53 protein-coding genes (1 of these 53 running past the window's edge) are annotated in these 55,733 nt (G+C 70.4%); 14 read left to right on the top strand and 39 right to left on the bottom strand.

Annotated features, from left to right (window positions below):
* Positions 1-867, top strand: partial view of an ABC transporter substrate-binding protein gene (locus ACQG07_RS11405; RefSeq protein WP_426738359.1) — the 3' portion only. The gene continues 135 nt to the left of window position 1, outside the view; only the last 867 of its 1,002 coding nucleotides appear in the window; the start codon falls outside the window, past its left edge; it ends in the stop codon at positions 865-867.
* 110 nt (positions 868-977) lie between these two features.
* On the opposite strand, the gene ACQG07_RS11400 is transcribed toward ACQG07_RS11405, so the two are convergent.
* Together ACQG07_RS11400 and ACQG07_RS11395 are read right to left on the bottom strand one after the other, a co-directional pair.
* Positions 978-2,720, bottom strand: a complete 1,743-nt coding sequence (locus ACQG07_RS11400; protein ID WP_426738358.1) for a hypothetical protein — start codon at positions 2,718-2,720, stop codon at positions 978-980.
* On the bottom strand, positions 2,717-3,385 hold the full coding sequence (locus tag ACQG07_RS11395; protein ID WP_426738357.1) for an ABC transporter ATP-binding protein: 669 nt from the start codon (positions 3,383-3,385) through the stop codon (positions 2,717-2,719). Before ACQG07_RS11395 ends, ACQG07_RS11400 begins: the two co-directional genes overlap by 4 nt.
* A 105-nt stretch (positions 3,386-3,490) precedes the next feature.
* On the opposite strand from ACQG07_RS11395, the gene ACQG07_RS11390 reads away from it, so the two are divergent.
* Positions 3,491-5,749: a beta-glucosidase gene (locus ACQG07_RS11390; protein ID WP_426738356.1), complete on the top strand. Its 2,259-nt coding sequence runs from the start codon at positions 3,491-3,493 to the stop codon at positions 5,747-5,749.
* A gap of 10 nt (positions 5,750-5,759) precedes the next feature.
* Here the strand turns inward: ACQG07_RS11390 and ACQG07_RS11385 are convergent, their stop codons facing one another.
* The 6 genes from ACQG07_RS11385 to ACQG07_RS11360 all read right to left on the bottom strand — a co-directional run bounded on the left by ACQG07_RS11385 (position 5,760) and on the right by ACQG07_RS11360 (position 12,201).
* Positions 5,760-7,223: an MGDG synthase family glycosyltransferase gene (locus ACQG07_RS11385; protein ID WP_202938673.1), complete on the bottom strand. Its 1,464-nt coding sequence runs from the start codon at positions 7,221-7,223 to the stop codon at positions 5,760-5,762.
* Positions 7,224-7,232: 9 nt separating this feature from the next.
* The gene (locus ACQG07_RS11380; protein WP_229940168.1) at positions 7,233-8,438 is read right to left on the bottom strand and encodes a glycosyltransferase; all 1,206 of its coding nucleotides are present in this window, start codon (positions 8,436-8,438) and stop codon (positions 7,233-7,235) included.
* 52 nt (positions 8,439-8,490) lie between these two features.
* Positions 8,491-9,060 carry a DUF2017 family protein gene (locus tag ACQG07_RS11375; RefSeq protein ID WP_192004454.1) on the bottom strand — a complete coding sequence of 190 codons (570 nt, stop codon included), beginning with the start codon at positions 9,058-9,060 and terminating at the stop codon, positions 8,491-8,493.
* Positions 9,057-9,341 (bottom strand): ATP-dependent Clp protease adapter ClpS, encoded by a 285-nt coding sequence (clpS, locus tag ACQG07_RS11370; RefSeq protein WP_056009029.1) that lies wholly within the window; start codon positions 9,339-9,341, stop codon positions 9,057-9,059. The genes ACQG07_RS11375 and clpS overlap by 4 nt, the downstream gene beginning before the upstream one ends.
* A gap of 52 nt (positions 9,342-9,393) precedes the next feature.
* Positions 9,394-11,178 carry a sensor histidine kinase gene (locus tag ACQG07_RS11365; RefSeq protein WP_426738355.1) on the bottom strand — a complete coding sequence of 595 codons (1,785 nt, stop codon included), beginning with the start codon at positions 11,176-11,178 and terminating at the stop codon, positions 9,394-9,396.
* A gap of 105 nt (positions 11,179-11,283) precedes the next feature.
* Positions 11,284-12,201, bottom strand: coding sequence for a DUF817 domain-containing protein (locus ACQG07_RS11360; protein WP_426738354.1), 918 nt, complete (start codon positions 12,199-12,201; stop codon positions 11,284-11,286).
* A gap of 91 nt (positions 12,202-12,292) precedes the next feature.
* On the opposite strand from ACQG07_RS11360, the gene ACQG07_RS11355 reads away from it, so the two are divergent.
* Positions 12,293-13,765: a hypothetical protein gene (locus tag ACQG07_RS11355; RefSeq protein WP_426738353.1), complete on the top strand. Its 1,473-nt coding sequence runs from the start codon at positions 12,293-12,295 to the stop codon at positions 13,763-13,765.
* Between the two features lie 90 nt (positions 13,766-13,855).
* On the opposite strand, the gene ACQG07_RS11350 is transcribed toward ACQG07_RS11355, so the two are convergent.
* From ACQG07_RS11350 to ACQG07_RS11320, 7 genes are all read right to left on the bottom strand, one after another.
* Positions 13,856-15,055, bottom strand: coding sequence for a class I SAM-dependent methyltransferase (locus ACQG07_RS11350; protein WP_426738352.1), 1,200 nt, complete (start codon positions 15,053-15,055; stop codon positions 13,856-13,858).
* Positions 15,056-15,094: 39 nt separating this feature from the next.
* Complete coding sequence (locus ACQG07_RS11345; RefSeq protein ID WP_274499312.1) at positions 15,095-15,736, bottom strand: hypothetical protein; 642 nt, start codon at positions 15,734-15,736, stop codon at positions 15,095-15,097.
* A 90-nt stretch (positions 15,737-15,826) separates the two neighbouring features.
* Positions 15,827-16,243, bottom strand: coding sequence for a heat shock protein transcriptional repressor HspR (locus ACQG07_RS11340; RefSeq protein ID WP_064297156.1), 417 nt, complete (start codon positions 16,241-16,243; stop codon positions 15,827-15,829).
* A 30-nt stretch (positions 16,244-16,273) separates the two neighbouring features.
* On the bottom strand, positions 16,274-17,275 hold the full coding sequence (locus ACQG07_RS11335) for a DnaJ C-terminal domain-containing protein (protein WP_079704948.1): 1,002 nt from the start codon (positions 17,273-17,275) through the stop codon (positions 16,274-16,276).
* A 2-nt stretch (positions 17,276-17,277) separates the two neighbouring features.
* Positions 17,278-17,952 carry a nucleotide exchange factor GrpE gene (locus ACQG07_RS11330; protein ID WP_426738351.1) on the bottom strand — a complete coding sequence of 225 codons (675 nt, stop codon included), beginning with the start codon at positions 17,950-17,952 and terminating at the stop codon, positions 17,278-17,280.
* Positions 17,953-17,954: 2 nt separating this feature from the next.
* Entirely contained in the window at positions 17,955-19,817 is a 1,863-nt protein-coding gene (gene dnaK / locus ACQG07_RS11325; RefSeq protein WP_064297153.1) for a molecular chaperone DnaK, read from the bottom strand.
* 345 nt (positions 19,818-20,162) lie between these two features.
* Complete coding sequence (locus ACQG07_RS11320) at positions 20,163-22,745, bottom strand: ATP-dependent Clp protease ATP-binding subunit (RefSeq protein WP_426738350.1); 2,583 nt, start codon at positions 22,743-22,745, stop codon at positions 20,163-20,165.
* A gap of 160 nt (positions 22,746-22,905) precedes the next feature.
* Between ACQG07_RS11320 and ACQG07_RS11315 the strand changes: the two genes are divergently transcribed.
* From ACQG07_RS11315 to ACQG07_RS11300, 4 genes are all read left to right on the top strand, one after another.
* Positions 22,906-24,372 (top strand): MFS transporter, encoded by a 1,467-nt coding sequence (locus ACQG07_RS11315; RefSeq protein WP_426738349.1) that lies wholly within the window; start codon positions 22,906-22,908, stop codon positions 24,370-24,372.
* A 73-nt stretch (positions 24,373-24,445) separates the two neighbouring features.
* The gene (locus tag ACQG07_RS11310) at positions 24,446-25,027 is read left to right on the top strand and encodes an ArsR family transcriptional regulator (protein ID WP_274499308.1); all 582 of its coding nucleotides are present in this window, start codon (positions 24,446-24,448) and stop codon (positions 25,025-25,027) included.
* 25 nt (positions 25,028-25,052) lie between these two features.
* Positions 25,053-26,150: a serine hydrolase domain-containing protein gene (locus ACQG07_RS11305; protein WP_426738348.1), complete on the top strand. Its 1,098-nt coding sequence runs from the start codon at positions 25,053-25,055 to the stop codon at positions 26,148-26,150.
* The gene (locus ACQG07_RS11300; protein WP_192019299.1) at positions 26,147-26,557 is read left to right on the top strand and encodes a hypothetical protein; all 411 of its coding nucleotides are present in this window, start codon (positions 26,147-26,149) and stop codon (positions 26,555-26,557) included. Before ACQG07_RS11305 ends, ACQG07_RS11300 begins: the two co-directional genes overlap by 4 nt.
* Positions 26,558-26,579: 22 nt before the next feature.
* On the opposite strand, the gene ACQG07_RS11295 is transcribed toward ACQG07_RS11300, so the two are convergent.
* Genes ACQG07_RS11295 through ACQG07_RS11280 form a run of 4 tightly spaced genes read right to left on the bottom strand, consistent with a single transcriptional unit; the run spans position 26,580 to position 30,135 of the window.
* Positions 26,580-26,996, bottom strand: a complete 417-nt coding sequence (locus tag ACQG07_RS11295) for an RbsD/FucU family protein (protein ID WP_138946265.1) — start codon at positions 26,994-26,996, stop codon at positions 26,580-26,582.
* 43 nt (positions 26,997-27,039) lie between these two features.
* A complete protein-coding gene (locus tag ACQG07_RS11290) occupies positions 27,040-27,900 on the bottom strand; it encodes an amidohydrolase family protein (RefSeq protein WP_426738347.1) in 861 nt (286 codons plus the stop codon).
* Entirely contained in the window at positions 27,900-28,853 is a 954-nt protein-coding gene (locus ACQG07_RS11285; protein WP_426738346.1) for an aldo/keto reductase, read from the bottom strand. Before ACQG07_RS11285 ends, ACQG07_RS11290 begins: the two co-directional genes overlap by 1 nt.
* Positions 28,846-30,135, bottom strand: a complete 1,290-nt coding sequence (locus ACQG07_RS11280) for an L-fuconate dehydratase (RefSeq protein ID WP_426738345.1) — start codon at positions 30,133-30,135, stop codon at positions 28,846-28,848. Before ACQG07_RS11280 ends, ACQG07_RS11285 begins: the two co-directional genes overlap by 8 nt.
* Positions 30,136-30,315: 180 nt before the next feature.
* Between ACQG07_RS11280 and ACQG07_RS11275 the strand changes: the two genes are divergently transcribed.
* Entirely contained in the window at positions 30,316-31,218 is a 903-nt protein-coding gene (locus ACQG07_RS11275) for a fumarylacetoacetate hydrolase family protein (protein WP_426738344.1), read from the top strand.
* On the top strand, positions 31,215-31,985 hold the full coding sequence (locus ACQG07_RS11270; protein WP_124768564.1) for an SDR family NAD(P)-dependent oxidoreductase: 771 nt from the start codon (positions 31,215-31,217) through the stop codon (positions 31,983-31,985). The genes ACQG07_RS11275 and ACQG07_RS11270 overlap by 4 nt, the downstream gene beginning before the upstream one ends.
* A gap of 251 nt (positions 31,986-32,236) precedes the next feature.
* On the opposite strand, the gene ACQG07_RS11265 is transcribed toward ACQG07_RS11270, so the two are convergent.
* Positions 32,237-32,893 (bottom strand): MarR family winged helix-turn-helix transcriptional regulator, encoded by a 657-nt coding sequence (locus ACQG07_RS11265; RefSeq protein ID WP_426738343.1) that lies wholly within the window; start codon positions 32,891-32,893, stop codon positions 32,237-32,239.
* 53 nt (positions 32,894-32,946) lie between these two features.
* Here ACQG07_RS11265 and ACQG07_RS11260 point away from each other — a divergent pair, with 53 nt between their 5' ends.
* On the top strand, positions 32,947-33,717 hold the full coding sequence (locus ACQG07_RS11260) for a hypothetical protein (RefSeq protein ID WP_426738342.1): 771 nt from the start codon (positions 32,947-32,949) through the stop codon (positions 33,715-33,717).
* Positions 33,718-34,111: 394 nt separating this feature from the next.
* Here ACQG07_RS11260 and ACQG07_RS11255 read toward each other — a convergent pair whose 3' ends face one another.
* The 6 genes from ACQG07_RS11255 to ACQG07_RS11230 form a co-directional block, all read right to left on the bottom strand.
* Positions 34,112-35,290, bottom strand: a complete 1,179-nt coding sequence (locus tag ACQG07_RS11255) for a glycoside hydrolase family 1 protein (RefSeq protein ID WP_064297142.1) — start codon at positions 35,288-35,290, stop codon at positions 34,112-34,114.
* A gap of 140 nt (positions 35,291-35,430) precedes the next feature.
* Entirely contained in the window at positions 35,431-37,200 is a 1,770-nt protein-coding gene (locus ACQG07_RS11250; RefSeq protein ID WP_426738341.1) for an ABC transporter ATP-binding protein, read from the bottom strand.
* Positions 37,197-38,117 (bottom strand): ABC transporter permease, encoded by a 921-nt coding sequence (locus ACQG07_RS11245; RefSeq protein WP_064297140.1) that lies wholly within the window; start codon positions 38,115-38,117, stop codon positions 37,197-37,199. Before ACQG07_RS11245 ends, ACQG07_RS11250 begins: the two co-directional genes overlap by 4 nt.
* Positions 38,114-39,085: an ABC transporter permease gene (locus tag ACQG07_RS11240; protein WP_085512196.1), complete on the bottom strand. Its 972-nt coding sequence runs from the start codon at positions 39,083-39,085 to the stop codon at positions 38,114-38,116. Before ACQG07_RS11240 ends, ACQG07_RS11245 begins: the two co-directional genes overlap by 4 nt.
* 8 nt (positions 39,086-39,093) lie before the next feature.
* Positions 39,094-40,770 (bottom strand): ABC transporter substrate-binding protein, encoded by a 1,677-nt coding sequence (locus tag ACQG07_RS11235; RefSeq protein WP_191940389.1) that lies wholly within the window; start codon positions 40,768-40,770, stop codon positions 39,094-39,096.
* 187 nt (positions 40,771-40,957) lie between these two features.
* A complete protein-coding gene (locus tag ACQG07_RS11230; RefSeq protein ID WP_137242419.1) occupies positions 40,958-42,067 on the bottom strand; it encodes a LacI family DNA-binding transcriptional regulator in 1,110 nt (369 codons plus the stop codon).
* 205 nt (positions 42,068-42,272) lie between these two features.
* Here ACQG07_RS11230 and ACQG07_RS11225 point away from each other — a divergent pair, with 205 nt between their 5' ends.
* Positions 42,273-43,073: an isocitrate lyase/PEP mutase family protein gene (locus tag ACQG07_RS11225; protein ID WP_426738340.1), complete on the top strand. Its 801-nt coding sequence runs from the start codon at positions 42,273-42,275 to the stop codon at positions 43,071-43,073.
* A gap of 99 nt (positions 43,074-43,172) precedes the next feature.
* Here ACQG07_RS11225 and ACQG07_RS11220 read toward each other — a convergent pair whose 3' ends face one another.
* From ACQG07_RS11220 to ACQG07_RS11195, 6 genes are read right to left on the bottom strand one after another with little or no spacing between them, the layout of a single operon-like run.
* Positions 43,173-44,039, bottom strand: coding sequence for a prenyltransferase (locus ACQG07_RS11220; protein ID WP_064297137.1), 867 nt, complete (start codon positions 44,037-44,039; stop codon positions 43,173-43,175).
* Positions 44,036-44,416, bottom strand: coding sequence for a lycopene cyclase (locus tag ACQG07_RS11215; protein WP_192019291.1), 381 nt, complete (start codon positions 44,414-44,416; stop codon positions 44,036-44,038). The genes ACQG07_RS11220 and ACQG07_RS11215 overlap by 4 nt, the downstream gene beginning before the upstream one ends.
* The gene (locus ACQG07_RS11210; protein WP_426738339.1) at positions 44,413-44,766 is read right to left on the bottom strand and encodes a lycopene cyclase domain-containing protein; all 354 of its coding nucleotides are present in this window, start codon (positions 44,764-44,766) and stop codon (positions 44,413-44,415) included. Before ACQG07_RS11210 ends, ACQG07_RS11215 begins: the two co-directional genes overlap by 4 nt.
* The gene (gene crtI / locus ACQG07_RS11205; RefSeq protein WP_426738338.1) at positions 44,766-46,346 is read right to left on the bottom strand and encodes a phytoene desaturase family protein; all 1,581 of its coding nucleotides are present in this window, start codon (positions 46,344-46,346) and stop codon (positions 44,766-44,768) included. Before crtI ends, ACQG07_RS11210 begins: the two co-directional genes overlap by 1 nt.
* Entirely contained in the window at positions 46,343-47,311 is a 969-nt protein-coding gene (locus tag ACQG07_RS11200) for a phytoene/squalene synthase family protein (RefSeq protein ID WP_426738337.1), read from the bottom strand. Before ACQG07_RS11200 ends, crtI begins: the two co-directional genes overlap by 4 nt.
* A complete protein-coding gene (locus ACQG07_RS11195; RefSeq protein ID WP_124768556.1) occupies positions 47,308-48,381 on the bottom strand; it encodes a polyprenyl synthetase family protein in 1,074 nt (357 codons plus the stop codon). Before ACQG07_RS11195 ends, ACQG07_RS11200 begins: the two co-directional genes overlap by 4 nt.
* An 85-nt stretch (positions 48,382-48,466) precedes the next feature.
* Between ACQG07_RS11195 and idi the strand changes: the two genes are divergently transcribed.
* Positions 48,467-49,012, top strand: coding sequence for an isopentenyl-diphosphate Delta-isomerase (gene idi, locus ACQG07_RS11190; protein WP_426738336.1), 546 nt, complete (start codon positions 48,467-48,469; stop codon positions 49,010-49,012).
* Positions 49,013-49,069: 57 nt separating this feature from the next.
* On the opposite strand, the gene ACQG07_RS11185 is transcribed toward idi, so the two are convergent.
* Positions 49,070-49,507, bottom strand: coding sequence for a DUF1905 domain-containing protein (locus ACQG07_RS11185; RefSeq protein ID WP_426738335.1), 438 nt, complete (start codon positions 49,505-49,507; stop codon positions 49,070-49,072).
* Complete coding sequence (locus ACQG07_RS11180) at positions 49,504-50,454, bottom strand: EamA family transporter (RefSeq protein ID WP_426738334.1); 951 nt, start codon at positions 50,452-50,454, stop codon at positions 49,504-49,506. Before ACQG07_RS11180 ends, ACQG07_RS11185 begins: the two co-directional genes overlap by 4 nt.
* Before the next feature lie 45 nt (positions 50,455-50,499).
* Between ACQG07_RS11180 and ACQG07_RS11175 the strand changes: the two genes are divergently transcribed.
* Positions 50,500-50,985 carry a MarR family winged helix-turn-helix transcriptional regulator gene (locus ACQG07_RS11175; RefSeq protein ID WP_124768553.1) on the top strand — a complete coding sequence of 162 codons (486 nt, stop codon included), beginning with the start codon at positions 50,500-50,502 and terminating at the stop codon, positions 50,983-50,985.
* A 24-nt stretch (positions 50,986-51,009) separates the two neighbouring features.
* On the opposite strand, the gene ACQG07_RS11170 is transcribed toward ACQG07_RS11175, so the two are convergent.
* Positions 51,010-51,537 carry a hypothetical protein gene (locus tag ACQG07_RS11170; protein WP_071261813.1) on the bottom strand — a complete coding sequence of 176 codons (528 nt, stop codon included), beginning with the start codon at positions 51,535-51,537 and terminating at the stop codon, positions 51,010-51,012.
* 63 nt (positions 51,538-51,600) lie between these two features.
* Positions 51,601-52,191, bottom strand: a complete 591-nt coding sequence (gene dcd, locus ACQG07_RS11165; RefSeq protein ID WP_056009122.1) for a dCTP deaminase — start codon at positions 52,189-52,191, stop codon at positions 51,601-51,603.
* 137 nt (positions 52,192-52,328) lie between these two features.
* Between dcd and ACQG07_RS11160 the strand changes: the two genes are divergently transcribed.
* A complete protein-coding gene (locus ACQG07_RS11160; protein WP_411557773.1) occupies positions 52,329-53,078 on the top strand; it encodes a type 1 glutamine amidotransferase in 750 nt (249 codons plus the stop codon).
* 90 nt (positions 53,079-53,168) lie between these two features.
* Here ACQG07_RS11160 and ACQG07_RS11155 read toward each other — a convergent pair whose 3' ends face one another.
* The 3 genes from ACQG07_RS11155 to ACQG07_RS11145 form a co-directional block, all read right to left on the bottom strand.
* On the bottom strand, positions 53,169-53,333 hold the full coding sequence (locus ACQG07_RS11155) for a hypothetical protein (protein ID WP_162852292.1): 165 nt from the start codon (positions 53,331-53,333) through the stop codon (positions 53,169-53,171).
* Between the two features lie 352 nt (positions 53,334-53,685).
* Positions 53,686-53,862, bottom strand: coding sequence for a hypothetical protein (locus tag ACQG07_RS11150; RefSeq protein ID WP_159453388.1), 177 nt, complete (start codon positions 53,860-53,862; stop codon positions 53,686-53,688).
* A 104-nt stretch (positions 53,863-53,966) separates the two neighbouring features.
* Positions 53,967-55,502: a carboxylesterase/lipase family protein gene (locus ACQG07_RS11145; RefSeq protein ID WP_426738333.1), complete on the bottom strand. Its 1,536-nt coding sequence runs from the start codon at positions 55,500-55,502 to the stop codon at positions 53,967-53,969.
* Between the last annotated feature and the right edge of the window lie 231 nt (positions 55,503-55,733).

Raw genomic sequence — 55,733 nt, 5'->3', positions numbered from 1 at the left:
ACCGTCCCGGAGCCCGCCGGCGACCTCACCGTCGTCGCCCTCGGCTGGTCCGACGCGGAGATGGCGCTCTCCCTCGGCGTCGTGCCCGTCGGTGTCTACGACTGGCAGTCCTTCGGCGCCGACAACAAGGCCGTCGGCCCGTGGGCCACCGACCTGTTCGGCGACGTCACCCCCGAGATCATCGAGGACAGCGGCGACACGGTCAACTACGAGCAGATCCAGGCGCTCGAACCCGACCTCATCCTCAACACCCGTTCCGCCGGCGACGAGAAGCAGTACGACCGGCTCTCGGAGATCGCCCCGACCGTCTTCGCACCCAAGGGGACCGCCGCGTTCGCGACCCCGTGGGACGTCCAGCTCGAGCAGGTCGCCGCCGCGCTCGGCAAGACCCAGGAGGGTGACGCGCTCGTCTCCGCGACGAAGCAGTCGATCAACGAGGCCGCCGACCTCCACCAGGAGTTCGCCGGGCTCACCACCGTCGCCGCCACGAAGTTCGGCGACGCCTACGGCGCCTACCTGGAGGGCGACGGCCGCTTCGACATCCTCGCCGACCTCGGCTTCCAGCAGAGCCCGGCCGTCCTCGACCTCGAGGCCTCCGGTTTCTATGCGGCGGTCTCCGCCGAGCAGGTGTCCGCGTTCGACGCCGACGTCGCCGTGCTCCTGCCCATCGGGTTCAGCGCAGCGGACACGACCGCCGACCCGCTGCTCGCGAGCCTCCCCGTGGTCCAGGACGGGCGAGCGATCGTCCTCGACCCCGCCGACGAGCTCACGCAGGCCTACAGCGCGGCGTCCGTGCTCAGCATCCCCGTCGTCCTCGAGCAGCTCGTCCCGAAGCTCGCCGAAGCCGCCGCGAAGGTCGCGAAGTAGGGTCCAGCCCACCAGCGCCACAGCAGGAGATCCGCGCGAGAGCCGGACGGAATCGCGTCTTCCGTCCGGCTCTCGCCCTGTTCTCCGGCTCTCACGGTGAGCGCATCAGCTCAGGCAGGCCGGGACAGCTTCCGCAACCGCGCGAACCCCAGCGCCGCAACGATCACGAGCACCACGACGAGCAGGACGACGGCCGCACCCGGCGCCACCGGCGCCAGCGCGGTCAACCCACCACCGACGAGGAGCGCCAGCAGGATGGCGTCCGACTGCCAGAGCAGGACGTTCAGCGAGGAGGCGTCACCGAACGGCGTCGGGACGGGCATGAGCAGCAGGATCGGCAGTGGTCCCTTCGCGGCGTCGAAGGTCCGGAGCACGACGATCCACACCGCGAGCAGCAGCCACCACCCGAGCGGTTGGAGGACCCCCATCCCACCCGGTGCCGCGGAGGCGAGCACCCCGAGCAGGGCACCGATCCCTCCGATCATGACCGCGGCCAGCAGCGGGGCGACGGCTCCGGCGAGGACGAGCGAGCGGGGGCTCCGACCGTAGAGCGTGGGCGTCCCCGCGCTCTCGACCCCGTGTCGCACCGCGTCGCACCAGACACCCACCGCGAGGTAGGCGAGGAACGCCGCGGGGACGGCGAGCATCCACCGCACACCGTCCGGGAGCCCGAAGGAGAGACCGACCGACGCGCCGGACGCCGCCAGGACGAGGGAACCGAGGGCGACCCGCCCGGGTGTCCGCCGAGCTCCGACGATCGACCGCCTGAGGACGACGAGCCAGAACGGCCCGGTCATCCGCAGCGGGACACGGCGACCGCTCGTCGGGGAGGCTCGCAGCCCGCCGACGGCACCCGAGGCGTCACCGCTCTGCAGCATCATCCCGACCCGCTGCCAGCGCAGCGCCTGGTCGAGGAGGGGTCCGCTCCGCAGTCCGTCCAGCGCCCTCGGGACGAGCAGGAGGGAGACAGCACCGAGCACGACGAGCGCGACAGCCGGCCACCACGACACCGGCACCCCCACCGACGCAAACCAGCCACCTCCACCACCCCAGGTGAAGAGCCGCGCCCAGTCCCCCGTCGCGAGTGCACCGCCGAGCACCATGGCCTCGATGCCACCGGCCACGGGCGACCAGAGGAGCCCCAGCCATCCCCACGGCGAAAGGAGCAGCATGCCCGGGACGAGGAGACCCAGCACCCCGCCTGCACCGGCGACGATGACGACAGCGGCGACCGTCCGTCGCGAACCGTGCTGACCGAGCAGCCACGCCACCGCGAGGAGCAGGGAGAAGCCCACGGCACCGATCACGAAGGCCACCACGGCGGCGGGCACGGTCGGTCCGGTCATGCCGATCACCGAGGCCGTGTCGGCGGCCACTCCCACCGAGACGGTCGCCCGCTCCCCCGGCACCAGGAGTCGCGACAAGCCGACCACCCCGGCCACGAGGACCGAGAGCCCCGCGAGTGCGAGCGCCGAGGTGACGAAGGGACGACGCAGCGTGAGTCGACGCGGCAGTGGCGACTCGGCGAGGAACTGCACCGCAGCAGGCCTCGGCACGACCGGCCCCCTCGTCCGGCCACCGAGCACGACGACGATCGTCGCGATCGCCGAGAGCAGCGCGACCGCCCCGGGCCGGACGGCCGCCACGACGCCCGCGGCATCCGGCTCGATCAGTCCGAGGACAGCGAACCGCACGAGCGGTGCGCCCACGATGAGTGCGACGAGCAGCGCGGCATAGACGACGAACGCGACGTCGGCGACCCGCGGACGCCCGTCGCGCGCGGCGAGCACCGCCCGGCCGGCGCGGAGGATCCGACGGTCGTCGCGCGAGATGCGCCCGGTGCTGGTGCTCACGGGGCTTCGACCGTGATCGCCTCGTCCGCGACCCGTTCGACGAGCCCGGCGTCGTGGCTCGCGAAGACGATCGCCGCCCCGCGCTCCTTCGCGAGCAGGATGCGGTCGGCGACGAGGCCACGCCGCTCGGCGTCGAGGCGCTGCTCCGGTTCGTCGAGCACGAGGACGTCGAAAGGCCGGACGAGCGCCGTCGCCAGGGCGAACAACTGCGACTGACCCGAGGACAGCTCGGTGGCGAAGCGGCGCGCGAGCGTGTCGATGCGCAGGGCCGCGAGCAGCTCGTCGGCGGCGTCGTCCGCCGCCTGTCCGGTCACACCCCAGGTCGTGGAGATGTAGCGCAGGTGTTCGCGCAGCGTCAGGTCCGGCGCGTAGGCCGGGGTGCCGATGAGGGCTGAGACGGAGCGACGCACCGTGCGGTCGCGGTCGTCGATGGTCCGGCCGCCGATCGTCGCCGTCCCGCTCGACGGACGCAGCCGTCCGCTGAGGATCCGCAGCAGGGTCGTCTTGCCCGATCCGTTCCGCCCCCGGACGGCGAGCGCCATTCCAGGCTCGACCCGGATGTCCGTGGGCGCCAGCAGGGTCTCCCCGTCGATCACCGCGCCGACGCCGTCCGCCTCGATCAGCGGCTGCATCGCGGCAACCGACTCCCCCTCGTGTCCCGACATCGTCCCATCCTCGCAGGCGTCCGCCGAGGTGTCCTCCACCGCACGGCGGATCGCGCGGTCGGGCGTGGGGCTCAGCACGCCGGTCGAGGGTGCAGAATGCAGAGCATGGGAATCGTCACCGGGCGCCGGAACGCGCGTCCGCCGAAGCAGCGCCGCGCAGGCGGACCACCCGAGGGCGACGCCTACGACGAGGTCGTGCGGGAGATCCGCGCCGGACGCCTCGACGCCGACGCAGGCGCGGAACGACTGATCGAGCGGCTGACCGACGCGGAGCTCCTGGGGCTGCTCGACGGCGACTCCCCGCGCCGACTCCTCCCGCTGATCCCCGTGCTGCTCCACCGGCGTCCGTTCGTGGCCGGAGCCGTCCGCCGGCTCGGGATCCCGGGGGTCCGGTTCAGTGACGGCGCCCGCGGTGTCGTCATCGGCGAGTCCACCGCGTTCCCCGTGACGATGGCGCGGGCGGCCACCTGGGACCCGGTGCTCGAGGAGCAGGTGGGTGAGGCGATCGGTGCGGAGACGCGGATCCGCGGGGCGAACTACTCGGCGTCCGTCTGCGTCAACCTGCTCCGCCATCCCGCGTGGGGCCGCGCACAGGAGTGCTACGGCGAGGATCCGGTGCTGACGGGCCGGATGGGGTCGGCCATGACCCGCGGCGTCCGCGTCCACACGATGGCGTGCGTGAAGCACTTCGCGCTCAACTCCATGGAGGACGAGCGGTTCGAGGTCGACGTCTCGGTGGACGACCACGCACTGCACGAGGTCTACCTGCCGCACTTCAAGGCCGTGATCGACGCCGGCGCGGACTCGGTCATGAGCGCCTACAACCGGGTGCGGGGCGAGCACATGGACGTCAACCGTCCGCTGCTCACCGAGGTGCTGCGGGAGGAGTGGGGCTTCACGGGCTTCGTGACGAGCGACTGGGTCTTCGGGACGCACGACGCCGTCGGTAGCTTGGAGGCCGGGATGGACGTGGAGATGCCGCTCCGCCTGCGACGGGCGCACGAGTTGCCCGCCGCCCTGCGGGCCGGCACCCTCCCCCATGCCACCGTCCTGCGCTCGGCCCGGCGCATCCTGCGGACGACCCTCCTGCACGCCGCGACCCGCACCCAACCGCAACCCTCGGCGGACGTCGTCGCCGGCTCGGCCCACCGCGCGCTCGCCCGACACGTCGCCGAGGAGTCGATCGTGCTCCTCGCCAACCGCCCGGTCGACGACGGCGTACCACTCCTCCCCCTGTCGGCGACGACCCGTCGGATCGCGGTGGTCGGCCGTCTCGCGGACCGGGCGAACCTCGGCGACCACGGCTCGTCGCGCGTCCGTCCGCCGACCACCGTCTCGCCGCTGCACGGGCTCCGTGAGGCACTCCCCGACACGCAGATCACGACCACCCCGGCCGGGAACGTGCGGGCCGCGGTCGCTGCGGCGGTGGCAGCCGACACGGCCATCGTCGTCGTCGGCTTCGATCAGCACGACGAGGGCGAGTCGGTCGTCACCGGCGGCGTCGACGTCGGCGTCCTCGGGGCGGCCCTGGACTCGGGTCGACTCCGTAGCGCCATCACCGGCGTCGCGCACCTGGCGTCGCGGTTCGTGCGCGGCGGCGATCGCACGTCGCTCCGGCTCCGGCCGTCGGACGAACGCCTCATCCTGGCCGTCGCCGCAGCCAACCCGCGCACGGTCGTCGTGCTGGTCGGCGGGAGCGCGATCCTCACCGAAGCCTGGCGCGACCGCGTCCCGGCCCTCGTCCTCGCCTGGTACGGCGGGATGGAGGGCGGTCGAGCGCTCGCCGACGTCCTGACCGGTGTGGTCGAGCCCGGCGGGCGACTGCCGTTCGTGATCCCGACCGATCCCGCACACCTGCCGCCCTTCGACCGCGAGGCGAAGGCCGTCGTGTACGACGACCGCTGGGGACAGCGGCGGTTGGACGAGGAGGGTCACACGCCGGCTTTCCCGTTCGGCTTCGGCCTCGGGTACACGACGATCGACCACCGCCTGCTCGGGCACCGGTTCGACGACACCGGTGGGACCGCCGAGGTCTTTGTGACGAACACCGGTCACCGCGAGGGGTCGACCGTCGTCCAGCTCTACGCCGCCGACACCGCACTCGAGCGACCGGTCGCCCAGCTCCTCGGGTTCCGGAAGGTGACCCTGCAGGCGGGCGAGGAACGCGTCGTCCGGGTCGTCCTCGATCCGACACCGACGCTCGAACGCGACCCGGTCACCCGCCGCTGGTCACCCCGCACCGGCGACTGGGCACTGCAGGCCGCCCAGCACAGCCCGTCGACCTGGGCGGACGCGACCCCGCTGCGGAACGGTGACAGCGACCTCGACGACGACCCCGCCCGACTGCCGGACACAGCCGGCTGACCCGACCCGATCAGCTCGGGCCGGCCGACTCGAGGTCGGCGAGACCCTCGACCCGCACGGCGAGCTCCTCATCCCGTCCGAGGACGGCGCGGAGGAGGCGCTGCGAGTCACGCCGGACGGAGAGCACCGCGTCGTCGCGTCGCAGCACGAGGGTGCCGTCCGGCCCGGTGTAGCGCTGCTGCAGGTCGTCCAGCTCACCGGCCCGGAGCAGCGCGACCGTGCTGGACGCCGCCGGGTCGACGAGACGCACGAGGGCCGACTCGCCCTCGAGCTCGCTCGCGACCACCCGCCGGGCGCTCGCGTCGAAGATCGTCTTCTGCGCCGCCCGGGTCACGACGAACGGTCGTGCCGGACCGTCGAGCAGCCGGTCGACGACGTCGCGGGCCGCGTCGGGGCGACCGACCCGTCGGGCCGCGGCCTGCATCCGCGCCAGACGACCCGGCTCGCCGAGGATCCCGTCGATCTTCCACCCGATCGTCGTCGCGGTGTTGCACCGGACGGCGGCACCCTGCTCCATGAGGTAGTCGCCGTTGCGCACCTCCTGCCCGGGGATGGGGTTCACGAGGACCATCGGCAGACCGGCGGCCATGCACTCCGACGCCGACAGTCCTCCGGGCTTGCCGATGAACAGGTCGGCTCGGCGCAGGAGCCGCGGCATCTCGTCGGTGAAGCCGAGCACGGTGTAGCGGTCGTCGCCGGGCGCGATGAGGTCCTCGACGCTCCGCCGAAGTGCCTCGTTCCGCCCGCACACGATCGTCGCGGTGAACGGCGACCGCAGGTGCAGCGTCTGTCGGACGACCGCGAGCGCGTAGTCACCGCCGGACGCACCGGCCGAGATGAGCAACATGGGCGGTGCTGCCGGGTCGCGCTCGGCCGGGGTGCTCGGCTGGGCGGCGATGGGGATCCCCGAAGCCACGACGCGGTCGGGCGGAAGACCGAGGGCCGTCAGCTGGACCCGCCCCTCCTCCCGGGCGAGGAAGAGCGCGTGGAAGGCGCTCGTCAACCACAGCCCCTGGAAGTCGTAGTCCGTGGTGACGATCGCGGTCCTGGCGTCGACGGCGCCGCGGAGGATGAGGGAGGCCAGCAACTGGGCCGGGAGGAAGTGGGTGCAGATGATCGCCGTGGGTCTGAAGCGTTTGATCGCGCTGACCACCGGCATCGCGTTCGCCCGCGTCCAGGGGTCGAGCGGGCCGCGACGACGGAACGGTGCGTCGCTGAGGTCGTAGCCCCACTCCACGAGCCAGGGCGTCTCCTCGACGAGCACGAAGTACCCCTTGCCGAGGACGTCGCGGTACAGGGAGGTGCTCGCCTGCAGGACGTCCAGCACCTCGACCTCGGTGACGTCGGGACGCCCGGCACACGCCTGTTCCACGGCGGCGGCGGCGCTGTTGTGTCCGGACCCGACCCCGGCCGACAGGATCAGGACGCGTTCGCCGCCATCCGGTCCGGGCTGCTGCTTCGATGTCCTGCGCATGAGCCGATGCTAGCGCGCGGCCTCCGGCGCCAGGGCTGCCTCGTACAGGCTGATGAGGCGGGTGGTCTGCGTCGACTGGCGCAGGGTGCGGGCGAGGCCCGGTGCGACGACGGGCGCGGTACCCGCCTCGATGTCGGCGACGGCGCGGCGGATCGCTTCGGCGAGCGCCTCGACCCCACCGTCCGTCGGCTGCCACATCGAGTCGGCCGGGAGCTCCGCCGCGATGTTCGGGTCGCTGATGATCGACGGTGTGCCGAGTGCGGCCGCCTCGAACACGGTCATGCCCTGCGTCTCGAACCCGATCGACGTCTGCACGAGGGCGTCGGCGTCGGCGATGGCGCGCAGCGAGTCGGGGTACGAGACACGACCGGCGAAGACGACGTGGTCGGCGAGGTCGTGTTGTGCGACGAACGCCTGGGCCTTCGCGAGCAGGAGTCCGGCCCCGTACAGGCGGAACACCGCGTCGACGTCCGCGAGCCGGACCGCCTCGAGGAACTCCATGAGCCGCTTCTCCTGGCTGAAGCGGCCGATCCACACGAACGACGGCAGCCGGTGCGGCACGTGGAGCGTGGTCGCGCGTTCGTCGAGGATCTCGTCGAGCACCGCGTCGTCGACGCCCGTCGACAGGACCTCGGCGTGGGCGGTCACGCCCTGCTCACGGAGGACCCGCGCGAAGTGGTGCGACGGCGCGATGACGACGGCCGCACGCTTGGCGAACTCCTGCAGGTAGGACCAGACGCCGGTCGGCAGGGTCGAGAGCCGCGGCCGGAGGACCCGGCGCTGCCACCACGACAGGGCTCCGACGACGAGGCCCGGCGCCGGCATGGTCTGTTCGATGCCGACGTCCATGCGGTTGTGCATCGTGTGGAGGGCCGGGATCCCGTGCCGTTCGGCGTAACGGTAGGCCGTGAGCGCCTGCCAGAAGTCGGCCTGCACGTGCACGACGTCGACCGGGGGCAGCTCGGCCAGACGTGCGTCGAGCCAGCGGTCGGTGAGCCGGCCTGGCACGGTCATCGAGTACTCGCGGTCGAGCGTGATGGGGATCGAGGGGGTGTCGAGGTAGTGCGGGTCGTCGTCGTGCGCCTGGTGCATCCGCGGCGAGCACACCGTCACGGTGTGCCCCGCGGCCTCCAGGAAGCGCCGCTGCAGCCGGATCGAGACCTGGGCCCCGCCGGACGACTCGGGGTGCTGGTCGCTGAAGACGAGGATGTGCATGGTCACCAAGGCTACCCGTGGCACCCGGGTCGCAGGTGTCCGGCGCCGCGACTCAGGCTTCGTCGAGGACGGCGACGATCGACTCCTGCAGGTACCCGAGCCAGGCGTAGATCGCCATCATGAGCTGGGGATCCTGCTCGTCGTCCGAGCTCGTCGGAGACGGGTCGAACGGCTCCGCGTCGTCCTCCTCGATGCCGAGTCGAGCCGCGATGGTGAGCCGGGTGTCGTTGAGGAACCGCAGCCAGGTCCAGGCCGTCTCGCCCTCGAGGGTCACGGCTGCACCGTCCTCGTGCCCGGCTGGGACGTCCGTCGGCTGAGCCGCGTCGGACGCGTCGGCGGTGAGCGCCGCCAGGACGGTCCGCGCCGCGGTCACCTTGCCGCCGACGAGGTCGTCGGCGGTGAAGCGTCGGAACTCCGCGGCGGCCTCGGGGTCGTCGCGGTACCCCTCCGGCACCAGTCGCGCCATGGCGGGGTCGAGCTCCACAGCGGTCGCCAGCCCGGCGCGCGTCGCGTCCTCGAGCATGTCGACGAGCTGGCTCGCCAACTGTTCGAGGATCGAGGTCTCCTGCTCGTCGAGACGGAGCACGACGGGTCCGACGGGCGGACGGACGAAGGCGCTCATGCGTCGGCCTTCGCGAGCGAGGCCCAGAGCCCGTACCCGTGCATGGCCTCGACGTGGCGCTCCATCTCCTCGCGGTTGCCGGTCGCGACGACCGCACGGCCCTCGTGGTGCACGGCGAGCATGAGTCGCTCCGCCTCCTCGTGGGTGTAGCCGAAGTAGCTGCGGAACACGAGTGAGACGTAGGACATGAGGTTCACCGGGTCGTTCCACACGATGGTGACCCACGGTTGCATGGTGAGGGTCGCCTCGTCGACGATCGGCTGGTCGAGGATCTGCGCCATCCTCCAAGCCTCCCACGATGCGTGCCGCAGCGCCTCCCTGCCGGGGTCCGACTCAGGAAGCGGACGGTGCGCCGGCGCGCGGCTGGCGGAGCGGCAGGGTCACGGTGAAGGTGGAGCCGCGGCCCGGGCGGCTGGACACGGTGATCCAGCCATGATGCGCCTCGGTGATGGACTTCACGATCGACAGCCCGAGGCCGACGCCGGGCCGCGCGTCGTCGCGGACCTCCCTGGCCCGGAAGAAGCGGTCGAAGAGCTGCCGCTGGGCGTCCGGTGAGATGCCGATGCCGGTGTCCGCGACGTTCACGGTGCAGGTCTCACCGTCCACTGCGACGGTCACGACGACGCGCCCACCTCGCGGGGTGTACTTCACCGCGTTCGACAGCAGGTTGTCGAGGACCTGGCGGAGCCGTCCACCGTCGCCCTCTAGCTCCACGTGCGGCGGGACCTCGGCTCGGACGACGACACCGGCCTCCGACGCCTGCGGCAGGATCGCTCCCACGCTCTGCCGGGCGATGTCGGCGACGTCGGTGAGGGCGATCCGCACCCGCATCTCGGCGTCGCCCGCCGCGAGCAGGTCGCCGATGATCGCGTACAACTGCTCCGCGTTGCGCTGGATCGTCGAGACCTCGCGCTCGAGCCCGAGCTGCCGCAGGTCATGTCCCTCGGTGAGGAGGTCGAGGTAGCCGATGATCGACGTCAACGGGGTGCGGAGTTCGTGGGACACGTCGATCAGGAACGCTTCCCGCAGCGCCACCGCGTTCGCGAGGTCGGTCACGTCGTGACCGACGGTGATGGTGCCGACGAACGTGCCGTCGTCGGTGTGCACCTGTCGCGCGTTCCCGATGATGGCGCGCTGGTCGCCCGGCTCCCCCACCCAGTACAGATCGCCGCGGAAGCTCTCTCCGCGCAGCGCCCGGTTGATGACCTGCTCGTCGGGCCGCAGCCGGGTCTTCCGGTCCGGTCCGTAGACGTGGACGCCGGCGCGGGTCTTGGGGTCGAACCCCGCCAGTCGGGCCTGCTCGTACGTGGCCTCATTCCGGAGCGCCACCGTGCCGTCGGGCCGGAAGAAGGCGACGGCGGCGTCGACGGATTCCGAAACCGTCGTCGCGACGGCCGCCGCTTCCGTCGCCGCGGCGAGCGCGATGCGCGCCCGTCCCTCGTGGGCGCGGAGCTGGCGCGCGGCCAGGTGCACGGTGACGGTCATGATGAGGACCAGGGCCGGCAGGATGCAGATCGCACCCCACCCGCCAGGCGTCGTCGGCCACGCTCCGGCGCGCGCGACCGGCACCAGGGAGACGAAGATCGCTCCGAACACCGGTACGGGCAGTGCCGAGACCCCGAACCCACCCGCGAGCCAGAGCACCGGGATCACGATGAGGAGACCCGACGTCGGCAGGTTCGGCAGGGTGTCGCGGAAGAACCCGACGGCGAGGATGTCGATGGTCGGAACGAGCACGAGCAGGCCACGGAGCTTGCCTGACGGCGGCACGGCGAAGAGCAGGGACGTGGCCGCAGCGGTCAGGGAGAGCCCGATGAGGAAGTCCGGCTCCAGCAGGGTCCAGGTCGACGTCAGGCCGATGTACAGCCCGAGCATCACGATCGAGGCGATGAACGCGAACTGCGCTCCGGCGAAGAGATGGTTGGCCCGCGGCAGGGGTGCGGCTGCCGCGGCCGGGACGGAGATGCCGACGGCCGGTGATGCGGGCCGTGGAGCGGCGGCAGGTCGAGCCGGGGCAGGGCGGGCCTGGCCCGCCGGAACGGGACCCGACTGCATGGGGACCGGCCGAGCGCCGCCACGATCACGGAAGCGTGGGTCCTGGGGCTGACGCTGGGCCATGGCTGCTCTCCGGAAGGGGACGAGCGATCACCGGGCTCGGGCCGCTCACTCCCGAACCCTACCCGGTGAGCGCACCGCCTTCAGCAACCGTTGACAGTAGGCGGCTCAGGTCGGGAGACGATCGGGCCGCTTCGGCGGGTACACCCAGGTGACCATCACCACCGAGATCATCATGAGGAGGAACCACGACACCAGCTTGGTGAGCGGGACGAGCTGCCAGCCGTCCTCCTGATTCGGGTACAGCCAGGCGCCCGTGATCGTCCCGATGTTCTCGGCGATCCAGATGAAGCAGGCCACGAGCAGGAACGCCACCAGCACGGGCATGCGGTGCGTCCGACGGAACACGCGGAAGTGCATGATCGTCCGGGCGAACACGAGGAGGACTGCGGCGAGCAACACCCATCGCAGATCGACGATGAAGTGCTGGCTGAAGAAGTTCACGTAGATGCCGGCCGCGATGATCGTCGTGAGCCACACCCGTGGATAGCGGTCGAACCGGAGGTCGAAGAGCCGGTACACGCGCACCATGTACGACCCGACGGCCGCGTACATGAACCCGGTGTACAACGGCACGGAGCCGAGGTGCAGGACCCCGCCGCCGTCGTACTCCCACGACCCCACCCCGGTCTTGAACAGCTCCATGCCCGTCCCGACGACGTGGAACAGGATGATCACCCAGAGCTCGCGGCCCGTCTCGAGCCTGGTGACGATCATGACCACCTGGATGACGATCGCAGCGACGACGAGCGCGTCGTTCCGGGCGAGCCAGACGTCGTCCGGGTACCAGAGGCGGGCGGCGACGATGACCGCGAGCATCGCTGCGCCGAAGATGCACGCCCACGCCTGTTTCGCCCCGAAGACGAGGAACTCGACGGCCTTCGCCCGTGCACCGCCGTCGGGGGCGTCGCGCAGGAGCCGGTTGGCCCGGTCGTCGATCCAGCGCTCGACCGCGGTCAGTTCGTGCTGGTCCACCCGACGTCCGTCGCGACCCGCTCCGTCTGCTGGGGTGGGCGGCTCGGACATCGGGCCAGCATACGGGCACACGCCGCGCCGGACCTGAGACGTCGGGACCGCCCCGACGCGGGCTTCGACGGGCAGCTCCTAGGGTGGATCCATGCCGCAGAACCGCACGATCCGGACCGCCGCCACGGCGTTGCTCGCCTTGGCAGCCGTCCTCGGCCTCTCGGGCTGTGGCGACGTGAACGCGGCGTCCGCCGCCGGGCGGGACTTCGAGCACCTCCTGGACGGCGTCCCGGAGGTGGCCGATGTCGACACGACCGGGAGCAACACCCTGCCGTGGAACGGCACGGCATCGGCGTCGGTGCTCATGGACGACGACGTCACCGACGATCGGCTGAGCGCGATCGTGGACCGCATCGGCGGGTTCCTGAACGAGCAGGCGAAACGGAGCGGCGGAGCGACGTGGGAGGGAGTCGACCTCACCGTCCGTGGGTTCACCCTGTCCGTCCTCGACCGACGAGCCGACAACGCGACCCAGCTGGAGCTGCTCGCGTCACTCGAGGACGAGGGCGTGCCGGGCGGTGAGCTGCAGCTCGCCTCCGCTGGAACCGACGGTGCGCGTGCGTCCTCGCTCTCCCTCGTGGCGCGTCCCGGAGAGGACTTCCTCGACGCCTACGACCTGGCCAGGGCGACCGCCGACGCGACGCCCGCCTACGCCGCCGCGGTCATCTGCGGCCGCAGCGACGACGGTGTCGACCCGGCCGGACCCGACGAGGACGACGCCGACGATGCGGCCCCCGGCTTCACCAACTGGGACGGGGACGCGCGGTTCTCCATCTCCTCAGGCGTCGACGACGACGCGACGGTCAGCGGCGACCCCGGTACGATTCGTGCCGCCTACCTGGCCGTCGCCGGACAGTTCGAGGTCATCGGCGCCACGCTGACCCCGGCCACGATCGACCTCCGCGTCTCGAGCGTCGACGACGTGGCCGCCGCGACCGCGGTGGCGACGGGTGCGGTACCGGCGTACGTCGCAGTGGAGGTCCAGGGCGGCATCGTCACTTGGGATGACGGCGTCCAGTCGGCGGACATGCTGCCGGTCGTCCAGTCGCTCGGCGCGGTGCCCGGCGTGACCGCGATCGCGGCGTCGAGTGACAGCGTCAGGCTCACCGTCGCAGGCCCGGGCGCCGGGCGCACCGCCCTCGACGTCCTCGACGCCCTGCCCGAGGCGTCGGTCGTCGAGTCGCTCGGCATCGACGGCCCCGTCGTGAGCGGTTCTCCTGGAACGTTCTCCGTGCGTGGCGCTCGCGGGGACGCGACCGTGCTGTTCGGCCTGGTCGAGCGGTTGACCGCCATGGGCTCGCTGGCGTCCGTCGAGAGCAGTGTCGGTCGCCTGCAGGTCGAATTCCACGCGGGCGACGACACGACGCTCGGGGCGGCGATCGGCCTGGTCAAGGCGAGCGTCGCTCCGGGAACGTGGACCAGCATCGAGGTCGAGGGTGAGCGGGGGACCTGGTGGTTCGACGCCGCGGACACCATCACCATCGACGCTTCCGAGTACGCCGACGAGTCCCCGGAGGAGACCGCGCTCCGCGAGCGCATCGAGCGCCTCTGGAACGCCGCTTGACGGTCACGACTCCTGCAACGCCCGCCCGGACCGTCGAGGACGCCGGTGTCCGAGCGGCCGGTGCCCACGGGACGGTCCAAGCAGCAGGAGTTACGGACGCGGTTCGCCGGCGGCCCGGGGGCGCGAGACCGTCACCGTGAACTTCTGGTTGCGCGCGAACTGCGTCGTCGGACCGACGAGCCGCTCGAGGGCAGCCCGGTAGCCGAGGTGGGAGTTCCACACGACGGCGAGCGTCCCGCCCGGCTGCAGGACGCGCGCGGCCTCGGCGAACAGGTCGTGGGCGACGCCCGTGTGGACGGTGGTCCCGCTGTGGAAGGGCGGGTTCAGGACGATGAGGTCGGCTGACGCGTCCGGCTGCATCGACAGGCCGTCGTCGCGGAGCACCGTGATGCGCTCGGCCAGCCGGCGGTCGGCGTCGTCGTTGGCGGCGATGGTCGCGGCGGCCGAGGCGACGGCTGCAGCGGACTGGTCGGTCGCGATGACCGCGAGCTCGGGCCGGGCGATGGCGAGCGACACCGCGAGGACGCCGGTGCCGCAGCCGAGGTCGATGGCCGTCCGGGCGACGGGCGCGATCTCCGGCAGCGCCTCCAGCAGGAAGCGGGTGCCGATGTCGAGCTTCGTGCCGGCGAACGCTGCGCCGGCGGCGGCGATGGTCAGGCCGATGTCGGCATGGTGCTCGGTGCGCAGCGCGGTCGAGGCCGTGGTGTCGGCCTCGTCACGCGCTCCCTCGACGGCGGCGGTCACCGGACCGCTCGCACGGAGCACTCGGGACTTCTGCCGGGCGAGGCTCGCGGTGACGGTCGAGAAGCTCCGACCGAGGACCTCGTTCATCGCGGGCGTCAGGTGTTTCACCCGGCCACCCGCCAGGAGACGGACGTCAGCGGCGCTCCAACGGGCCACGGCGGCGGCGATCTCGTGCAGTGCTTCGAGGTGCTTCGGGAGTTGGAGGAGGACGAGTGATGCGCCCGTGAACAGCTCCTCGCCGAGCGGCAGGTTGCGGAAGCCGCCGTCGACGCCGAGCCGTTCGGCGTTGGCCGCGAGGGCGCGTTCCCCGACGGCGGCGTCCTGGTGGACCCGGACGTCGGTCGCCCCCAGAAGCGCGATGGCGCCGAGGGTCAGCGCCCCGTAGGCGTCGCCGACGACGACGATCTCGCCGGGCGTCGGCACCCGCCCGGCCAGGGCCTCGGCCGCTTCGTCGAGCAGGAGCCGGTCGGTCGCGTCGACGGCGAAGAGGTTGGGTGCCTCGTGATCGGGGAACCGGCGCAGCGCGTCGAAGGAGAACTCGGGCATCCCCTCAGCGTAACCGGCCACGCGATACGAGGAACGGCGTCACCGACGGCGCGCGCGCCGAGCCGGCTTCTCCGCCTTCACTGCTCGGAGGACTGCCGGGAAGACGAGGACGCCGAGCCCGGCGGAGACGAGGAGGTTGACGACCGTGGCGATGGCGACGCCCTGGCCGAAGGCGCGGACGGTCTCGAGGCCGCTGGCGTCTTCGGCGCGGACGGACGCGATCGCACCGAACACGATCACGAGGCTGATGACCGCGAAGATGAGCTGCAGCGGAACGGTGGCCCACATGCCCCAGTGCGTGACGGCTCCTGCGCGACGCACGCCGTGACGCCGCAGGATCCGCAGGCTGAGCGCGATGCCACCGAGGAAGGCGAGGACCCCGAGCGCGACGTACCCCCACACCCAGGCGCCGAACGGCGGTGTCAGGAAGAGCAGGATGAAACCGAACACGCGCGAGAAGCCGTCGACCCACTCGGCCTCGCCCGCACCGAGCAGGACGCCGACGAGGATGGGGGCGCCGATCACGACGAGCGTCAGTAGTGGAAGCACGCCCGCGATGACGCCGAAGTACATGAGCGGGTAGGCGGTCAGTCCGGTCAGGCGGGCGCCGCGCCGCCTCCGGGCCGTCGCGGGTGCGGTCTGCGCCGGGTCCGGCTTCGTCACCACGGGCTGCGCGCTCATGCCCCAACCCTACGCGGCCCGCAGACGCGCGAAAGCGCACCCGTGGTCGTCATCCACGCGGGATGACGACCACGAGTGCGCTGTGGTCGGCTACTCGGAGAGCGACGGCCGCCAGACGACGACCTCGGTCCGGCGGCGGGTGCGGGTACCGCTCCGCATCGGGACGACGCTCCCCTCCATGCCGGCGGCGAACACCCGGTTGCCCGGGGTTCGCAGCAGGGCGTTGGCGAGCGCGTGCTCGAGCTCCCGCACCCGGCCCTGGAGCGAGCTGACCTCGTTCTCCAGAGTCAGGATGCGGGAGATGCCCTCGAGGCTGACGCCCTCGGCACTGAGCCTGGACACCTCACGGAGCTGGGCGATGTCGCGCATCGAGTACCTGCGTGACTTCCCCGCGGTCCGCGTCGGCGACACGAGCCCGAGCCGGTCGTACTGCCGAAGGGTCTGCGGGTGCATGCCGGCGAGCTCGGCAGCCATCGCGATCGCGAAGACCGGCGAATGCTCGTCCATGCTCCCTGCCCTTCCGTGTGCTGCTGGCTACTAGCCCCGAGCCCGAGCGATGAGCTCGTCTCGGGGGTTGTCCTTCGGCTCCAGCTCGTGGAACCGTTCGAGTGCTTCCTTGGCCTCGCCGCCGAGATGCGCCGGGACGACGATCTGCACGACGGCCAGGAGGTCGCCGGTGCCCTTCGTCGTCGCGACACCGCGGCCCTTGACGCGGAGGACGCGGCCGCTCGGCGTACCGGGGGCGACGCGCAGCTTGACGGGGTCGCCGCCGAGCGTCGGAACCTCGATCGTGGCGCCGAGCGCGGCCTCCACGAAGGTGACCGGCACGGTGACGCGGAGGTTCAGGCCGTCGCGTTCGAACACGGGATGCTTGCGGACACTCACGGTGACCACGATATCGCCGGGTTCGCCGCCGTCCGGACTCGGCTGCCCCTTGCCGCGCAGGCGGATCTTCTGTCCATCCGACACACCCGCCGGGATCTTCACCTTGATGGTGCGTCCCTCGGAGGTCTGCAGGGAGATGGTGTCGCCCTGCGTGGCCGTGATGAAGTCGATCGTCGTGTGCGCGGTGATGTCGCGGCCCGGCGTGGGTCCGCCGTAGCCGCGGAAGCCACCGGAAGTCTGGCCGAAGCCACCCTGGCCGAACATGCCGCCGAGGATGTCCTCGTATCCGGGAGGAGCCTGCTGGTAGCTGTAGCTCTGGCGACCGCCACCACCACCGCCCCCACCGAACATCGTCCCGAAGACGTCCTCGAAGCCGCCCTGGCCGCCGCCGGCACCCGGGGCGGTGAAGCGTGCTCCACCGCCCATGGCGCGAACGGCGTCGTACTCCTTGCGCTGCTCGGGGTCGCCGAGCACCGAGTGGGCCTCGCTGATCTCCTTGAACTTCGCCTCGGCCTTCGCATCACCCGGGTTGGAGTCCGGGTGGTACTGCCGGGCGAGCTTCCGGTAGACCTTCTTCAGTTCCGCCGGCGTCACGTCCTTCTTGACGCCGAGGACCTTGTAGAAGTCCTTGTCGAACCAGTCCTGACTCGCCATGGCTAGCTCGCCGGGACCGCGACGACCACCTTCGCGGCGCGCAGCAGGGTGGAGCCCAGGTGGTACCCGGTCTCCACGACGTCGAGGACGGTCTCGCCCTCGGCACCCGGCGTGGGCTGCTGGAAGATGGCCTCGTGCACGTTGGGGTCGAAGGTCTCGCCGACCGCTCCGAATGGCTTCAGCCCGAGCTTCTCGGCAGCGCCGCGGAGCTTGGCCGCGATCTGCGTGAAGGGGGCGTCGCCCTCGAGGTCGCCGTGCTTGTCAGCGCGGTCGAGGTCGTCGAGCACCGGCAGCAGGACCTTGGCGACCTCGCCGGTGGTGCGCTCGCGCTCCACCTCGCGGCCGGCTTCGGTGCGCTTCCGGTAGTTCGCGTACTCGGCCGTGACGCGCTGCAGGTCGCCGAGGCGTTCTGCAGCGAGCTGCTCGGCCGGGGAGAGGTTGCCGCCCTGCACGGGCTCCTCGGGAGCCGCGTTGAGGATGTCCTCGACGGTCAGCTCGTCGTCGGCGGCCGGTGCGTCGGCGTCGGCGGATTCGGCAGGTGCGCCCGAGGGGGCCGACGCGTCGGCGTCAGCCCCCTCGGTGCCAGGCTGACGAACCTCGCCGGTCTCCGGGTCGATCCGCCGCTTGTCACGGATGATGGGATCGTCCTGGTTCTGGTTCTGGTTCTCGTCAGTCATGGTTACTTCTTGTCCTTGTCGTCTTCGTCCTCGACGACCTCGGCGTCGACGACGTCCTCGTCGGAGGTCGCCTCCTCAGCCGGGGCCTCGGTTCCTGCGGCGGACTCGGAGGCCTGCGCCTGGGCGTAGATCGCCTCGCCGAGCTTGACCTGGCTCTCGTTGAGCTTGTCGAACGCGGTCTTCACCGCGTCCTCGTCCTCACCGGCGAGCGCGCTCTTCAGGGCGTCGACATCGGCCTGGACGTCGGTCTTGACGTCCTCGGGCAGCTTGTCGTCGTTCTCCTTGATGAGCTTGTCGATCGAGTAGGCGAGCTGCTCGGCGCTGTTGCGGACCTCGGCCTGCTCGCGGCGGGCCTTGTCGTCCGCGGCGTGCTCCTCGGCCTCGCGGACCATGCGCTCGATGTCCTCCTTGCCGAGGGACGAGCCACCGGTGATGGTCATCGACTGCTCCTTGCCGGTGCCCTTGTCCTTGGCGGACACGTGCACGATGCCGTTGGCGTCGATGTCGAAGGTGACCTCGACCTGCGGCACACCGCGCGGAGCCGGCGCGATGCCGGTCAGCTCGAAGGTGCCGAGGTTCTTGTTGTCGCGGGTGAACTCGCGCTCGCCCTGGAAGACCTGGATCGCGACGGACGGCTGGTTGTCGTCGGCCGTGGTGAAGGTCTCGCTCCGCTTGGTGGGGATCGCGGTGTTGCGCTCGATGAGCTTCGTCATGATGCCACCCTTGGTCTCGATACCGAGCGACAGGGGGGTGACGTCGATGAGCAGCACGTCCTTGCGCTCACCCTTCAGCACGCCGGCCTGGAGGGCGGCGCCGACGGCGACGACCTCGTCCGGGTTGACGCCCTTGTTGGGCTCCTGACCACCGGTGAGCTTCTTGACGAGCTCGGCGACGGCGGGCATACGGGTCGATCCACCGACGAGCACGACGTGCGCGATGTCGGAGACCTTCACGCCGGCCTCGGCGATGACGTCGTTGAACGGCTTGCGGGTGCGCTCGAGCAGGTCCTGCGTGAGCTCCTCGAACTTCGCGCGGCTGAGGGTCTCATCGAGGTTCGCCGGGCCGTTCTCCGTGAGGGAGAGGTACGGGAGCTGGATCGAGGTCGACATCGAGGAGCTGAGCTCCTTCTTCGCCTGCTCGGCGGCTTCCTTGAGGCGCTGCTTCGCGATCTTGTCACCCGAGACGTCGACACCGGTCGAGTCCTTGAAGCGCTTGATCAGGTAGTCGACGACGCGCTGGTCCCAGTCGTCTCCACCGAGGCGGTTGTCACCCGAGGTCGAGCGGACCTGGATGGTGGAGAAGTCGTCGTCCTTGCCCACTTCGAGCAGCGAGACGTCGAAGGTACCGCCACCGAGGTCGAAGACGAGGATGAGCTCGTCCTCCTTGCCGCGGTCGAGGCCGTAGGCGAGGGCTGCGGCGGTCGGCTCGTTGATGATGCGGAGCACGTTGAGGCCCGCGACCTCACCGGCCTCCTTCGTGGCCTGACGCTCGGCGTCGTTGAAGTAGGCGGGAACGGTGATGACCGCGTCGGTCACGGTGTCGCCCAGGTACTGCTCGGCGTCGCGCTTCAGCTTCGCGAGGATGCGAGCGGACAGCTCCTGCGGCGTGTACTTCTTGCCGTCGACGTCGAACTTCCAGTCGGTGCCCATGTGGCGCTTGACGCTCGCGATGGTGCGGTCGACGTTGGTGACTGCCTGGCGCTTCGCGGTCTCGCCGACGAGCACCTCGCCGTCCTTGGTGAATGCGACGACGGAGGGGGTGGTGCGGAAGCCCTCGGCGTTGGCGATGACGGTGGGTTCTCCACCTTCGAGGACGGCGACCACCGAGTTGGTGGTACCGAGGTCGATGCCTACTGCACGTGCCATGTGTTGGTTCTCCTTGTGTTGACTGCCGGTTCGGAACTCGTCGACTCGGGCGGCATGCGGATGGCGTCCGGCCGACTCGACGAGCTCGGCACCGAGCTGGTTGATGGGGTGATGCTGGTGTGACGTCGAGACTTGAGCCCCGATGACTCAATGCTACCGAGGCCCGGTTTCGACGTCAAGAAAGTTGAGTCCGCCTGGCTCAACTCCCAGCGGATGGCCAGGGTGACCGCGACCCAGGTGCCCTTCGAAAAGCTCGGGGACCAGGACGGGGAACGGTCCGCGAGTGACGACAGGCCCAGAGTCCGGAACGAATCCCGGTCCCTGAGCCTGTCGAAGGGGTAATGCCTACGCGGCGTCCACCAGCACCGCAGCATGCTCGGTGACGACGATCTTCCCGCCGACCGCGTCGACGTGCACGGTCGAGCCGTCGCCGACCCCGCCGCCCACGACGAGCTCGGCGATGCGGTCGTCGACCTCACGCTGGATCAGGCGACGCAGGGGGCGCGCGCCGTACTCCGGCTCGTAGCCGAGCTCCGCGAGGAGCGCGAGCGCCTCAGGCGTCGTCTCGAGTGATGCACCGCGCGCGGCCAACCGTTCGGTCGTGCGGCCGAGCATCAGTCCGACGATCTCCTGCAGCTGCTGCTGGTCGAGCTTGCGGAAGAGGACGATCTCATCGATGCGGTTGAGGAACTCGGGACGCATCACCTCGCGCAGCTTGCCCATGACCCGGGCCCGGAGCGCCTCTTCGGAACCGAAGCCCGTCGGGTCGTCCGCGCCGCCGGCGACGAAGCCCATCGCACCGGAACGGGATGCGAGGAACTCGGAACCGAGGTTCGAGGTCATGACGACGACCGTGTTGCGGAAGTCGATCGTCCGCCCCTGACCGTCGGTCAGGCGACCGTCGTCGAGCACCTGCAGGAGCAGGTTGAACACGTCGGGGTGCGCCTTCTCGATCTCGTCGAACAGCACGATCGAGTACGGGTTGCGCCGCACGCGCTCGGTGAGCTGGCCCGCCTCGTCGAACCCGACGTACCCGGGAGGGGCGCCGACGAGTCGCGACACCGTGTGGCGTTCGCCGAACTCGCTCATGTCGAAGCGGATCACGGAGTGCTCGTCAGCGAAGAGGGATCCGGCGAGCGCCTTCGCGAGCTCCGTCTTACCGACGCCGGTGGGGCCGAGGAACAGGAAGCTGCCGACCGGTCGGTTCGCATCCCCCATGCCCGTGCGGTTGCGACGGACGGCCTTCGACACCGCGGTCACGGCGTCGTGCTGGCCGACGACGCGAGCGTGCAGTTCGTCCTCGAGACCGGCGAGACGTTCTCGCTCGCCCTCCGTGAGCCGACTGACCGGGATGCCGGTGGCGCGGGACACGACGCCGGCGATCTGGGCCTCGTCGACGACCGCGTCGCGGTCGGCGCGGGCACCGGGTCCGTTGGAGGCGGCGTCGAGCTTCGCCTGCACGGCGGTGATCTCGTCGCGGATGCGCGAGGCCTCCTCGTAGTGCTCGGCCGACACGGCCGCGTTCTTCGATGCCTCGAGTGTCGCGAGCTCCTCGACGAGGGCGCTCACGTCGACCGCCTTCCCGAGCCGCAACCGCAGCCGGGCTCCGGCCTGGTCGACGAGGTCGATGGCCTTGTCGGGCAGGACACGGTCGGGCAGGTAGCGGGCGGAGAGCTCGACGGCTGCGCGGAGGGCGTCGTCGGCGAAGCGGACGTCGTGGTGCTCCTCGTAGGCAGGACGGAGACCGTCGAGGATGAGGACGGCGTCCTCGATCGACGGCTCGCCGACACGCACGGGCTGGAAGCGGCGTTCGAGTGCCGGGTCCTTCTCGATCCCGCGGTACTCACGGAGCGTGGTCGCACCGATGAGGTGCAGCTCACCGCGCGCGAGACGCGGCTTGAGCATGTTCCCAGCGTCCATGCCGCCCTCGCCGGAACCTCCGGCGCCGACGACCGTGTGGACCTCGTCGATGAAGACGATCAGCTCGGAGCGGTTGGCTGCGATCTCGTCGAGCAGGCCGGTGAGGCGCTCCTCGAAGTCGCCGCGGTACCGGGTTCCGGCGACCATGGCCGGCAGGTCGAGCGAGATGACGCGCTTCCCGCGCAGCTGCTCCGGGACGCCGCCGTCGACGATCGCCTGGGCGAGCCCCTCGACGACCGCGGTCTTGCCGACGCCGGCCTCGCCGACGAGCACGGGGTTGTTCTTCGTGCGGCGGGAGAGGATCTCGATGGTCTGCTCGATCTCCTCGGAACGTCCGATGACGGGGTCGAGCGATCCGCCTGCGGCGAGCGCCGTGAGGTCGGTGCCGAAACGGTCGAGCATCGGGGTGTCCGAGTCGAGGTCGTCGGCATCGCGGTCGTCCTGGTCGTCGGTGGCGACACCGGGGTCGCCGACGGTCTGGCGCATGCCCTGGGTCAGCGCCTCCGCCGTGACGCCGGCGCGGGCGAGGACCTCACCGGCAGGCGAGTCCTGGTTGATGACGAGGGCGAAGAAGAGGTGCTCGGGGTCGACGTACGTCGATCCGGCGGCGCGGGCCACCTGGTAGGCGTGGAACAGCGCGCGCTGGGCCGACGGTGTGATGGCCGGGTCCTTGACGCTCGGCGAAGACGCCTGCGGCAGGCGCTGCTCGGCGGCCTTGGCGATGGCCTTCGGGTCGACGCCGAGGCGCGCGACGGCGTCCTTGGCGGGCTCTTCGCTCACGATGACGCGCAGGATGTGCAGCGCGTCGAGCTCGTTCTGGCCGCGCTCGAGCGCGAACCGGCCGGCGCGCTGCAGGATCTCCTGCGTCCGTGCGGTGAGGAAGCGGCTGAGGTCGATGGTCCGCGCCGAACGCGCCCGCTCGCCCTCGAGGTATCGGGCGAGGAAGTCGTCGAACGACGACGATCCGCCGTCTGCTGCTGCGCCGCCCTGGGTGAAGTCTTCGGGCACGTGAACCTCCTGGATTCAAACTTGAGTGTCGTACGCTCAAGTCCAACGCGGGGTGCCCGAAGCTATTCCCGGCGACGATCCGCGTCCCAGCGAACCCCCAGCCATCGCGCTGCGGGACGCGCGCTACCGCCCGTTCACCACGCGGCACTAGCCTCAGTGCATGAGCACGACTCCCCCAGGTGGCACCGACGACACCGGCCGGACAGGCGGGCACGGCGACGAAGCCCCGCGTCTCGGATCCCGGCCCCGCAACTTCCCGCCACCACCGCTCGTCACCCCCGACGCCGCAGCAGCCACCGTCGACCTCGACACCTCGCAGGTCGCCGCCGTGAAAGCGCAGGCGGGTCGTAAGGGTCGCATCTTCGCGTGGAGCCTGTGGGACTGGGGCTCGGCGTCGTTCAACGCCGTCGTCACCACCTTCGTGTTCACCGTCTATCTGACGAGTGACTCGTTCGGCGAGGAGGCCGCGGTGTCGGCATCCCTCGGGTGGGCGCTCGCCGCCGCCGGGCTGCTGATCGCGATCCTCGCGCCGGTCGTCGGCCAGCGGTCGGACTCCGCCGGGCGGCGGAAGTTCTGGCTCGGCTTCAACACCTACGTCGTCGTCGCGATCACCGCGCTCCTCTTCTTCGTCGCCCCCGATCCGAACTTCCTCTGGCTGGGCCTCGTCCTCCTCGCGGTCGGCAACATCGTGTTCGAGTTCGCCGGCGTCAACTACAACGCGATGCTCGCCCAGGTGTCGACGCCCACCTCCATCGGCAAGGTCTCCGGTCTCGGCTGGGGCATGGGGTACATCGGTGGCATCGTGCTGCTGCTCATCGTCTACTTCGGCTTCATCTCCCCCGAGGTCGGACTCTTCGGCGTCACCGGCGAAGACGGCATGGACGTCCGCGTCGCGATGCTCGTGTCTGCGGCGTGGTTCGGGATCTTCGCCCTGCCCGTGCTGTTCGCGGTGCCCGAGTACCACGCACCCCAGGCTGTCGCCCGGCCGCACGTCGGGTTCTTCGCCTCCTACGGCGTCCTTGCCAAGAGCATCGCGGAACTCTGGCGCGACAGCCGACAGACACTCTACTTCCTGCTCGCGAGCGCCGTGTTCCGCGACGGGCTCGCCGGTGTCTTCACCTTCGGTGGCGTCCTGGCCGCGGGGACCTTCGGCTTCTCACCCGGCGAGGTGATCATCTTCGCGATCGCCGCCAACGTCGTCGCCGGGATCGCGACGATCACGATCGGCCTGCTCGACGACAAGGTGGGGCCGAAACCCGTCATCGTCGCGTCGCTCATCGGCCTCGTCGTCGCGGGAAGCGCCGTGTTCTTCCTCCACGAGGGCGGCGCGACGATCTTCTGGATCTTCGGGCTCATGCTGTGCCTGTTCGTCGGCCCTGCACAGTCGGCGAGCCGCTCGTTCCTGGCGCGCATCATCCCCGAGGGCCGCGAGGGTGAGGTCTTCGGCCTCTACGCCACGACCGGCCGCGCCGTGTCCTTCCTCGCACCGACCGCCTTCGCACTGTTCGTCACGCTCGGTGGGGCGCAGTTCTGGGGGATCCTCGGGATCGTGCTCGTGCTGCTCATCGGCCTCGGACTGCTGATCCCGGTGCACGCGAAGCAGGGGCGGCTCAGCTCGCGGGCCTGATGCACGGCTCCACCACTCAGACCGTGGGTCTACCTGCTTGATTTCGTAATTACGACATTTGTACACTTGGGTCATGACGACCATCGACCCCGGGGATCACGAGGCACGTCTCGCGCGTCTCGAAGCCGCCGTGTTCGCCCGACCGGCCGACGACGACACGACCACCGAGCGACCGGACGACGTCGCGTCCGCAGCCGCGACGGGCGATGCCGACGACACCTTCTGGGCGCTCCGCGGGCTCGAACAGCGCACGGCCGAGCTCGAGCACGGGGCGGTCCTCTTCACCGGATCGGTCGTCGCCGGCGGCGGACCCGTGCAGTGGCAGTACGCCAGGGCGACCGACGACCTCCTCGCGCTCGGCGACGACCCCGACGCCGTGGAATCAGCAGGCTCCGGTCCACTCGCGACGGCGGCATCGCGACTCGCAGCCATCGGCTCCCCCGTCCGGCTGCAGCTGCTCCTGGCCGTCGCCAACGGCACCTCCGCACTCGCGGACCTCGGCGAACTCGACGGCATCGGGACGACCGGCCAGGTCTACCACCACGTCCGCGTCCTGACGGCCGCCGGCTGGCTGCAACCAGCCGGCCGCGGACGGGTCGCGGTCCCGCCCATGCGACTCGTCCCGCTGCTCGTCGCCGTCGCCGCCATGGAATGACCACCGACCCCAGGAAGGACCCCGCATGACCGCCACACCACGCAGCACGTCCCGACCCAGACGGGTCTGGGTCATTGCCGCCGTCAGCACCGCTGTCGCCCTCGCGATCGGGCTCGCCTTCCGGCCAGGGCCCTCGACGCTTCCCCCCGAAGCCACCGGCGACGCCGAACTCGCGGCCACCGTCCGCGAGCTCGCCGGCCCCGACCGCAAGGCCCTGCTGGCCGTCGTCGTCACCCCGGACGGCACCCGCACCGCGACGATCGGCGCCCAGCCGAACACCCGGTTCGAGATCGGATCGGTGAGCAAGGCCTTCACCGGACTGTTGCTCGCCGACTCGATCGAGCGCGGCGAGGTCACCCCGGACACCAGGCTCGGTGAGCTCCTCGAGCTGGGCGACGCGCCCGCGGCGGACGTGACCCTCGAGCAGCTCGCCACCCACACCTCCGGCCTGCCCCGGCTGCCGATCGACCTCTGGACGATCCTCTCCTCGACGTGGTTCGCGCTCACGACGGCGAACCCCTACGGCGAGGACGTCGACCAGCTGCTCGAGCAGGCGCGGTCCGCATCCCTCGACACCCCGAAGGGTACCTACTCCAACCTCGGCTTCGAACTCCTCGGTGCCGCCCTCGGCTCGGCCGCCGGCACCAGCTACGCCGACCTCCTCGAGGAACGGATCACCGGTCCGATGGGACTCGACTCGACCAGCCCCGTGAGCGATGCGGCCGACCTCGGCGATCGCGACCTCCTCGGCGAGACCGCCGGCGGACGGACCGCCGCAGCATGGACCGGCACGGCGATCGGGCCCGCTGGCGGCATCCGCTCGGACGCGGAGGATCTCGCGCGCTTCGCGGAGCGACTGGCCGACGGCAGCGCGCCGGGCATCGATGCGCTCGACCCACAAGCGGCGTTCGGCGATCGCGAGATCGGCTGGGCCTGGATCACCGATCGGAAGGCGATCGACGGCGAGGACCTTGTCTGGCACAACGGCGCCACAGGCGGCTTCGCGTCCTTCGTCGGCGTCGTTCCGGCGACCGGCACCACGGTGGTCCTCGTCTCAGCGACCCAGGAATCGGTCGATGCGGCCGGCGTCGCCGTCCTCGAGCAGATCGGAGCAGCACGATGATCGAGATCCTGATCCCCGCCGTCGTCGCCCTCGTCGTCGCGTGGGTCCTCGCCCTCCAGGTCGTCCACGCGTGGAGTACGGGACGCTGGGCGGCGACCGAGCGCTACCGACTGGTGGTCGACGCGGTCGACAGCATCGTGATCCTCGCCCTCGTCCGCGCCCTCGCCGCGCCGGTCGGCGTCTGGTCCTGGGCGTGGGTCCTCGCCGTCGCGATCGTCGGCTTCGGACTCGCAGGCGCAGCACTCCGCTGGAACACACTCCCCTGGCACGCACCCAAGCCGAAGCGGACCCTCGACGAGCACGGGGCGACGGTCGAGACAGCCGTCGAACCCCGCACCCGCGGTCGGCAGGTCCTGTCGGGGATCTACGCCGTCGTCGGTGCCGCGATCGTCGCGCTCTGCTGGTGAGCGACCGCAGCCCGCGGTCGAGTCAGGCGCCCGGGAGCACGAGGCCCTTCCGCAGGGTGACGTTCCCGTACTTCCTGGTCTCGCCCGTGCGGATGATGAGGAACGCCGTGGCGGCCTCGTCGTAGTAGGCGAACCGGTCGACGAAGCGCACGGCGTCCTCGGTCGTGCCGGCGGCGGCGATGAGTTCCCGCTGGACGTCGAGCACCGTACCGTCGGCACTCGTCATGAGGTCGAGCACGGGCTCGTCGTCGAGCGGGATCACCGTGCGCACCGCTCGGAGGACCTCCGGCGTCGACAGCGTCGGCAGCACGACGACGCGTTCGCCGAGCCGGGTGGCGGGGAAGTGCGCGTCGGCGATCACCACCGCGTCCGAATGTCCCATCGCGTCCAGGTGCAGCAGCAGTTCGCCGCTCAGCACCGGGTCGATCCCTGTCAGCATCGTGACCTCCTCGTCATGGTTCCGTGTCCATCCGTCTGCCCGATCATGTCAGTCCGTCGCCGACCGGCCCGCGGGGGTCGAGCCGGTAGACGCGCGTCGCCGTCCCGCCACGCAGTGCATCGCGTTCCGCCGGCGACAACTCGTCGACGAGACCGGACAGCTCGTGCCAGACCGCACCGTACCCGCCGCTCGTGACGGTCATCGGCCAGTCGCCGCCGAGCATCAACCGCTCGGGCCCGAAGCAGGCGAGTGCGGTGTCCCAGGCCCGACGCACGTCGGCCGCCACGAACGGCCGACCGGCTCGATTGAGGCCCGACACCTTGGCGACCACGTTCGGTGACGCCGCCGCCGCGGCCAGCTCGGTCGCCCATCGTTCGAAGGCCTCATCGTCGCGCGGCGGCTTCGCGAGGTGGTCGACGACGATCGTCAGCCCCTCCTCCAGCCGTGCGAGTCCGGTGGCGTCACGGAGCAGCCGAGGGAAGGCGTTCGGGAGGTCGAGCGGAAGCCCCCGGTCCGCGAGGACCGCCGCCAACCGGCGCGCGGGCGCTGCCAGGAGCAGGCCGTCCCGGGGATCGTCGTGCAACAGCTGACGAACGCCGCGGAATCGTGGATGCACTCCCCAACGGTCGAGCAGTTCCTCGGCCCGCTTCGCATCGTCGATCGGTACCCAGCCGACGACGCCGACCACCCAGCTGCAGGTGTCCGATGCGTGGAGCATGGAGATCGTGTCGAGCTCCGTGTCGTCGGCCTGGACGAGGATCGCCGCTTCGACGCCGGCAGCCTGCAGTTCCGCGGCTGCACGCTCCGGCGTGAAGTCCTCGCGAAGTGCCTCGTCGGCCGAAGCGAGCCAGTGATACCCGTCGGCGCGATTCCACAGATGGAGGTGCGCGTCGATCGTCCGCATCAGCCGAGCAGCCCTCTGGTGCGCAGCTCCGTCCAGAAGGTCTCGGGGATCGGCGCCTCGAAGCGCTCCACGTTCTGGATCATCTGCTCCGGCCGCGAGGCGCCGACAGCGACCGTCCGCACGGCGGGGTGGCGGAGCGGGAACTGGAGGGCGGCCGCGGGCAGTTCGACCTCGAACCGACGGCAGATCTCGGCGATGTCGACGGCGCGGTCGAAGACCTCAGGTGGGACGGCACCGTACTCGTATCGTCCGTCACGGTCGGGGACGGCGCGGGCCAGCAGACCGGAGTTGAACACCGAGGCGGCGACCACGCCGACGCCGTGTTCCAGACAGGCGGGCAGCACCTCCTCGCCCGCTGGCTGCTCGGCGAGCGTGTACCGACCGGCGATCATGATGAGGTCGGTCAGGCCCGTGCGCACCGCGGCGAGCAGAGCGGCGACGTCCATCGACCCGATCCCGACCGCCCCGACGAGTCCTTCGTCGCGGAGGGCGGCGAGCGCCGGAATCCCCTCGGAGATCCCGGATTCGGGGTCGTTCCGTTCCGGGTCGTGGAGGTAGAGCACATCGACGTGGTCGAGCCCGAGTCGCTCGAGGGACTCGTCGAGCGAGCGCCGCACGCCCGACTCACTCGCGTCCCACTCGCGCCGCACGGTCGCCGGGACGACGAAGTCGTTGTCCGTGTCGAGCGCACCTTCCCCCGCGGGGTTCGGCACGAGGAGGCGGCCGACCTTGGTGGACAGGACGTACTCGTCGCGAGGCTTCGTCCGGAGGAAGGCGCCGAGCCGGCGCTCGGAGAGACCGAGGCCGTAGTGCGGAGCCGTGTCGTAGAAGCGGACGCCGTGTTCCCAGGCCGCATCGAGGATCGCCCAGGCCTCCTCATCGCCGAGCTCGCGGTAGAGGTTGCCGAGGTTGGCGGCGCCGTACGCGAGCCGCGGGACGAGGAGGTCAGGCACCGGCGCCCCGGAAGGTGAACTCGGCGATCGACGTCGCGAGCATCTCCGAACCGCCGCCGGGGGCGACCGGCGCGCGGTACCGGCCGGCGACGATCTCGACGGGCTCGACGAAGTGCTCGTGCAGGTGGTCGACGAATTCGATCATGCGTCCATCCTCGCTCCCAGACACGGCGATGAAGTCGAACATCGAGAGGTGCTGCACCGCTTCGCACAGCCCGACGCCACCGGCGTGCGGGCAGACCGGGACACCGAACTTCGCAGCCAGGAGGAGGATCGTGATGTTCTCGTTCACGCCGGCGACCCGCGTGGAGTCGATCTGGAGCACCTGGAGGGCGTCGGCCTGCAGGAACTGCTTGAACATGATGCGGTTCGCCATGTGCTCACCGGTCGCGACCGGGATCGGGGCGACGCCGCGCGCGATCGCCGCGTGGCCGAGGATGTCGTCGGGGCTCGTCGGCTCCTCGATCCAGGCGATGTCGTAGGGGGCGAGTCGGGACATCCAGTCGATCGCCTCCGCGACGTCCCACCGCTGATTGGCGTCGACGGCGATCCGGATGTCGGGTCCCACGGCGTTCCGGGCGATGGCGAGGCGACGGACGTCGTCCTCCACATTCCCGCCGACCTTGAGTTTGACCTGCGCGAATCCGTCCGCGACCGCTTCGCGACACAGGCGGTCGAGCTTCTCGTCGGAGTAGCCGAGCCACCCGGGCGTGGTCGTGTAGGCGGGGTACCCGGCGGCGAGCAGGGCCTCGGTCCTGGCCTTCCGTCCCGGTTCGGCGCGTCGGAGGATCGCGAGGGCGTCGTCCGGGGTGAGGACGTCGCTCAGGTAGCGGAAGTCGACGAGCTCGACGAGCTCCTCCGGCGTCATCGTGGCGAGCAGCCGCCAGAGCGGCAGGCCGGCGCGTTTGGCCTTGAGGTCCCAGAGCGCGTTGACGACGGCGCCGATCGCCATGTGCATGACGCCCTTCTCGGGGCCGAGCCACCGGAGCTGGGAGTCGTAGACGAGTTCGCGCCAGAAGGACCCGAGGGCGTCGAGCACGGGCTCGACCTCGCGACCGAGGAGGTGGTCCCGGAGGGCGTGGATGGCTGCGACCTCGACGTCGTTGCCGCGTCCGATCGTGAAGACGAAGCCGTGGCCCTCGTGGCCGTCGTCCGCGTCCGTCACGAGCCGCAGGTAGGCGGCGGAGTAGTCGGGGTCGGGGTTCATGGCATCCGAGCCGTCGAGGGTGGTCGAGGTCGGGAACCGGACGTCGTGCGTCTCGAATCCGATGATGGTACTCACGTCGGCATGCTCCTTCGGGCTGGTGCCACCGAGCTTAGACATCCGATGTCTGGGCTGTCAATGCGCTCAGCGTGGACCAAATCACTTGTTGCAACGGCCGGGTCGGGCGGTAGAGTTCAGACGTTATCGGCTACGGAGCCGGGTCCGCACGCGGGCACCGGCGGAACCGGAAGGACCAGCATGCGCTTCGCCAGACTCGGCCCCGCGGACGGGGAGACCCCCGTCGTGTTCGCGGGAGACACCGCCTACGACCTCCGATCGATCACTCCCGACATCGACGGAGCGTTCCTCGCCGGCGGCGGCGTCGATCAGGTTCGCGCCGCCCTCGAGTCGGGTGCGCTCCCCGTCCTCGACGGCGCCGACGAGCTCCGGATCGGCGCTCCGATCGCCCGGCCGAGTGCGGTCGTCTGCATCGGGATGAACTACGCGGCGCACGCGGCAGAGTCCGGATCCGCTCCGCCCGAGATCCCGATCATGTTCCTGAAGACGCCGAACACGGTCGTCGGCCCGAACGACGACGTCCGCATCCCGCGCGGCAGCACGAAGACCGATTGGGAGGTCGAGCTGGGCGTCGTCATCGGCGAGCGCACCTCCTACCTCGACGGCCCTGAGGACGCCCTCGGCCGCATCGCCGGCTTCGTCACCGCGAACGACGTGTCGGAGCGCGACTTCCAGATGGCGGCGAGTGGCGGGCAGTGGTCGAAGGGCAAGTGCGCTCCGGGCTTCAACCCGACCGGCCCGTGGCTCGTGACGCCCGACGAGGTCGACGCCGGCGCTCTGCGACTCCGCAGCTGGGTCAACGGCGAACCGCGTCAGGACTCGAGCACGGCGGACCTCATCTTCGACGTCGCCACGGTCATCTGGCACCTGAGCCAGTACCTGCAGCTCGAACCCGGCGACCTCGTCCTGACCGGCACACCCGAGGGCGTCGCGCTCTCCGGCCGCTTCCCCTACCTCGCACCGGGCGACGTCTGCGAGGTCGAGATCGAGGGCCTCGGTCGCCAGCGACAGCGGTTCGTCGACCCGGTCCCCGGAATCGCGCCGGCGGCGAAGCCAGCCGAGGCACTCGGAGCCCGCGCATGAGCGCCGAAGACACCGGCGAGTTCGACGGACTCGTCGCGATCGTCACCGGCGGCGCTTCGGGGATCGGCGCCGCGATCGTCGAACGCCTCGCCGCAGCTGGCGCGAGCGTCGCGATCCTCGACCTGAACCCGTCGCCCGACGAGGACTCCGCCACCCGCCTGTCGGTGCGGGCGAATGTCGCCGACGACGCGTCGGTCCGCGCGGCGATCGACGCCGTCGTCGCACGGTTCGGCCGCCTCGACATCATCGTGAACAACGCCGGTATCGGCGCGCAGGGCACCATCGAGTCCAACGACGACGACGAGTGGCACCGCGTCTTCGACATCAACGTGGTCGGCATGGCTCGCGTGACGCGCGCGGCCCTCCCACACCTGCGCGAGTCGCCGTCGGCCGCGATCGTGAACACCGCGTCGATCGCCGCGACGGCGGGGCTCCCCCAGCGCGCGCTCTACACGGCGACGAAGGGGGCCGTGCTGTCCTTGACGCGAGCGATGGCCGCCGACCACCTGCGCGAGGGCATCCGGGTGAACTGCGTCAACCCGGGCACGGCCGACACCCCGTGGGTGGGCCGACTGCTCGACAGCGCGCCAGACCCGGCCGCCGAGCGCGCCGCGCTCGAGGCACGCCAGCCGCATGGCCGACTCGTCGCCGCGACCGAGGTCGCCGGTGCAGTCGCCTACCTGGCGAGCCCGCGATCAGGCTCGACGACCGGCACCTCGATCGCCGTCGACGGCGGGATGCAGGAGCTCCGCCTCCGCCCCGAGTAGCGAGAGCGGGGTCCCGACGCCGCCTCACCGTTCACAAGGCAGGAGCGCCCCGGCGGTTCTCCCGCGAGACGGCCATCCCCAGGCCGACACGCCTGACTCCTCCTGAATTGCGAACGGCATGGACCGGACGGGTCCGATCGTGCAGCACTCAGGCGCACGCCGGCGCGTCCGGCCACCGAGGGGATGATCCGGCTCGACTCACCGGGACGCTCCTGAATTGCGAACCCGGAGTCGAGGATCAGGCGGGCGAGCTACCGGTCGGTGTCGGGGCGCGGCCACGCGGCGACGAAGCGCTCGAGGTACGCGGCGAACTGCGCCGCCTCCTCGGGCGCGAATCCCGAGAGCGCGGTCGTGACCGCGTCGCGTCGGCCCCGGTGCGCCTCCTGCAGGACCGCGCGGCCGGCGGCGCTCAGCTGCACCACGCTGCGTCGACCGTCGTTCGGGTCGACTGCGCGAGCGACCTCGCCGCGCTTCGTCGCTTCGGCCACGAGCCTGCTCGCGCGAGGCTGGTCGACGCCGATCGACTCCGCGAGCGCACTGATCCCCATGCCACCGGCCGCCTCATCACGAGCGAGCGCGTCCAGCATCCGGAACCGAGCAGCCTGTGCGATCGCCTGCTCACGCGGGTGACGGGGGCCGCCGCCGGGAGCCCAGGGCCCGCCGAAGCCGGGTCCGAAGCCGGGACCGCGCCCGCGCCCGCGTTCATCCTCAGCGCCGCCGTCGGCGTCGTGCCGATGACCGCCCCCGTGCTCATCGTGGTGGTGATGGCCGGGCCCGACGCGCCCACCGCGTCCGCCGAAGCGACGGCCTGACTGGTCCCGTCGGATCTGGACGAGGGCCTGCTCGATCATCTCCACCGGGTCGGTTGCTGTGGGTTCGCTGGGCTGCGCTTGACGATCGTCGGACATACATGTCATTATACATTTACATGTAACAGAGCATGCAAATAAGGAGACCACCCATGAACACCCTCACGACTTCCCCAGAGCAGTCCACCACCCAGTCCGCAGCGCGCCCGCTCGGCTTCTGGCTCCGCACCGTCGATCACGCGCTCAAGCACTCGATGCACGAGGTGCTCGCCGAGGACGGCCTCGGCCGCCGCAGCTGGCGCACGCTCGAGCTCATCGCCTCCGGCGCGTCGAGCGTCGAGGAGCTCGACGCCTCGCTCCCGCCACACCGCCACGGACCGCGCGGCTCCGAACGGTTCGGCCGCCGCGGCGGGTTCGGCCTCGGTCGCGGCTTCGGTCGCCCGGAGCGCACCGCCGAGACGACGGCGGACACCGCATCCGCCGAGCGTCCGAGCGGCCACGAGCACGGCCACCCCGCTCACGATCGGGCCTTCGGGCGCGGCCTCGAGTCCGGTGCCGGCTTCGGTCGTGATCACCGTCCCGGCGGCGCACCGTTCGGCCCCGGCCACGGCCACCACCGCGGTCACCGAGGTCCTCGTCGCTCGACCGCGGACATCGTCATGGACTTCGCCGCCCGCGGCTGGGTCATCGTCGACGCCGACGGCATCACCCTGACGGACGCCGGTCGCGAGGCGCACGACGCGCTCCGCACCAAGGTCGACGCGGTCCGCCAGACCGTCGCCGACGCCGTCTCGCCCGAGGACCTCGCGACGACGCTCGCCAGCCTCGAGAGCATCGCCCGAGCCTTCGGCTGGGCCGAGCCTTCGGCGCACGAGCGCGGCCCGCGTGGTCGCTTCGGTCGCGGCCCTCGCAGCGAGCGCTGACCGGCCGCCGGCGTCTTCCGCCCATGCGGACCCCAGCCGAACACCATGCACAGAGCCCCGGGCAGCAACCGCTGCCCGGGGCTCTCTCCGTTCGACCCACCGTCCCGTTCTCAGGACTCCGTGGCGTGTCGCCCTCCCGCGAAGCCCGACACACCGGACTGCTCCTGAGTCAGGGACGAACGGACCACACCCGACCCCGGCGCCCCTATCTCAGGACTCCGTCGCGTGTTGCCACCCACACGAGCCCGACACACCGGACATCTCCTGAGTTGGGCACGACCGGACCACACGCGACCCCGGCGCCCCTATCTCAGGACTCCGTCGCGTGTCGCCACCCACACCAGCCCGACACACCGGACAACTCCTGAGTTGGGGACGGGACCGGGGGCTTCAGCTACTCCGTGAGGCCGTTCGCCTTCGCGACGTTCCCGAGCCACGCGAGGCTCGGCTTCGGCGTGCGCACGAAGGTCTCGCGATCGACGGCGATGAGGCCGAAGGTCGGTCGGAAGCCGCTCGCCCACTCGTAGTTGTCGAGCGCGCTCCAGTGGAGGTACCCCTCGAGCTGGATCCCGTCCTGGATGCAGGCGTGGAGCTCGCGCAGGGCGCCGTCCGTGTAGTCGATCCGACGGGTGTCGTCTGAGGTCGCGATGCCGTTCTCGGTGATCATGATCGGCACCCCGCCCGACAGCTCCCAGGCGCTCCGCACACCTTCGGCGGCGGCCGGAGGGTAGAACTCCCAACCGGTGAGCGTCGTCTCGACGCCGTCCTCGACGGGCAGCGGTCCCTTCGGCCCGATGAACGTGCGCGTGTACGCCTGGACGCCGAGGAAGTCGTCGCCGGCGGACTGCTCGAGGTACCAGTCGTCACGCGGGTAGCCGTACTCGCGCAGCATCTCGTCGGAGCCCGGCTCACCGTTCGACCGGAACGCCTGCGTCGCGATGGTCCAGCCGGACTTCAGGCCGGACACCTGCGAGAGCACCTCGCGCGAACGCTTGTGGGACTCGAGGAGTGCGTCGGCCACGAAGAGGTCCGGGTTCGGCAGGCCGTACGCGACGAGGTTCGCCGCGTCCTCACCACCGGCGAGCATCGCGGCGATGTTCGGCTCGTTGATGGTGCAGACGTGTTCGACGCCCTCGCCGACGATCGGCAGGGTCAGCTCGGTGTACCGCGCGAAGAGGTCGGCGGCGTCCTTCGCCCGCCAGAACCCGTCACGTTCGAACCAGCGCGGCACCGTGAAGTGCATGAGCGTGACGACGGGGTTGAGTCCCAGCTCGTGCGCGGTGTCGACCATGCGACGGTAGTGGTCGACCTCGGCACGCGAGACGATGCCGCGCTCGGGCTCGATCCGCGCCCACTCGATGCTGAACCGGTAGGTGTTCAGCCCGGCGTCGGCGAGCAGCTGCATGTCCTCGCGGTAGCGGTGGTAGCTGTCCATCGCGTCGCCCGAGGGCTCGACGATGTTCGTCCCGGCTTCGTGCTCGTGCACCCACCAGTTGCTGTTGATGTTGTTGCCCTCGATCTGGTGGGCAGCGGTGGCGGCGCCCCAGAGGAAGCCGTCGGGGAAGGTCAGCACGGGTGTTGCTCCTGTTTCATGTAGAGGTGTGGCCCTTCGACAAGCTCAGGGACCGGGAGGAAGACCAGGCCCTTCGACAAGCTCAGGGACCGGGAGGGGTGGGCGCAGGGACCGGGGAAAACGCAGGGACGGGACGGGCGTCAGCGCTTGGCGCGGGCCGGGTTGGGGACGGCGTCGAGCAGCTGGATCGTGTACGGATCCTGCGGGTGCTGCAGGACGTGCGCGGTCTCGCCACGTTCGACGACGCGACCCTGGTTGAGGACCATGATGTTGTCGGTCACGAGTCGCGCCGACAGCAGGTCGTGCGTGATGTAGAGCATCGAGACGCCCCACTGCTCACGCAGGTCCTCGAGCAGCGCGAGCACACCGGCACGCAGCGACACGTCGAGCATCGACACGGGCTCGTCGGCGATGAGCACCTGCGGGTCGCTCGCGAGCGCCCGGGCGATCACGACGCGCTGCCGCTGTCCACCGGAGAGCTGGTGGGGCAGCTTCGCCGCGAACTGCTCGACGGGCGAGAGGCCCACCGTCTCGAGGAGTTCGAGTACGCGCTTGCGCACCGCGTCACCCTTCAGCCCGGTGAAGTTCACCACCGGACGGGTGAGCGTGTACTCGACCGTGTGCAGCGGGTTGAGCGCCGCATACGGGTCCTGGAAGATCATCTGCACGTTCTTGTGCAGGTTCCGGATGCCCTTGCGGTTCAGCTGGGCGACGTCGAGGTCACCGAAGCGGACCGCACCGGAGGTCGGCTTCTCGATTCCCGTGATGAGCTTCGCGATGGTCGACTTGCCGGAGCCCGAGGCCCCCACGAGCGCGAGCGACTGACCGGGTTCGAGCGTGAACGACACGTCGTCGACGGCCGTCACCGCTGACTCACCGCGGCGCGGCGGCGGGTAGACCCTCGAGACGGCGTCGACGATGACCGCCGACTCGGCCGAACGACCGGCGCGCGACGAGGCCTTGCCCGACTCGGAGCTCGCGCTCGTCGCGGTCGGGACGCTCGTCGTGGTGCCGGACACCGGAGCAGTGCCCCGGTTCGCACGCGAGGGGAAGCCAGGCAGCTCGACGACCGCGGCGCGCGGGTCGGCGTAGTGACTGAGCAGCATCCGCGTGTAAGGGTCCTGCGGACGCTCGAGGATGTCGCGACTCGGGGCGTCCTCGACGATGCGACCCTCGTGCATGACGAGCACGCGCTGCGTCGCCTCGAGCACGACGCCGAGGTCGTGGCTGATGAGGATGGCGGTGAACCCCTCGGCCTGCTGCAGCTCGGTGATCGTGTCCATGATCGCGTGCTGCACGAGGACGTCGAGCGCGGTGGTCGGCTCGTCGAACACCATGAGGCGGGGCTCGAGCGACAGGGCCAGTGCGATGGACACGCGCTGACGCATGCCGCCGGACAGCTCGCCGGGGAAGCGCGCGAGCACCTGCGGCGTCAGCCCGACCTTGTCGACCAGCTCGGCCATCCGAGCGTCCCAGCGGTCGCGGGAGACGTGGCCGTGCGCCTTAAAGATGTCCACGAAGTGGTTGCGGATCGTGCGGACCGGGTTGAGCGCGTTCATGCCCGACTGCAGCACCATGGCGAAGCCGCCCTGACGCTGCTCACGGAGCGCCTCGTCGCCGAGCTCGCGGATGTCCTTGCCACCGAAGAGGATCTGCCCGCCGTTGATGCGGGCAGGCGGCTTCTGCAAGCGGGTGGCCGCGAAGCCGAGCGTCGACTTCCCGGAGCCGGACTCGCCGACGAGCCCGATGAACTCACCGGCACCGACGGAGAACGACACGTGGTCGACCGCCTGGACCGGCGCGGCGCCGACGGACTCGTAGACGACGGACAGGTCGCGGACCTCGAGGAGCGCTCCGGTCCCGGCTGCCGGCGCGGATGCGCTCTCGGCCTGGAGGTTGACGGCGTTCATCGTGACTTCCCTTCACGGAGGCGCGGGTTGCTGATCGCGTCGACACCGAAGTTGATGAGGGTGAGGCTCATCGCGAGGAGCGCGATGCAGAGACCGGGGGCGAAGAGGAGGATCCACTGACCGGTGAGCAGGGCGTTGGAGTTCTGCGCCCAGTAGAGGATGGTGCCCCAGCTGACGATCGACGAGTCGCCGAGGCCCAGGAACTCGAGGCCGGCCTCCGCGAGGATCGCACTCGTCGCGGCACCGAAGAAGCCACCGGCGATGAGGGACGTCATGTTGGGCAGGATCTCGTTGAACACGATGCGGAACGGTCGGTCGCCGGAGAAGCGGGCCGCGGTCACGAAGTCACGCGAACGCAGCGACTGCGTCTGGCTGCGGAGCACGCGGGCACCCCACGCCCACCCGGTGATGACGATGACCGCGACGATCATCACGAGCCCACCGTTCTGGAGGTACGCGGCGATGACGATCATGAGCGGCAGGCCGGGCACCACGAGGAACAGGTTGACGATGAAGTTGACGACCTCGGCGCCGAAGCCCTTGATGTAGCCCCAGCTGAGGCCGATCAGGACCGCGACGATCGTCGACAGGATGCCCGCGATGAATCCGACCGTGACGCTGATCTGCGAACCGTAGATGAGCTGACTGAGGACGTCCTCGCCCGCCGCTGTCGTCCCGAACCAGTGCTCGGGACTCGAGTCGGCGTTCCGGGGGAACCCGTCCTGGCTCGCGCCGTACGGTGCGAGCACCGGGGCGAAGATCGCGACGAGGATGAAGAACGCGAGGATGATGAGCCCGAGGCGGGACTTCCAGTTGGCCCAGAGCGTCGCCGCCGATCGACCGATGAAGGCGAACTTCCTCGGCGGACGCACGGCCTGGTCGGACTGCAGTGTCTTGACGTGCTGTGTGGTGGTCATCGGCGGGTCCTTGGGTCGAGTACGCCGTACAGGATGTCGACGAGGAAGTTGGCGATGAGCACGCTCACGGTGATGAGCAGGAAGAGCGCCTGCATGAGCGGGTAGTCCTGTCCGATCACCGCGTTGAACAGGAGGAAGCCGATGCCCGGGTATCCGAAGACCTGCTCCACGAGGATCGAGCCGCCGACCACACCGCCGAGCGCGAGCCCGAAGCCGGTGAGGTTCGGGAGGATCGCGTTGCGGGCCGCGTACTTGATGGCGACCGTGCGACCACGGAGACCGTTCGCCTCGGCGAAGGTCACGTAGTCGTCACCGAGGGTGTTGATCATCGCGTTGCGCATGCCGATGATCCAGCCACCGAGGCTCGTCACGAGGATCGTCAGCGCCGGCAGCACCGCGTGGTACGCGACGTCGACGATGAAGTCCCAGGTGAAGGCAGGCGAAGCCGTCGGGCCGAAGGCACCCGAGGTCGGGAACCAGTGGAGCACGTAGCCGGCGAAGAACAGCAGGAGCAGTGCGGTCCAGAAGTATGGGAACGTGCTGGCGAAGGTGCCACTCAGCGTCGGCAGGGCGTCGAGCCAGGTGTTCCGCCGCCAGGCCGCGAGCACGCCGATGAGGGTGCCGAGGATGAAGGCGACGATCGTCACGATCCCGAGAAGGATGATCGTGTACGGGAACGCCTGCCAGATGAGCTCACCGACCGACTGCGGGAAGAAGGTGTACGAGACCCCGAAGTCGAGCGTGACGACCTGGTGGAGGTACGTGACGTACTGCTCCCAGAGGTTGCCGCCGGGGACACCGAGTTGGGCCTCGATCGCCGCACGCGTGGCCGCGGAGACCGGGCCGTTCTGCGCGAGCTTCGCGATCGCGGCGTCGGTCGGGGAACCGGGCATGAGCCGCGGCAGGAGGAAGTTCAGCGTGACCGCCGCCCACAGGGTGAGGACGAAGAGGCCGAGTTTGCGCACCATGTACACGGTCACTCACCGTCCTTCCGGAGCTTGAGGTGCGTGAACACGAGGAGCGGGGTCTGGTCGTAGGTCTGCAGCGGTGCGTAGGGGTTGTCCGCATCGGGCCAGCCGGTGAACTTCTTGTCGTTGTAGAGGCCCCAGAGTCCGCCGTAGTACATGCCGATGACCGGGAAGTCGCTGTAGACGATCTGCTGCATCTGGTGACTCAGCCCCAGGCGAGTGGCCTCGTCGGTGGTCTCCTTGTACTGGGCGAGCAGCTGGTCCATCTGCGGGTTGCGGTAACGACCGAAGTTGCTGGACGTCGTCTCGCCGATCGGCTTCGCGAACTCGCTGTTGAAGCTGTTGTTGAAGCCCTGGAACATGATGCCGTTGCCCATACCACCCATGGCGACCTCGAAGGCGCCGCTCTGGATCGCCTGCTGGTACCCCGGCGGCTGCGGCTGCTTGATCTGCACGTCGATGCCGAGGGCGCCGAGCTCCTTGCGGACCTCCTGGACCGCGCGGAGCCAGTCCGCGTAGCCGTTGGCGGTCGTGATCGAGAAGCTGAACTGCTTGCCCGCCGCGTCGACGAGCTTGCCGCCCTGCTGGGTGTACCCAGCGGCCGCGAAGGCCTCGAGGGCGCCGGCGGTGTCCTGCGTGATCATGCCCTGGTTCGGCAGGGTCGGGTCGAGTTCTGCCTCCTGGTTGGGGAGCATGAGGCTCGACTGGCCGGCGGCACCGAGGTAGCCCTCGGTCGCTGCGTCGGCGATCTTGTCGCGGTCGAGCGCCAGGGCGATGCCGCGACGGACGTCGACGTTGTCGAACGGGGCGACGTCCATGTTGGGCACGAGCCCGATCACGCCTCCCGGCGGGAACCAGAACTTGTTGTGGTCGTTTGCCGCACCCCAGGTGCCTTCGACGTTCGACAGGAACGAGTACGCCCAGTCGAAGCCCTTGGTCACGATGTCGAGTTCACCGGTGGCCGCGGGGATCACGAGGTGGTTGACCTCGATCTTGTCGGCCTGCCAGTACGTCTCGTTCTTGTCCATCGTGTACTGCTGCGAGGTGTAATTGCCGAGGACGTAGGGGCCGGTGCCGACCGGGTTCGGGTTCCGCCAGGTGTCGGGGCTCTTGACGTCCTTCCAGATGTGCTCCGGGACGATGAGCGTCTGCGAGACGATGTCGGCCGCGGGGGCGTCGTCGTCGAGCAGGTGCATGATGACGTGCTGGCCCTTCACCTCGATCGTGTCGATGTGCTGCCAGGCGCCCTTCTGGTCGAGCGTCGGGTACTGCTTGATGAGGTCGAAGGTGAACTTCACGTCCTCAGGGGTGAAGGCTTCACCGTCGGACCAGGTGGCGCCGTCGCGGATCGTGTAGTCGATCGTGCGGGCGTCCGGGAGGTCGACCTTCTCGGCGAGCCACGGCGTCTCCTTGCCGTCGAGCACGTTGATGATCACGAGCGGCTCGTAGATGTAACTCGAGGCCGAGCGCTTGTTCACGAGGTAGGGGTTGAAGTTCCGCTCGAGCATCGGGGTGCCCTTGTCGGAGGCCAGCAGCATCGTGTCGGCGGGGATCGAGGGATCCGGCTCGCTCTTGATCTGGATGCTGCAGCCGGAGACGAGCAAGGCCGCCGCGGCGATCATCGCCGCTGCTCCGAGTCGTCTGCGCCTGCGGACCTTGGTCCGCTCGTGCGTCGTGTGCGTCATCGCCACCGTCCTTGCTGAAGTCTGTACCGGTTGAGTGTAAGCGCATACATTGCCCGACGCAACCCGTGTCGGTCATCCGACCCTGTTCGCAATTCAGGAGAGCCTCGGCGCGGCGGCCTCGTGGGGGACGGACGCGCCGCGGCACGCCGCGGGCTTCCTGAATGGTGAACGCGAGGGGAGACGATGATCAGGACGTGATCGACTCGGAGCTCTCGCGGAGGACGACCTCGACGGGGAGGCGGACGGACATCGCGGGCAGCTTCGGTTCGGCGAGGCGACGGGCGAGCGCCTGCACGGAGACCCGGCCGAGCGTCTCCATCGGCTGCCGGACCGTCGTGAGCCGCGGAGCCGACAGGCGGCCGGCGTCGATGCCGTCGAATCCGGTGACGATGAGCTCGTCCGGGACCGCGACCCCCGCGATCCTGGCGGCGTCGATCACGCCGAGCGCCATCTGGTCGTTGGCGCACACGACGGCCCGCGGCAGCCCGTCGCGTCGGAACAGCTCCCGACCGACCCGCCGCCCGCCCTCGCGGGTGAAGTCGCCGCGGAGGGTCGGCTCCTCCGGGGCGTCGAGCGACCGGTCGGCGAGAGCCGCGCGGAACCCGCTCCAGCGCTCCGCGTCATCGGGCGATCCGAGGCTTCCCGCCACGTACTCGAGCTCTCGGGCACCGAGGTCGTCGATGAGGTGCGCCGTGAGCGTGCGCATCCCCTCGGCGTTGCTCACCGAGACGTGATCGAGGTCGTCGCCGCGCCGGGGCCCCGCCATCACGACGATCGGGACGTGACGTGACAGGCGCGCGAGCTCCTCCTCGCTCGCGCTCCCGGCCAACACCATGAGGCCGTCCACCCGACCCGCCATGTCGCGCACGGTCTGCGTCGCCGTGGATCCGCGTCCGACGCCGACGAGCAGTGCGAACCCGCTCCGCCAGGACTCCAGCTCGCAGCCGCGCAGCACCTCGTCGAAGTAGAGGTTGAGCGTCCGCGTGTCGGTCCGCTCCGGGATGTCGCGGACGATGCGCGCTCCCCCGGCCGCCGCCTCGTCACCCTCGAGGGCGATGTCCCCGAGGTCGTCCATCGCGTCGAGCCCCTGGAAGAACAGGCCGATGACGCCGGTGCGGCGCGCGGCGAGTCCTCGTGCGGCCCCACTCGGGACGTACCCGAGTTCACCGACCGAGGCGAGCACGCGGTCTCGCGTGGCCGGTTTCACGTCGTCGGGGCGGCTGAGCACCCGCGAGACCGTCGCGATGGAGACGCCGGCGTGGTGCGCGACGTCGTAGACCGTCGGCGGTTTCGTCATGGGAACGCCTTCCTTCGGCCACCAATGATACGCACGGCATCCTGCCCGCCCGGTCCACCGGCGGCGTGGGATGACGCGCGGACCGCCCTCGTCTTGCGTCACGGGAGCGGCCCACACGAGCCGGGAACCGCAGCCAACCCGAACGTTGCCTGAATTCTCGACGCTTGTCGGCCGGGCGGCCGACGTCCGCTGACAGACTGCGGAGATGACCGATCAGCATGCCAAAGCCGTCCTCCTCAACTCCCTCCACGAGCCGGGTTCCCCGCTCATCGTCACCAACGTCTGGGACGCCATCACCGCGAAGGTCGTCTCCGAAGCCCCCGGCGTCGTCGCCCTCGCCTCGGCGAGCCACTCGGTGTCGAACGTCCGCGGGCTCGAAGACGGCGGCGGCCTCGACGTCGACGAGGCGATCGCCGCCGCGAAGATCATCGTGGGCGCCGTCGACCTGCCGGTGACGATCGACTTCGAGAAGGGCTACGCCTCCGACGCGGCCGGGGTTCGCGAGAACGTCCGCCGCCTCATCGTCGAGTCGGGTGCCGTCGGCATCAACCTCGAGGACTCCGTCGGTGCCGCGAAGGCCCCGCAGTTCCCGATCGAGGAGGCCGCGGCCCGCGTCGCCGCCGCTCGGGCCGGAGCCGAGGACGCGGGCATCCCGCTCGTCATCAACGCCCGGGTCGACACGCTCGCCGGCGACCCCGAGGCGTGGGACGAGGCCGTCGCCCGCGCCAACGCCTACCTCAAGGCCGGTGCGGACGTCGTCTTCTTCCTCGGGCTCGGTACGGAGGAGCTCGTCGCCAAGGCGATCGAGCAGGTGCACGGACGCATCTCCGTCATCGGCTACCCCGGCGCGGTTCCGCTCAAGCGCCTCGCCGAACTCGGCGTCTCACGCGTCAGCTTCGGCCCCGGCACGCTCGGCCTGGCCCTCGCCGCCCTCCAGCGCGCGGCGACCGGCCTCACCGAGCTCGGCGAGTACCCCGAGGACCTCGGCTTCTCCTTCGAGCTCTGAGCCTCGACTGACGAACCGTTCTCAGGAGTTCCCGGGCGTAGCGCCAAGTGACCTCGGCGGCGCGCCCGGGAACTCCTGAGACAGGGTCGCGGGTTCCGGTCAGGACGTCAGGAACCAGTACCAGATGATGAGCATCGTGATGAGGAAGCCCGTCAGGAAGTTGAGGCGGAGGAACCGCTTCCACCCCGCGTTGGCCCGCTCGGCGTCCTCCTCGCGGAGGTTCCAGAACGGCAGCACACTCGCGGCGTAGGGCAGCGCGAGCAGGCCGGCCAGCGGGATGGGCCACGGGGTCACGAGCATGAGCGCTCCACCGGCCAGGTAGGCGACGAAGGCGAACCGGACGGTCGCCGCCGCACCGATCACCGTCGCGATCGAGCCGATCCCGCCCTCCCGGTCGGCGATGATGTCCTGCACCGCACCGAAGGCGTGGCTGGCGATCCCCCAGAGGAAGTAGCCGACGAGCAGCGCCCAGAGCGCGGGCGTGAAGACCGCACCGGCGAGGACGAGGCCGTAGACCGCCGGGCTCACGAAGTGCGTGCTCGAGGTGAGCGAGTCGATGAACGGCCGCTCCTTGAACCGCAGGCCGGGTGCGCTGTATGCGATGAGCGCGAACACGCTGATCGCGAGGACGAGCCACGACAGCGGCGACCCGATGACGACGAGGTAGACGAGGAACGGGACGTTCGTCACGATCGCCGCGAAGATCGTCAGCCGGTGCATCCGGCGGTCCAGGACCGCGCCCTCGACGCCGCCCTTGCGCGGGTTCCGCAGGTCGGACTCGTAGTCGAAGACATCGTTGATGCCGTACATCGCGAGGTTGTACGGGATGAGGAAGTACAGCGTCCCGAGCCAGAAGGTGAGGTCGAGCTCGCGCGTGGTCAGCAGGTACGCCGCTGCGAACGGGTACGCGGTGTTGATCCACGACAGCGGTCGGGAGGACAGCACGAGCTGGCCGAGTCGGTTCATGCCGGGTCCTCCTGGGACGGGGATGGGGAGACGGGAGCAGGGGTTCGGCGCTCGAGGAGCACCCAGAGCGACGGGAGCAGGACGGCCGCGGCGATGGCGTAGGCGAAGTCCTCGAGGGGCGCGATGCCGATGAAGGCGCCGGAGATGAGTGCGGGGTCGTAGCCGACGAGCCCGATGCCGATCATGATGTTGTCGAACAGCGCGGTCATGAGCAGGAGGACGACGAGCCCACCGCCCACCGCGAGCAGCCAGGTGCCCGCCGTCAGACCGGTGGATCGCGGTCCGCTTGCACGACGGCGATCGAGCCGCACGACCGCGAGCAGCGCGACGACCGCCACGACGGTGAGGAACCATGCGTTGAGGGCCCAGTAGGTCACTGTCCGCTCACCTCGGCGGCGCCGGTCGTCCGGCGGGACACCCGGCCGAGCGTGTGTCGCGCCGCACCGAACAGGTTCATCGTGAGGTAGCAGAGCAGTGTCAGGAAGAAGACCTCCTCGATCGGCAGCTCGGGCGCGACCTGCAGCCCGGTCATGAACGAGGTCTCACCACGGAAGAAGATGCCGGTGCCGATACCGAGCAGGTCCCACACGAGGAAGAACACGACGCCGATCGGCAGGATGATCGCGGCCCGCCGTCGGTCGGCCCAGAAGAACAGCCGGAACCGCCGGTCGAGCATGACCATCCCGGTGATCGAGACGAGCAGCGCCAGCAGGTACAGCAGACCCATCAGCCGGTCGCCTCGGCGCGCGCGCGCAACGGCTCCGCCATCGGGCCGGTGGTGATGTCGCCGCGCATGCGCTTCACGACGAGCTCCGCGCTGATGAGGCACATCGGCAGACCGATGCCCGGGATGGTGGAGCCACCGGTGTAGAACAGGCCGTCGACCTTCTTGCTGACGTTGCCGCTCCGGAACATCGCGCTCTGCGAGAGGATGTGCGCCGGCCCGAGGGCGGTGCCCTTCCAGACGTTGAGGTCGGTCGCGAAGTCGGCCGGTCCGACGTCGCGACGCACCACGATGCGCTCGGCGAGGTCGGGGACGCCGGCCCACTCGGCGATCTGCGCGATGGCGGCGTCGCCGATCTCCGCGACCCGGGCGTCTCCACCGCCACCGATGGACGGATCGGCCGGGACCGGCACCAGGATGAACAGGTTCTCGTGGCCGTCCGGTGCGACGCCCGCATCGGTCGCGCTCGGACGGCAGACGTACAGCGACGCGGGGTCGGGCACGCTCGTCTCCTCGCCGAAGATGCGGCCGAAGTTGTCGCGCCAGTCGGCCGTGAAGAACAGGCTGTGGTGCAGGAGCTCCGGGAGCTCGCCACGGACGCCGAGCATGACGAGCACGGCTCCGGGACCGGCGGTGCGCTTCTCCCAGTACTCGGCCGGGTAGGTCTGGAGTTGGCGGGGAAGCAGCGTCGTCTCGGTGTGGTGCAGGTCGGCGGCGGACACGACGCGGTCGGCGCGGAGCAGCTGCCGACGACCGTCGGCGTCGAGGTAGTTGACGCCGTCGACCCTGGCTCGGCGGCCGGCGGCCATCGTGGTGATGCCGGTGACCTCGGCGCCCGTGATGATCTCCACACCCTCGGCGCGGGCGAGCTCGGCGATCGTGTCGATGATCCGCGAGAAGCCGCCCTGCGGGTAGAGCACGCCGTCCTCGAGGTCGAGGTAGCTCATGAGGTGGTACATGCTCGGCGCTTCGAAGGGCGAGGAGCCGAGGAACACGGCCGGGTAGCCGAGGATCTGCTGCAACCGGACGTCGGAGACGGTGCGCGCGGCCAGGGTGTCGAGGTCCTCCGTGAGGAGCTTCGCGAGCTTCGGCATCCGGGCGAGGACCTCACGGCTCGCGAGCGTCCGGTACGACTCGAACGTCGTGTACAGGAAGCTCCGGATGGCGATCTCGTACGTCTCCTTCGCGCTGCGGAGGTACTCGTCCATCTTCGCGCCGGCACCGGGCTCCACCGACTCGAACAGGGCGAGGTTGCCGGCCCGGTCGGCGGCGAGGTCGAGGTGCCCGTCGCGGCCCTCCGAGTAGACGCGGTAGGCCGGGTCGAGTCGCCCGAGGTCGAGCTGCTCGGCGGCAGAGGTGCCGAGGAGGCGGTAGAAGTGGTCGAAGACCTCCGGCATGAGGTACCAGCTCGGGCCGGTGTCGAAGGTGAAGCCGTCCTGCTCCCAGGTGCCGGCGCGGCCGCCGAGCACCTCGCGTCGTTCGAGCAGCGTGACCCGCTGGCCGTCGCGGGCGAGGAGGGCTGCGGTGGCGAGACCGCTGATGCCGCCGCCGATGACGACGGTCCGGTTGTGGGAGGTGGTCATGACTGCGAACTCTCGTCGATCGTCGGGATGGAGACGGTGGTACCGGTCGTGGCCGGTGTGCGACCGGCGAGCGCGCCGGCGGCGATGCGGAGCTTGACCGGGTCGGGCACCCGGACACGCGTGCGGACGAGCGCCGAGGCCGGCGTCGTCCGGATGCGTCGGGCGAGTTCCGAGAAGAGCTCCTGGGCGAGGGCGACCGCGCGACGGCTCGACTTCGGCAGCCGCCCGAGGACCGCTGCCGAGCGGTCGAGATCGGCTTCGATGTCGTCGAGCAGGCTGTGCTTCTGCGCTTCGGTGAGCTCGTCGACGGCGACACCCGGGAAGTAGCTGCGGCCGAGCTCGTCGTGATCGGCCGAGAGGTCGCGGAGGAAGTTCACCTTCTGGAAGGCGGCACCGAGACTCCTGGCGCCGACGACGAACGCGGCGCGCTGGGCGTCGTCGACCTCGTGGCCGCGCAGGAAGATCCGCAGGCACATGAGCCCGACGACCTCGGCGGAGCCGTACACGTAGTCGCGGAACGTCTCCGGCGTGTGGACGGTGCGCGAGAGGTCCGCGCGCATGGACGCGAAGAACGGACGGGTGAGGTCGGCCTCGATCCCCGCCGACCGCGCCGAGATGGCGAAGGCGTGGACGACGAGGTTGCTGCTGTACCCCGTCTCCATCGCGTCCTCGGTGTCCTGTTCAAGCGCGTCGAGCATGCGGAGGACCCGCTCGGGGTCGAGCCCGGCCGCCGCGGCCACGCCGTCGACGATCTCGTCGGCGATGCGGACGAGCGCATACACGTTCTCGACGTCCTGGCGGATGTCGCCACCCAGCAGTCTGGCCGCCAGTCCGAAGGACGTGGAGTACCGACGGATGACGATGCTGGCGGTCTCCTGCGCGACCCGGTCGTACAGCTGTCGTGCGTCGCCGACCGCCGAGGCGTCGTCGGCCGGTCGCCCGGTCCCGTCCCCTGCTGCGGTCATCGCGACCGCTCGAGCACGGTGGCGACGATCGGGCGGAGCTCGTCGCGGAGCTGCGCCGGGATGCTCGGCGAGGCCAGCTGCTCCCAGGCGCGGTTGGCGTAGTCGCCGGCCAGCAGCGTCGCGTGCTGGCGGGCGCCCGTCGTCGTGAGGACGTCGCGCAGGACGGCGGCCCCCTCCTCGTCGAGGTCCGGGTCGCCGAAGAGGTGCTCGACGGCGTGCCACTCGGGCTGCTCCGCCGCGAACGCCACCATGACCGTCAGCTTGCCCTCGCGGAGGTCGCCGATCGTCGTCTTACCGGTCGTCTTCGAGTCGCCGAAGACGCCGAGGACGTCGTCGATGATCTGGTAGGCGATACCGATCTGCTGCCCGAACGCTCCGAGCGCGTCGATCGTCGCCTCCGGAGCGCCGGCCAGGACGCCGCCCGACTGCAGGGGCGCCTCGAACGAGTAGTAGGCGGTCTTCAGGCGCTCCATGCGGATGATGTCGTCGACCGTCGGGACGACGCCGCCGACCGTGAAGTCGACGTCGGCCAGCTCGCCGGCCGCCGAGGCGGAGATCGCGTCGTCGAGGATCTCGCGCAGGCGGGTGCGGACCGCGTCGGCGCTCCCGGCCCGGTCGATCAGGCGATAGGACGCGGACAGGGCGAGGTCGCCGGCGATGACGGCGACGGACATGCCGCGGTGCTCGGCGAGCGGCAACGGGATGCCCGCGGTCTGTGCGATGTCGCGGTAGCTGCCGGAGACGTTGGGGCTGCCGCGCCGGACGAAGTCGCGGTCGATCACGTCGTCGTGGACGATCAGCGCGGTGTGCAGGAGTTCGTAGGCGGCGGCGACGTGAGCCGCGGCGACGATGTCCGTTCCACCCAGCGCCTCGTAGGCCGTCATGACCATCCGTGGGCGGAACCGCTTGCCGCCGGCCATGCTGCGCTCGATGGTCTCCCAGAGCCGCAGGTAGCCGGCGCCGCCGAACGACACCGCCTGCGTCTTCGCCAGTTCGAGGAAACGCTCGAGGGCATCCTCGACCTGATGCTGTTGTCGATAGGGCGCGTCGACGACGTGGTGGGTCTCCATATCACGAGGCTACTTCACGGAGCGGCGAGATTAGTACGCTAGCTGTCCATTCGCGTTCACCCCGATCGTCGGGGAGAATGGACGCATGTCGGTACCCGAAGAACTCGTCGTCCTGCTCGCCGAGGACGGCACCCGCATCGGCACCACGCCGAAGGCGACCGTCCACACACTGGAGACGCCGCTCCACCTCGCGTTCTCCTGCCACGTCATCGGGCCCGACGGTCGGATCCTCGTGACCCGGCGCGCTCTCTCGAAGCTCACGTGGCCGGGCGTCTGGACGAACTCGTTCTGCGGACACCCTGGCCCGGACGAGGACAGCGTGGACGCCGTGCTGCGTCGGGCGAGTGCCGAGCTCGGCCTGCCGATCTCCGCGCCGGAACTGGTGCTGCCCGACTTCCGGTATCGCGCCGTCGACGCCTCGGGTGTGGTCGAGTACGAGATCTGCCCGGTCTACGTCGCCTACACGGATGCGACACCCGAGCCGAACCCCGACGAGGTCGTGGAGTGGGCCTGGGCCGAGCCCGAATCACTCCTCGCGTCCGTCGAGCAGGCGCCCTTCGCGTTCAGCCCGTGGCTGACGCTCCAGCTGCCGCTCGTCGTGCCGCTGCTCGCGGAGTCCGCCACCCGCTGAGGCGCCCGGATCTGCACGGATCGAGCCGGCCAAACAGATTCAGGCGACTGATCGAGGTCAGGCGCCGCGGAGCGCTTCCAGGGCCGCGGCGATCCGCTTGTCGCGCGTCGCATCCGTCTTCGCCAACGCGACCGGCTCGGCCAGCGCGCGCTGTCGGCTGAACGACAGGGCTCCGTAGGCGGCGAGCGCCTGCTCGTCTCCCGCGAGCGCCGTCTCGAGCTCGGGCGGCAACGGGAACACGCGCGGTGCGTCGTCGACCTCGAGGTCCACGTCGACCTCGTCGCCTCCTGCGACCCCGGCGGCGGCGCGGTTGGCGGCGCTCAATGCGATCAGGTACCGGCCGCCCATCGGCGTGATGGTGCTGCGGTAGGTGGTCGCACCGACGGTGACGACGACGGGCACGCGCTTGCCACGGTCCAGGCCCTCGACGACGGCGTCGGGGATGAGGATGCCGGTGTTGTTGCCCTGGAGTTCGATGACGGTGCGGAATCTCATGCGCTCAGTATGGCCCGGGGCCGCCTCGCGGTGAAGACCAGGACGAGGGAGCCGGCGACGACCGCGATCCCGAGCACTTGTCCGAGGCTCAGCGCTTCGCCGAGGACCACGAGGCCTGCCAGTACGGCGACGACGGGACTGAGCAGGCCGAGGAAGGACACTGACCCGACGGGCAGCGCGGCGATGCCACGGAACCACAGGGCGTACGCGAGGGCCGTGCCGACGAGGGAGAGGTAGGCGTACCCGCCGATCGCCGCTGCGTCCGGGGCGGCCGACGGAAGTCCCTCGACGACGAGCAGCACCGGCACGAGGACGAGACCGCCGGCGACGAGCTGCCAGGCGGTCAGCGCGAGGCCGGAGACCGGTGCGCCGCTGGCCGCGGTCGGGTCGAGGTCCGGGTTCGTGCGCCGACGCGCGCCGATCCGGCGGCCGACCTCCGGTCTCCCCCACCGCTTGCTCAGCACCGATCCGAGCGACATCGAGACCGCCCCCGCGAGTGCGGCGACGACGCCGACCGCGTCGAGACGCGCGTCGGCCTGCAGCACGATGAGGGCGACGCCCAGCACCCCGGCGAACCCGGCGACGACGCGACGTACGGTCAACGCCTCCCCCACCAGCAGGCTCGCGAGCACGGCGACGAGCACGGGCCCGATCGCCCCCATGGTCGCGGCGACCCCGCCGGGCAGTCGGTAGGCGGCGAGGAAGAGGAATGCGAAGAAGGCGCCGATGTCGAGCGTGCCGAGCACGAGCGACCGCCACCACCAGCCACCGACCGGCAGGATTCGCGTGATCGCGAGGAGCAGGAGGCCCGCGGGCAGCGCCCGGAGCACGGCTGCCAGCAGCGGTCGTCCCGGCGGGAGCAGTTCGCTCGTGACGAGGTAGGTGGTCCCCCAGCTGATCGGGGCGATGGCGGTGACGGCGGCGATGCGGAGTTGATTGCTAAGCACTGAGCAAGAATAGCTCAGCGCTAAGCGAATTGCTACGCTGACTGCATGAGCACGCGCGTCGACGACATCCTGAGCCAGTGGCGGACCGAGCGACCCGATCTCGACGTCTCGCCCATGGCCGTCATCGGACGACTGTCGCGAGCGGCGACGGCGGTCGACGCCCGTCTGTCCTCGACCTTCGCCGAGCACGGTCTCGACAGCGCCTCGTTCGACGTGCTCGCCACCCTGCTCCGCGCCGGCTCACCGCACGAGCTCGCGCCGAAGGACCTCGCCCACTGGTCGATGGTGACGTCGAGCGCGATCGCCCAGCGCGTGAACAAGCTCGTCGAGCGCGGTCTCGTCACGCGCCGTCCGAGCGAGCAGGACGGGCGCGGCACGGTCGTCGCCCTCACCCCGGCCGGCAAGCGCCTCGTCGAAGCGGCCCTGCCCGATCACCTCGCCGCCGAGGAGCGTGTCCTCGACGGCTTCTCCACGGCCGAGCGCGAGCAGCTGGCGTCGTTCCTGGAGCGCCTGGCGCGCACCGACCCCTGAGTGTCGCGGTGGAGACGGATCCGCTCAGGCGATGCGGCGACCCTCGTTGTGCTCCTGCAGCCACCAGGTCACGCCCTCGTCGTCGGACACCCAGCTCTCCCAGGTGTACGAGTCCTCGGTGATGCCGCTGAAGTTCCACCGGATGAGCTTGTCGTCGTTCCGCGTGCCGTCCTGGCGGATGCCGTCGGAGCGGTGCGGCGTCGCGACGAGCTGGCAGAATTCGCCGCGCCGTGGCTCGACGTAGTTCACCCGCCAGGCGCCCATCAACCGGTCGTAGACGCGGAGAGCCGTACTGACCGTCTCCCAGCCCGACGGTTCCGCGTCGTTCGCGACGAGCTGGACGTCCTGCACGGCCCGCCCCTCGAGGATGTACGACACGATCCAGCGGAAGTCGGACTCGACCCACTCGCCACTCTCGTCGTCGAGGCGCTTCGAGTGGACGTCCCAGGACCCGACGAACTGCCCGAACCGGACCATGCGACGCGGGTAGAGCGGCGTCGGCCCGTCGGCGGTGATCGCGCGGGCGAAGTCGGGTCGCTCTGACGTGCTCATGGCGGGGCCTTTCTGCTGGTCCACCTGCCCGCCCGTCGTCGGGACGCCCGCCTCAGTCCTGCGTCAGCGCTGCGTCTCGCCGACGTCGGTCCGGTGGAAGTTCTGGAAGGAACGGGAGGCGGTGGGTCCACGCTGTCCCTGATACCTGGAACTGTACTCGCTCGAACCGTACGGGCGCTCGGCCGGTGACGTGAGCCGGAAGAAGCACATCTGACCGATCTTCATCCCCGGCCAGAGCTTGATCGGCAGCGTGGCGACGTTGCTGAGCTCGAGGGTGACGTGGCCCGTGAAGCCGGGGTCGATGAAGCCGGCGGTGGAGTGCGTGAGGAGCCCGAGACGACCGAGCGAGCTCTTGCCCTCGAGGCGTGCGGCGACGTCGTCCGGGAGGGAGACCCGCTCGTACGTGGACCCGAGGACGAACTCGCCGGGGTGCAGGATGAACGGCTCGTTCGGCAGCGTCTCGATGAGGCGCGTCAGCTCCGGCTGATCCTCCGCGGGATCGATGAAGGGGTACTTGTGGTTGTCGAAGAGCCGGAAGAAGCGATCGAGGCGCACGTCGATGGACGAGGGCTGGATCATCTCCGGCGAGTAGGGGTCGAGCGCGATGCGGGAGGCGTCGAGTTCGGCTTTGATGTCACGGTCCGAGAGCAGCACGGTGACAGTGTATCGGCCGGGAGCCCGATGCCTCGGGCCGGTGACGACGCCCGGATTCGCTACGATGCTCGCACGGCGACGACCTCCGCGACCCGGCGGAGACCGGTCGCGCCGCCCCCGCGACCTGGAGGCCTCCGATGACCAGACCGCACGTCCTCGTCCTGCAGCACGTCCCCTGGGAACGACCGGCGGTGCTCGGCGAGGTGCTGACGGCGTCGGGGATCGACTGGACGCTCGACACGATCGTCGAGCGTCGTGAGCTGCCGCCGGCGCGCGAGATCACCGGGTTCGACGGGCTCGTCCTCCTCGGCGGCCCGATGGGCGCGCTCGACGTGGAGGAGCACCCGGGTCTCGGGCTCGAAGCACAGCTCGTGCGCGATGCGGCGGTGCTCGGCATCCCGGTGTTCGGGGTCTGTCTCGGGCATCAGCTCATCGCGACGGCCCTCGGAGCCACCCTCCACTCGGCGGCCGCGCATGAGGTGGGTGTCGGCGACGTCGAGCTCCTGGCCGAGAGCGAACTCGGCATGCGGGGCGAGCGGCTGCCGGTGCTGCACTGGCATGGCGATGTAGTCGAGGCTCCGTATGGAGCGACGGTCCTCGCGTCGTCGCCGTCGACGCCGAACCAGGCGTTCCGGATCGAGGACCGGGTCTTCGCGACGCAGTTCCACCTCGAGGTCGACCCGCCGATGCTCGACCGGTGGCTCGCGGAACCGCTCATGCTCCGCGACCTGCCGTTCATCGCCGGGACCGCGGAGGAGGCGGCCGACCGCCTGCGGTCCGAGGTCGCCGCGGTGGCGGGTCCGATGCGGGAGGCCGGCGAGCGGTTGTTCGGGGCCTTCGCCGATGCGGTGCTCCGACGGACGAGCGTCGATCCGTCATTGCGGTAGGGCTCAGATCCCGCCCGGACGCACTACCCCGGACACAGCGAAGCGGCCGGCCCCCGGAGGGACCGACCGCTTCGTGGACTCGAATTCGAGTTAGAGCGCCTTACGACCCGTGATCGTCCTGATCAGGAACGCGATGATCGCGATCGCGAGCAGCACGAGGCCGACCCACAGCAGGAAGTTGAGGGACTGGACGAACCCACCGGTGATGGCGAGAACGATGGCAACGACGATGACGATGATGAGCAGGATGTTCATGGTGAAGCTCCTTTCGCAGAACTCCGTCCACCGTATGGGGGCATGACCATTCCGTCCCGGGGGTTGACATCGCTCGAAGTCGTTCCGCTACGCGCGCGGAGCGCCCCCGCGTTGCACGCCTCCACCCTCCTGCGTTTCGGCTTGCGCCAGCGCGGTGCGCTGACGCCAGCGCGGGCCACACGCGTGAGCGCGGGTCTCTGGAGGGCCGCGCCCACGCGCACGGGCCGCGCTGAAGCCTGATCCCGGGGGTTCGGACCAGCGCACCGCGCTGGCGCCGGTTCAGCACACCTCGGTCGGCAGCACCGCGCTGACCAGGGATCCCCGAGCTGAGGACAGCCCCGGGCGAGCCTCGCTAGAGGAGGCCCGGCTGGTCGGCGGGGTCGCCGTCGCCGGGCTCGGAGCCCGGGTCGTCGACCGTCGGCGCCGCCATCGGATCATCGCTCTCGGGAGCGTTGTCGGGCAGCGCTCGGGAGATCGCCTCCTGTGCGTCGCCGATCGGGTCGTCCATCTCGTCTCGTGGGTCGCTCATGCTGATTCCTTTCCTCGTGTCCCGACGGTAACGCGGGACGCCTCACAGCCACACCCCCTGGCAGAACGGCCCGGTTCGTCCTAGGAGCCGAGTGCCAGGGCCCGTCAGACCGGTGTCGATGCCGTCGTCGACGGCGCTTCCGCGAGTCGCTTCGCCGCTGCGAGCACGCGCGCACTCGCGAACGGCTCGACCGTCGGCGCCCCGGCCGCGTCGAACACCTCGATCGCTGAGGCGTCCTGATCGGACCGCGACCAGCCCGGCGACCCGTCTCGGACGAACGCCACGACCGCGCCGTGGATCCGATCAGCGAGCTCCTGCGGCGCGTGCGGGCCCGCCACCCGGGTGACGTCCGGGTCGTCGAGCACGTCGAAGATGAACGGGACGTCGAGGCAGTGCTCCGCGATCCCGCTCACCGTCGAGCGCCACACGAAGTCGGAGACCCACATCTCGGCGTCGTCCCGCAGCGCCAGCCAGCGGATGACGCGCTCACGGAACATGACGTCGCTCACGAAGCGCCCCGCGACGAGTCCCGTGCGTTCGCCGGGCTGGGTCGCGACGTACGCCTCGGCGAGCGGCTCCGGCACGCCCATCAGTTCCAGGGCACGCGTCGGCGCCACGGCGTCGAACTGGTCGAGTCGACCGGTGAAGAACCCGGCGAACTCCTCTCGGGTCGCGCTGACGAGCAACGGCTTGTCCGCGCCTCGTCCCGCGATCATGCCGGCTTCGACGGTGTCGACGACCAGCTCGCCGTCGACGATCGGGCCGAGACCGAGGCGGCCGTTCATCGTCGTCATCCCGCGGAGCACGGACTCCGGGTCGGTCGCGCCGCCGGGGACGACCTCGAAGCCTTGGGCCTCGATCAGCGTGGCCTCCGGGACGCTTGCGAAGCCGGCCAGGGTCGCGGGCGCCCCGAGGTGCTGGGCGAGTCGCCCGGTCAGGGTCTGCGCCTCGTGGAGCGGGACGTCGCCGGGGACGCCGGACACGGAGATCGCCCGCTGGAACAGGTGTTGCGCTGACGGCACCGTGAGCAGGGTCATGACGGACCCGCCGCCGGCGGACTGGCCGGCGATCGTGACCCGCTGCGGGTCGCCGCCGAACGCCGCGATGTTGTCGCGCACCCACTCGAGCGCGAGGATCCAGTCGAGGACCCCGCGGTTGGCCGGGGCGTCGGGCAGCCAGCCGAAGCCGTCGAAGCCGAGGCGGTAGGACAGCGAGACCGTGACGACGCCGTCGCGGTTGAAGGCCCGACCGTCGTACCAGGGGCTCGCGGGCGACCCGGCGATGAAGCCGCCGCCGTGGATCCACACGAGGACGGGCAGACCGGTACGGTCTGCGGCGGGTGTCGGGTCGGGCGTGAAGACGTTGACGTTGAGCGTCGAGTCGCCGGGGATCGACGGTTCCGGGATCGTCGTGATCTCGGCCAGGGCCTTCCGCTGCGGTGTCGCGCCGTAGGCGGTCGCGTCGAGGACGCCGTCCCAGGGCGCTTTGGGCTCGGGGGCCTGGAATCGTCTCGCTCCGGTCGGCGGCTCGGCGAACGGGATGCCGAGGAAGGCGACCGATCCGTCGGCGCGGCGCGTCCCGCGGACCGCTCCCGACGTCGTCTGTGCGATGGGCTGCTCTGGGCTGGAATCGGTCGTCATCGGCGGCTCCTCCGGGTACTCGGCCGCGCGCTCATCCGACGAGCGTCGCGTGGTGATGCGCCCAGTATGCCGCGTCACGCCCGAATCCCGTCCGATGTTCGGGCTTCACCCAGCCGACCCACCCGAGGCGCCAGCGCGGTGCGCTGACCCGAGCGCGCCCCGGAGCCGTGAGCGCGGGTCGCTGGAGACCCTGTCTCTTATACAAATCTCCGAGCCCACGAGACTTAATAC

Origin of the sequence: Plantibacter sp. 2H11-2, assembly GCF_050031945.1 — a bacterium.
In the GTDB taxonomy this organism is placed as follows: Bacteria; Actinomycetota; Actinomycetes; order Actinomycetales; family Microbacteriaceae; genus Plantibacter; species Plantibacter auratus.
The sequence above is the reverse complement of the archived record's forward strand: the minus strand, read 5'-3'. Positions and strand labels throughout refer to the sequence as shown.

Excerpts from the sequence above, each read along its gene's own strand:
- ACQG07_RS11390 (WP_426738356.1), top strand. The coding sequence starts at position 3,491 with ATGGGAATCGTCACCGGGCGCCGGAACGCGCGTCCGCCGAAGCAGCGC.
- ACQG07_RS11150 (WP_159453388.1), bottom strand. The coding sequence starts at position 53,862 with ATGAGCGACCCACGAGACGAGATGGACGACCCGATCGGCGACGCACAG.
- ACQG07_RS11265 (WP_426738343.1), bottom strand. The coding sequence starts at position 32,893 with ATGTCCGACGATCGTCAAGCGCAGCCCAGCGAACCCACAGCAACCGAC.
- ACQG07_RS11225 (WP_426738340.1), top strand. The coding sequence starts at position 42,273 with ATGACCGATCAGCATGCCAAAGCCGTCCTCCTCAACTCCCTCCACGAG.
- ACQG07_RS11155 (WP_162852292.1), bottom strand. The coding sequence starts at position 53,333 with ATGAACATCCTGCTCATCATCGTCATCGTCGTTGCCATCGTTCTCGCC.
- ACQG07_RS11260 (WP_426738342.1), top strand. The coding sequence starts at position 32,947 with ATGAACACCCTCACGACTTCCCCAGAGCAGTCCACCACCCAGTCCGCA.
- ACQG07_RS11230 (WP_137242419.1), bottom strand. The coding sequence starts at position 42,067 with ATGACGAAACCGCCGACGGTCTACGACGTCGCGCACCACGCCGGCGTC.
- ACQG07_RS11360 (WP_426738354.1), bottom strand. The coding sequence starts at position 12,201 with ATGTCCGAGCCGCCCACCCCAGCAGACGGAGCGGGTCGCGACGGACGT.
- ACQG07_RS11300 (WP_192019299.1), top strand. The coding sequence starts at position 26,147 with ATGATCGAGATCCTGATCCCCGCCGTCGTCGCCCTCGTCGTCGCGTGG.
- ACQG07_RS11275 (WP_426738344.1), top strand. The coding sequence starts at position 30,316 with ATGCGCTTCGCCAGACTCGGCCCCGCGGACGGGGAGACCCCCGTCGTG.
- ACQG07_RS11350 (WP_426738352.1), bottom strand. The coding sequence starts at position 15,055 with ATGCCCGAGTTCTCCTTCGACGCGCTGCGCCGGTTCCCCGATCACGAG.
- ACQG07_RS11195 (WP_124768556.1), bottom strand. The coding sequence starts at position 48,381 with ATGGAGACCCACCACGTCGTCGACGCGCCCTATCGACAACAGCATCAG.
- ACQG07_RS11185 (WP_426738335.1), bottom strand. The coding sequence starts at position 49,507 with ATGAGATTCCGCACCGTCATCGAACTCCAGGGCAACAACACCGGCATC.
- ACQG07_RS11315 (WP_426738349.1), top strand. The coding sequence starts at position 22,906 with ATGAGCACGACTCCCCCAGGTGGCACCGACGACACCGGCCGGACAGGC.
- ACQG07_RS11330 (WP_426738351.1), bottom strand. The coding sequence starts at position 17,952 with ATGACTGACGAGAACCAGAACCAGAACCAGGACGATCCCATCATCCGT.
- ACQG07_RS11295 (WP_138946265.1), bottom strand. The coding sequence starts at position 26,996 with ATGCTGACAGGGATCGACCCGGTGCTGAGCGGCGAACTGCTGCTGCAC.
- ACQG07_RS11210 (WP_426738339.1), bottom strand. The coding sequence starts at position 44,766 with ATGGGTCTGCTGTACCTGCTGGCGCTGCTCGTCTCGATCACCGGGATG.
- ACQG07_RS11375 (WP_192004454.1), bottom strand. The coding sequence starts at position 9,060 with ATGAGCGCCTTCGTCCGTCCGCCCGTCGGACCCGTCGTGCTCCGTCTC.
- ACQG07_RS11145 (WP_426738333.1), bottom strand. The coding sequence starts at position 55,502 with ATGACGACCGATTCCAGCCCAGAGCAGCCCATCGCACAGACGACGTCG.
- ACQG07_RS11365 (WP_426738355.1), bottom strand. The coding sequence starts at position 11,178 with ATGGCCCAGCGTCAGCCCCAGGACCCACGCTTCCGTGATCGTGGCGGC.
- ACQG07_RS11245 (WP_064297140.1), bottom strand. The coding sequence starts at position 38,117 with ATGACCACCACACAGCACGTCAAGACACTGCAGTCCGACCAGGCCGTG.
- ACQG07_RS11250 (WP_426738341.1), bottom strand. The coding sequence starts at position 37,200 with ATGAACGCCGTCAACCTCCAGGCCGAGAGCGCATCCGCGCCGGCAGCC.
- ACQG07_RS11395 (WP_426738357.1), bottom strand. The coding sequence starts at position 3,385 with ATGTCGGGACACGAGGGGGAGTCGGTTGCCGCGATGCAGCCGCTGATC.
- ACQG07_RS11270 (WP_124768564.1), top strand. The coding sequence starts at position 31,215 with ATGAGCGCCGAAGACACCGGCGAGTTCGACGGACTCGTCGCGATCGTC.
- ACQG07_RS11175 (WP_124768553.1), top strand. The coding sequence starts at position 50,500 with ATGAGCACGCGCGTCGACGACATCCTGAGCCAGTGGCGGACCGAGCGA.
- dnaK (WP_064297153.1), bottom strand. The coding sequence starts at position 19,817 with ATGGCACGTGCAGTAGGCATCGACCTCGGTACCACCAACTCGGTGGTC.
- crtI (WP_426738338.1), bottom strand. The coding sequence starts at position 46,346 with ATGACCACCTCCCACAACCGGACCGTCGTCATCGGCGGCGGCATCAGC.
- ACQG07_RS11170 (WP_071261813.1), bottom strand. The coding sequence starts at position 51,537 with ATGAGCACGTCAGAGCGACCCGACTTCGCCCGCGCGATCACCGCCGAC.
- ACQG07_RS11200 (WP_426738337.1), bottom strand. The coding sequence starts at position 47,311 with ATGACCGCAGCAGGGGACGGGACCGGGCGACCGGCCGACGACGCCTCG.
- ACQG07_RS11235 (WP_191940389.1), bottom strand. The coding sequence starts at position 40,770 with ATGACGCACACGACGCACGAGCGGACCAAGGTCCGCAGGCGCAGACGA.
- ACQG07_RS11290 (WP_426738347.1), bottom strand. The coding sequence starts at position 27,900 with ATGCGGACGATCGACGCGCACCTCCATCTGTGGAATCGCGCCGACGGG.
- ACQG07_RS11310 (WP_274499308.1), top strand. The coding sequence starts at position 24,446 with ATGACGACCATCGACCCCGGGGATCACGAGGCACGTCTCGCGCGTCTC.
- ACQG07_RS11335 (WP_079704948.1), bottom strand. The coding sequence starts at position 17,275 with ATGGCGAGTCAGGACTGGTTCGACAAGGACTTCTACAAGGTCCTCGGC.
- ACQG07_RS11355 (WP_426738353.1), top strand. The coding sequence starts at position 12,293 with ATGCCGCAGAACCGCACGATCCGGACCGCCGCCACGGCGTTGCTCGCC.
- ACQG07_RS11380 (WP_229940168.1), bottom strand. The coding sequence starts at position 8,438 with ATGCACATCCTCGTCTTCAGCGACCAGCACCCCGAGTCGTCCGGCGGG.
- ACQG07_RS11345 (WP_274499312.1), bottom strand. The coding sequence starts at position 15,736 with ATGAGCGCGCAGCCCGTGGTGACGAAGCCGGACCCGGCGCAGACCGCA.
- idi (WP_426738336.1), top strand. The coding sequence starts at position 48,467 with ATGTCGGTACCCGAAGAACTCGTCGTCCTGCTCGCCGAGGACGGCACC.
- ACQG07_RS11240 (WP_085512196.1), bottom strand. The coding sequence starts at position 39,085 with ATGGTGCGCAAACTCGGCCTCTTCGTCCTCACCCTGTGGGCGGCGGTC.
- clpS (WP_056009029.1), bottom strand. The coding sequence starts at position 9,341 with ATGGCGCAGATCCTCGACCAGCCGATCGTCGACGAGGCGACCCTCACC.
- ACQG07_RS11220 (WP_064297137.1), bottom strand. The coding sequence starts at position 44,039 with ATGAACCGACTCGGCCAGCTCGTGCTGTCCTCCCGACCGCTGTCGTGG.
- ACQG07_RS11160 (WP_411557773.1), top strand. The coding sequence starts at position 52,329 with ATGACCAGACCGCACGTCCTCGTCCTGCAGCACGTCCCCTGGGAACGA.
- ACQG07_RS11305 (WP_426738348.1), top strand. The coding sequence starts at position 25,053 with ATGACCGCCACACCACGCAGCACGTCCCGACCCAGACGGGTCTGGGTC.
- ACQG07_RS11340 (WP_064297156.1), bottom strand. The coding sequence starts at position 16,243 with ATGGACGAGCATTCGCCGGTCTTCGCGATCGCGATGGCTGCCGAGCTC.
- ACQG07_RS11385 (WP_202938673.1), bottom strand. The coding sequence starts at position 7,223 with ATGCGCAGGACATCGAAGCAGCAGCCCGGACCGGATGGCGGCGAACGC.